The organism is Pseudomonas sp. ICMP 10191 (assembly GCF_001467335.1).
Classification (GTDB): domain Bacteria; phylum Pseudomonadota; class Gammaproteobacteria; order Pseudomonadales; family Pseudomonadaceae; genus Aquipseudomonas; species Aquipseudomonas cerasi.
The window spans coordinates 1-57,671 of sequence record NZ_LKGW01000112.1; the positions used below are offsets into that span (position 1 = coordinate 1).

The following is a 57,671-nucleotide window of genomic DNA, read 5'->3' on the forward strand; positions in this document are numbered from 1 at the left end:
CACCTGACAAAGAGAGACCGCTGTGTGACGCAGAGCGTCACGAACTGCATGCCAACGCGGAGCATTGGCACGATAAACAGTTGGATTTGCGCATAACGTTGAGCGCAGAGCGTGGGGACGATAATCAATACAGCCTGGAGACCTCGCGCTCAGCTCAACGAAACACCGGCACCACGTGCTTGATGAACAGCTCAAGCGACTTTTTCTTCTCGGCGTGCGGCAGGCTGTTGTCGCACCAGAAGCTGAACTCGTCGACACCTAACTCTTGATAATGACGAATGCGCGGAATGATCTCTTCAGGAGTACCGATCATGGTGTTCTTGCGGATATTCTCCAGCTCGAATTCCGGACGTTCCTTGAACTTCTCTTCCGGGCTGGGGGCCAGAAAACCGTTGACCGGCGTCTGTTTATTGCCGAACCATGCGTCGAAAGTGCGGTAGAACTTCGCGATGGCAGTGGCGCCCACTTTCCAGCCTTCGGGATCGTCTGCGGCATGCACATGCGTGTGGCGCAGTACCATCAATTGCGGGCGGGGCACGTCGGGATTGTTGGCCAGCGCGGCTGCGAACTTGTTCTTCAGGTCGACAACTTCTTCGTCACCCTTCATCAACGGGGTGACCATCACGTTACAGCCGTTCTGCACGGCGAAATTGTGCGAGTCAGGGTCGCGCGCAGCGATCCACATCGGCGGCGTGTTGATCGGCTTGGGCACGGAAGTCGAGGTCGGGAATTTCCAGATATCGCCGTCGTGGGCGTAGTCACCCTGCCACAGCGCACGTACCACCGGGACCATTTCACGCAACGCCTTGCCGCCTTCGGAGGCCGGCATGCCACCGGCCATGCGGTCGAACTCCACTTGATAGGCGCCGCGTGCCAGGCCGACTTCCATACGCCCGTTACTGATCACGTCCAGCAGCGCGCATTCACCCGCGACCCGCAATGGGTGCCAGAACGGCGCAATGATGGTGCCGGCGCCCAGATGAATATGTGTGGTCCTGGCCGCCAGATACGCCAGCAACGGCATCGGGCTTGGCGAGATGGTGTATTCCATCGCGTGGTGTTCGCCTATCCAGACTGTGCTGAAGCCGCCTTGCTCGGCCATCAGCGTCAGCTCGGTCAGGTCCTCGAACAGCTGGCGATGACTGACACTTTCATCCCAGCGCTCCATGTGCACGAACAACGAAAACTTCATGACACTTACCTCGCTTAAATCCTGGCGCCTGCACCGGCGTGATGAGTTATTGTTGTCTGATGGTATACCGTAATACTTTCGGTGCAAGTGTTTTTTGCGGTGCTGCTCCCTGCTGTAAAACCCAACGGCAGAAACGAAAAAAGCGCCTCATGGGAGGCGCTTTCGGATGTCGCATATTCAGCCGGAGCAGGATTGATCAGGTCAGAATCAACTGCAGGCCTCGGATTCGATGTAGTCGGCCGTGGAGTCGCGAATCACCGGTCCCATGCCACTCACGGCCTTTGCCTGTTCCATGATTTCCAGCGTGGAACCGGTGCCGACCAGGTTCACCGTGTGGTTGGCGCAGTTATAGACCCGCTTGAAGTAGATCACCCCGAGCATGCCTTCACGCCGGGTGATCACCACGCGTTCCTTTGCGCTGCCGCTTTTCTCTATCAGTGCGTGCTGGCCGGTTGGATCATGAGGTATGGATATGCTTTTGCCTTCGGCATGCGCCGAAAGGGCAGGGATCATCAGGGCCAGAAAACAGGCATGCAATTTCATCGGTGCTCCTGCAGATGAATGCGGTTTCATTGGATCCAAAATTTACTCCAGCCATGCGATTCTGGATAGCAGGGCCAGCTGCCTTTCGTCGGCTTGCTTTCAGCGAATCACGTCCTGCGCATGGTCAGGAAATCCGCAAAGCTGTTGCTCCGCCAACAGCAGTTCCACACCCTGGCTTGACACGGACAGTTGGCGCTGCAAGTCAGCTGTCGCAACGCTTTGATATGCCAGTGTTTTATTGAATGGCACGGTTGCTGCTCTGTGGATGTGCAGGCCCTTGTGCTTAATGCGCTCGGGAAGCTTGCAGCCAGAGGAGTACCGATATGAGCCAATCGTCCATAAAATTTGCGTACTGGGTACCCAACGTCAGCGGTGGGCTGGTAGTCAGCAAGATCGAACAGCGCACCAGCTGGACCATCGACTACAACCGCAAGCTGGCGCAGATCGCCGAGCAGTCCGGTTTCGACTACGCGCTGACGCAAATTCGCTTTACCGCCGGTTATGGCGCCGAATTCCAGCATGAATCCGTAGCCTTCAGCCATGCGCTACTCGCGGCCACCGAGAAGCTCAAGGTCATTGCCGCGATATTGCCCGGGCCATGGACCCCGTCGGTGGCCGCCAAGCAACTGGCGACCATCGATCAGCTCACCGCCGGGCGTGTGGCGGTCAATATTGTCAGCGGCTGGTTCAAGGGCGAGTTTCAGGCTATCGGAGAGCCCTGGCTGGAGCATGATGAACGTTATCGCCGCTCCGAGGAGTTCATCCGCGCCCTCAAGGGGATCTGGACCACCGACAACTTCACCTTCAAGGGGGATTTCTATCGCTTCCATGATTACACCCTCAAGCCCAAGCCGATCCAGCGTCCTCACCCGGAAATCTTTCAGGGCGGCAGCTCGCGGGCCGCACGTGATATGGCGGCGCGGGTGTCGGACTGGTATTTCACCAACGGCAATACCGTCGAAGGCATCAAGGCCCAGGTCGATGACATCCGAGCCAAGGCTGCCGCGAACGGGCATTCGGTGAAGATCGGTGTGAATGCTTTCATCATTGCCAGGGATACCGAAGAAGAGGCGCGTGCCGTGCTGGCCGAAATCGTCGACAAGGCAGATCCGGAAGCCGTCAACGCCTTTGGTGATGCCGCGAAGCAGGCGGGCAAGGCCAGTCCGGAAGGCGAGGGCAACTGGGCCAAATCCACCTTTCAGGATCTGGTGCAGTACAACGATGGCTTCAAGACCAACCTGATTGGCACACCGCGGCAGATTGCCGAGCGCATCGTCGAACTCAAGTCCGTTGGCGTAGACCTGGTGCTTTCAGCGTTCCTGCATTTCCAGGAAGAAGTCGCCTATTTCGGCCAGCACGTATTGCCTCTGGTACGCGAACTGGAAGCCGCTGCACAACGCAAGCCTGTCGCCGAGACGGCTTGACCCCCGCCAATAACGACAACCCGCCATGCCCTTGTAAGCCGGCCGCGCTTACAGCCCTCCATAAAATCAGGCGCCACTGTGATCCAGTGTGCGCCTGCTTTCGTATGTTCATCCCCGATCAACCCATAGACAGCTGTACGTGGCATTATGATGCCACTCACTGGCATGCTTTTATCGATGCCAGGCCTTCCAGGTATGGCCGAGCACTTGCCGACAATGGCAGTTAGTAGCGAAAGGATTGTCGATGGCCCCTGAGCAATCAGGTCCGGTTTTCAGAAAAACCAGATGCACTGGTTCTCACCTGTTGTGGAGGCAAGTTTTGAAACGCGACCTTCGGCTTGCGTCATGGCTGATCTTCGTAGTGTGCGCCTGCGTGGTGATGTTGATGGCCTGGCAAGCATGGACCGCACGCCGCAACACCCTGGAAAACATCCAGACCAGCACGATCAATCTGGCTGGAGCGCTAAGCACCTACACGGATGGTATTTTCAAGCAAAGCGAGCTGATGCTGATCGGCCTGACGGAGCGTGTCGAAAAGGACGGCGTCGGGCCTGAACAGATCGAGCGTCTCAGGTGGGTCATTGCGCGTGAAATGGGCGCGCTGCCGCAGATCGATACCGTGTCGCTGTACAACGCCGACGGGATTTGCATCTTCTCGAGCAATCCCAGGGTTATCGGCATCAACAGCGCGCAGCGCGAGTTCTTTCAGCACCACCTGAAGATGCCTGACAAAGCCCCTTACATCGGTCCGACGATTCGCAGCCGTGCCTCCGGCGAATGGGTCATATCGGTCAGCAGACGCATCAATAATCCCGACGCGAGTTTTGCCGGGCTGATGGTCGCCACCATCGGTGTCGACCACCTGTTGAAGTTCTATTCGGACATCAAGGTCGGGCAAACCGGCATTATCAGTCTGACGTCGACCGCCGGGCAGTTGCGGGTGCGCTATCCCCATCTGGAGCAGGAGATCGGTCGCGATCTGTCATCGACGCCCATTTTCAGGTCGGAACGCGGCCGAGTGTCAGGTACCGCCCAGTTCGTTTCCAGGATTGACGGTGTTGCGCGTTTTTATGCGTTCAAACGCAGTGATGTCTACCCGATCGTCACCGTGGTTGCGCTGGGTCAGAAAGAAGCCATGCTCGACTGGCTGGGCCAGACTAAGCAGTCCATTCTGGTCATGCTGGTGCTGCTCGGACTGGTGATCGGACTCGGCGTTCGTCTGATTGGGCACATTCACAGCCGCATACGCGCAGAAGACCAGTTGCTCGATTCACAGGCAGCCCTGATCCAGCTCAACCAGCACCTGGAGTTGATTGCCTCCGAAGACAAGCTGACCGGGCTGGCCAATCGCAGACGTTTCGATCAGTTTCTGGAAGTCGAATTCAAGCGCGCCAGACGCGAGCGCAGCCTGCTGTCGCTGATTTTGATCGATGCTGATCATTTCAAACGCTACAACGATCATTACGGCCACCTGGCCGGTGACGAATGCCTGATTGCGCTGGCCCGAGTGGTCGAGCAGTTCATTCGTCGTCCCAGCGACGTCGCCGCCCGTTATGGCGGTGAAGAGATCGCCGTGGTGTTGCCAGGTACTGACGAGTCGAACGCTCGCCAGGTGGCCGAGAACATCCTGCAGGCCATCCGTGACGAGCAGATCGAGCATCCCGCCAGCCCGTTTGGCATCGTGACGATCAGCCTCGGTGTCGCGACATTCGTCGGCACCGATCGCCAACTCGATCAGCGTGGCCTGATTGAGCTTGCCGACCGCGCGTTGTATGCCGCCAAGTCGCAGGGTCGCAACCGGGTGAATGTGGCGTCGGAAATCGCGACCGGCACATTACCGGCCTGGACCCGCGTCAAGTCCTCTATGGACGCGCAAGCCGACACGGAGCCAAGGTCGGGCCAGCGGGATTGATACCCGCTGGCCGCTTGCTGCCTATCGCTTCTCCGTCAGTTGCTGATCGTCGGTAATCTGTTGCGCATGCGGTTTGCGGCGCAGCACGGTCAACACCCAGAAAAAGAATATAGGCACCAGAACCACGCCCAGCAGCGTCGCGCTGAGCATGCCGCCGATGACGCCAGTGCCGATGGCGCGCTGGCTTGCAGCGCCTGCGCCGGTGGCCAGGGTCAGCGGCACCACGCCAAGGATGAAGGCCAGCGAAGTCATGACAATTGGCCGAAAGCGCAGCCGTGCAGCCTGAAGTGCCGCGTCGCGCAGGGAATGGCCCTGATCCCAGAGTTCCTTGGCGAACTCGACGATGAGAATCGCGTTTTTCGCGGCCAGCCCGATGATGGTGATCAGGCCGACTTTGAAATACACATCATTGGGCATGCCGACGGCCGTCACGGCCAGCACGGAGCCCAGCGCGCCGACGGGAACGATCAGCATCACCACCAGCGGGATTGCCCAGCTCTCATACAACGCGACCAGCAGCAGGAACACCACCAGCAGCGCCAGGCCGAACAGTCCGACCGCCTGGCCGCTGGCGACTCTTTCCTGATAGGAGAGGCCGGTCCATTCGTAACCGATGCCTTGCGGCAGCCCGGAAACGATCCGTTCGATTTCCGCCATGGCCTCACCGGTACTGACGCCCGGTGCTGCATCACCGGAAATCCTGAATGCGGGGTAGCCGTTGTAGCGGGCGATCTGCACCGGGCCTTGTTCCCAGTGCGTCGAAACGAAGGCGCCCAGCGGCACCAGCGTGCCGCTGCTATTGGGTACGTAGAGCTTGAGCACGCTTTCCGGGGTCATTCGCGAACTTTGTTCGGCCTGCACGACCACGCGCTGTTGACGTCCGGCATTGGCGAAGTCGCTGATTACCGAGGAACCGAAGGCGGTGGACAGCGCATTGCTGATCGATTCGAAACTCACGCCTAGCGCCCGGGCCTTTTCGCGGTCGATGTTCAGGCGCAATTGCGGCGCTTCGGCCAGACCTTCCATCATCGCGTAGAGAATCTTCGGGTTGCCGTTGGCCTCGCCGAGCAGCTTGTCGCGTGCCGTCAGCAGGGCTTCGCGGCCCAGGCCTGCACGGTCCTGCAGGCGCAGCGAGAAGCCGCCCGAGGTGCCCAGGCCGTCGATAGGCGGTGGCGTCACCGCCATCACCGTGCCGTCGCCGAGCCCTGCAAAATGCCGGTTGAATGCCGCCGCTTCCTCAGCCGCTGACTGGCCCTTGCCGCGCTCCGACCAGTCCTTCAGGGTCGGGAACGCAAGACCGGCGTTTTCACCCATGCCCGAGAAGCTGAACCCCAGCAGCATGGTCACCGCCCCCGTGGCTTCGCGGGACAGCATGTAGTTCTCGAGCAATTGCGCGGTGAGGTCGGTACGCGACCGGGTGGCGCCGGGAGGCAGTTGCACGTCGATGATCAGATAGCCCTGATCTTCAACGGGCACAAAGGACTCAGGCAGGCGCAGGTAGAAAAAGCCCAGCAGACCGACGATACCGAGGTACAGCAGCATGTAGCGGCCGGCGCGCTTGATCATGCTCGAGCTGACGCGCTCGTAACGGTCGGTGAACGTGCCGAACAGACGATTGAAACCACCGAAGAAACCACGCTTTTCATGGTGCCCGGCCGGGATCGGCTTGAGCAGCGTGGCACACAGCGCCGGGGTGAACGTCAGGGCCAGGAAACCTGAAAACAGAATCGACACGGCCAGCGACAGCGAGAACTGCTGGTAGATGACCCCGACCGAGCCGCCCATGAACGCCAATGGCAGAAACACAGCGGCCAGGACCAGCGTGATGCCGAAAATCGCTCCGGAAACCTGCTGCATCGCCTTGACCGTTGCGGCGGCGGGAGAGAGGCCTTCTTCAGCCATGATCCGCTCGACGTTTTCCACGACCACAATGGCGTCGTCGACCAGAATACCGATGGCCAGCACCATGCCGAACATGGTCATCATGTTCACCGAGAAGCCCATCAGGTACATGATCGCCAGCGTTCCCGCCAGACACACCGGGACCACGATGGTCGGTATCAGCGTGTAACGGATGTTCTGCAGAAACAGGAACATCACCAGAAACACCAGGATCATGGCTTCGATGAGGGTGTAGATCACCTTGTCGATGGCTACGTCGACGAAGCGCGAGGTGTCGTACGGTATCGAAAACCCGACGCCTTCCGGGAAATTGACCGACAGCTCGGTGAGCCGCTGCTCGACGGCTCTGGCCGTCTGGATCGCGTTGGCGCCCGGCGACAGCTGTACGGCACCGGCGACGGCACGTTGCCCGTTCAGGCGTGATTCGAAGCTGTAATCCTGGCTGCCGACCGCTACACGCGCCACATCGGACAGGTGCACCGCAGAGCCGTCTTCGTTGGCACGCAGAACGATGCGCCCGAACTCTTCCGGGTTGTCCAAAGTGCCCTTTACCGCCAGGGTGGCCGTCAATTCCTGCAGTGACGAGGCCGGGCTGCTGCCGAAGCTGCCTGCCGGAACCTGCACGTTCTGCGCCCGAATCGCAGCATTCACGTCATCGATGGACAACCCCAAGCCCACCAGCTTCTGCGGATCGATCCATACCCGCATCGCGGCTTCGGCAGCGAAGAATTGCAGCCTGCCGACACCGTTCACCCGGCTGATTTCGTTATTGACGTTGCGTGCCGCGTATTCGGCCAGCGCGACGGTATCCTTGTTGGCCGCGCCGTCCTTGTAGTTCAGGGTGTAGATCAATAGAAAACCGGAGCTGGCCTGTTCGACCTGCAGGCCCTGGCTGAGGACCGTCTGCGGCAAGCGAGCTTCGGCTTTCTTGATACGGTTCTGGACTTCGACCTGAGCCAGGTCCGGGTTGGTGCCCGGCACGAACGTGACGTTGATTTCCGCGCTGCCAGTCGAGTTGCTGGTCGACTCGTAATACAGCATCCCTTTGGCGCCGTTCAGTTCGTCCTCGATAACGCTGGTCACCGAATCGACCAGCACCTTCGCGGATGCGCCGGGGTAGGTGGCGGTGATGGTGATCTGCGGTGGCGCCACGTCCGGGTACTGCGCCACAGGCAGGGACGGCAGAGCCATCAACCCGGCGAGCAGGATGAACAGGGCAAGTACCCAGGCGAAGTTGGGGCGCTTGATAAAGAAGAGAGACATTGACAGTGATCCTCGGTCGCGCTGAAGGCGGCTTTATTGCGCCTTGGCCTGCGGTTGGGCGGATGGCGATTTGCGCGCGACCTTGTCGCCGGCGCTGAGCCCGGTCATATTGCCGACAATGACCTGTTCGTCTGCCTTCAGGCCTTCGGTGATCTGCCAGCGCGAATCCTGCATCGCCCCGGTTTTGACCGGACGCGCTTCGACCGTGCCGTCCTGGGTAATCACCAGCACGCGCGCTGCACCGTCGCCGGAGCGCTGAACGGCGCGCTGCGGGACAAGAATGGCGTTGCTGTCGACGCGCTGCGGTGTGCGCACCCGCACATACATACCGGGCAGCAGCACGCCCTTGGGATTGGCAAAGCGGGCGCGCAACGACACTTGGCCGGTGGTCCGGTCTACTGCGACATCGGTAAACAGCAGGGTGCCGGTGCTCGTGTAATCGGTGCCGTCGACACTCAGTGATAACGCGTCTTCGCCGCCCTTGGGCAAGCGGCCTTCCTGTATCGCGGCGCGCATCTGCAAGGCCTCGGCAGCCGGCTGGGTAAAGTCGGCGTAGACCGGGTCGAGTTGTTGAATGGTTGCCAGCAGCGTGGTTTCGCCCTGACCGACCAGCGCGCCCTCGGTCACCATCGCGCGGCCGATGCGGCCTGAAATCGGCGCCTTGACGGTGGCATAGCCCAGGTTCAGCCTGGCCGTTTCGACATCAGCCTGAGCCGACTTTTTAGCGGCGATTGCGTTTTGCAGTGCAGAGCGGGCGGTGTCGAAAGTCTGGCGGCTGACCGCTTCAATTTCCACCAGCGACTCGTAACGTTTGACCGTGGCCTGAGTCTCGAACAGCGTGGCTTCAGTGCGGGCCAGATCTCCCTGCGCCTTGGACAGCGCAGCCTTGAACGGCGCCGGATCGATCTGGAACAGCACTGCGCCGGCTTTCACATCGGCGCCTTCCTCGAAGTTGCGGCTCAGCACGATGCCGGCCACCCGCGCGCGAACCTGCGCCACACGCACTGGTTCGATACGGCCGGGCAGTTCGTCAACGACCGTGAACGATTCGGCGTTGACCGTAATGGCTTCCACCTCTTTGGGCGCTTTCGATGCCGCGTGATCCTGCTGCTGTTTCTGCTCGCACCCGGCCAGACCCAACGCTGCCAGCAGGGCTACTGCAGGCATCACACGCCAATCGCTGAAACTACTCATCGTTCACCCGGCCGCAGCCCATCAGATGCTAAAGCCGCGAATGATCCACTCTGAAAGACGGTGAGTCAATATTGACTCACATGAGCCTTTAGTGACTAATTGTGTATGTGCTTTGAGAACCCGGTAAGGTTTCTGCACAATGCGCCGCCTGCCACTTATACGAGTTGAATACGTACCCAATGGAATTACCTGCTGCTGACGACAAATTTCTGAAGGCCCTGGCCGTTGCGCTGGTCGACCACTCCAACGGTACGCTCAAGGATATTGCTCAGGCGGCCGGCGTCAGCAAGGCGACGCTCAACCGCTTTTGCGGCACTCGCGCCAACCTCGTGGAATTGCTGCTCAATCATGCCTCGGACCTGATGAATCAGATGGTCGCCGACGCGGATCTGCAGACTGCTCCGCCGCTGGAAGCGCTTCAGCGGCTGGTCGACAACCACCTCATGCACCGCGAAATGCTGGTCTTTCTGGTGTTTCAGTGGCGTCCGGATTCGCTCGACGAAAGCAGCGGAGGGCGCCGCTGGTTGCCTTACTCCGACGCCCTTGATGCATTTTTCCTGCGTGGTCAGCGTGAAGGCCTGTTCCGGATCGACGTCGGTGCCGCCGTCCTGACCGAAATGTTCGCTGCGCTGCTCTCCGGGATGGTCGACGCCGAACGCCGTGGCCGTGTGGCACGCGCCGGTATGGGCGCGTTGGTGACCCAGTTCTTCCTGCACGGAGCGGCGGCACGATAGGCAGTTCTGTGCAGACGTCAGAAATCGTAGGCAATCTTGCTGTACCAGAAGCCACCGCCCGGATAGAACGGCGAGTTGCCGTACAGGTTGAGTCCGACGGCGGAGGGGATCGCGTTTTTGTCCGGGCGCACATCGAAGATATTGGTGCCGCCAACACTGAGGGTGATGTTGTCGTAGAGGGTGTAGGACACCTCCAGGTCAGTGATCCACTTGGCACCGAAACTGCGGTCGCCGCTTTCCAGTTGCTGGAGCGTCTTGACCTTGCCATAACGAGTGGTTTGCAGGTTCACGCCCAAATCCCCCAGCGTCCATTTGCCGCCCAGCACCCATTTGGTTTTCGGTTGCGCATCGGTCAGATCGCCTTCGCGGGCCCGGCCGACCCAGGTCAGGCTGCCACCGGGGTTACTGCCCAGCCCCTGCAGGGCTGCCGGTGCATCCTTGACGTCGATGATGACGGTCTTGTTGTAATTGAACCCGGCGCTCCAGCGCACATCACCCCATGCGCCGTACTGACTGGAGTGGTCGATAACGATATCCAGGCCGCGCGTGCGCGTGTCGAAGGCATTGGCGTAATACGAGGTCCAGGTGCTGGTGTCCACGCCCTGTGCGGCAAGAATCGGTGCAAGCGCCGGCCCGTACAGGCTTTCGGTTCGGGCGATGCGATCGGCAATCTCGATCCAGTAGGCGTCCGCTGTCAGGCTGGTGCGAGGTGCCGGTTGCCAGGTCACGCCAAACCCCAGGTTGCGCGATTTTTCCGGGTCCAGGCTGGTTGCGCCAAGCGCCTGGGCCAGCGCCGAGTTGACCGGCGCAATGCGCGTCACGGCGGGAACAATGGTGCCGTCTGGCGCAGCACCGACCCTGTTGTCGGAGATGCTGTAGCCGATCTGGGTCAGTGAAGGTGCACGAAAGCCGGTGCCGACGGTGCCGCGCACGGCGAAGGTGTCAGTGAATTCGTAGCGCGAGTTGAGCTTGGCGCTGACCGTGTTGCCCGAGTCATCATCGAAGTGCTCGGCGCGCAGGGCCAGATCGACGAACAGCGGTTCTATCGGGGTGATACCGAAATCGACGTAGGCTGCGTAGTTGTTGCGTTGCAGGCTGGTCGTATCCTGCGGCGAGATGACCGCTGCGGCCTGGGCGGCAATCGACGCCAGTTGCCCGGCCAGCGGGTTGGCCTGACCGTTGGGCAGGGTGGCCGGAAAACGATAGCCGCCGACCTGATAGGCCTGCGCGTCACCGGAAAAAGTCTGGAAACGCTCCCAGCGATGTTCAAGGCCTGCAGAAACTTGCAGCGGTACGCCAAACAGTCCGTCGAATGCGCGGGTTATGTCGATATTGTTGACCCACTGTTCGAATCGATAGGTCGCCAGATCATCGAATGAAGTCGGGGAGGCCGGGCCCAGCGACGGGTTGATGGTCCTATCGCTGTACTGATGATTGTTATTGCGCCCGTACGTGGTGCTCAGGTCCCAGTTCCAGCCCAGTGCTTGACCCTTGCCGCCAATCAGATACTGGTAGTCGGTGTCGTCCAGATTGTTCAACGGGTAATAGCCATCGGCAAACAACTCGGGAATGTTGGCGTTGCCGTTGGGGTAGCGGAAGTAGTTGTTGATGATGGCGTCACGCTGCCCATAGGTGCCGTAGGAGTACAGTGTGGTCTGATCATCCAGCGGCAGTTCGGCGTTGTAGGCCAGGTTGAACGCCTTGATCTGCGGATCCCCGTTCTTGACCCCGACCCGGTCCCAGCTCGCCTCCCGAGGATCGCCGGGAAAATAGGCGTTATTGGTGGCTTTCTCGTTCCAGCTGGCATCGCCACGTTTGCGGGCGTCCGCCGAGAGGTGCAGAAAGCCGCCGTCACCCAGTTCGAAGCCGGTGTCCCCTTCGAATTTGGTCACTTCGCCTTCGCCGCTGTACAGCTTGCCGTAAGTCACCCCCAGATGACCGCCCTCGGCGCCGGACTTCAGAATCACATTGATCACCCCGGCAATCGCGTCCGAGCCGTATTGCGCGGCGGCGCTGTCCTTGAGGACCTCGATACGCTCCACCGCACTGATGGGGATCATGTCGATGTCCACCGAGTTTGCGCCGCTGCTGTCGGTGGAGCCGTTGGCAGGCAGAGCGCTGTTGTGACGGCGTTTGCCGTTGACCAGCACCAGCGTGTAGGCCGGTGCCAGACTGCGGTTGGACAGGGGGCGGATGGTCGAGTTATAGCCTGCGACGTTGGTGCCGTAGTTGAAAGATGGCAGCAGTTTGGCGATGGCTTCGGTCAGGTCGGCGCGACCGGTTTTCAGTAACTGATCGCTGGTCACGATATCAATCGGGGCCGGGCTTTCAGTCACCGTGCGCTGAGCGCCGCGAATGCCGGTGGAAATTACCGTAACCTTTTCCAGACGTGCCTCCTCGTCGGTCGCTTCATCGGCAGCCTGAGCCGGATTCATCAGACCGAGGCCGACAAGTGCAATGCTTTTGATCAACGGGTTGTACAGGGCAAGACGAGGGGCGTTAGCGAATAAGGCCATAGCGAAGTGATCCTTGGATGCTGAAAAATCCTGGGCACCTCCACACGGCAAGGGTCGGTTTGCTGGCGAATATAGAGTTATGAAACGGGCCTGTGAAAGGCCTTTTGGCTATATGCTAATTATTAATTTATGGAATTATATTTTAAATGTTGATGCGTTATTTGCATTTAATGCTTTGCGTGTCGACCGCTGCAAGGGAGGCTGTTGGAAAGGTTGCAACGCCTGTGCTGTTTTGTCGCACGACGTATGGCAGCCCATGAGCGCGACGTTTGCGCGTCTGCTCATGGCTTGATACAGGATTGGCGGTATTCCCCATTGTCCTTGAGTGGTAAATTCGCCGCCTTTGAATTTGTCTGAACCCACGCGCCTTATCCTCAGGGGACGCAAGACATGACGCAACATCTGACACGCCGCGAGGTGGTCACTGGCCTCTCATTGCTGAGCCTTGGCCTGTTGACCGGCTGCGGCAGCTCCAATGCGTTGCCGTTCAAGCATGGCAAGGACATGAGCAACGAGATTGTCGGCCGCAACTTCCGGCTCAAGGATTCGCAAGGCAACGTCAAGACCTTGTCCAGCTTTCGCGGCCTGATGCCGATGATCTTCTTCGGTTTCACCCAGTGCCCGGCCATCTGCCCCACGGCGCTGGCGCGGGCTGCTCAAATAAGGAAGCTGATGGGCGAGGAGGGCAAGACGCTGCAGGTGGTGTTCATTACCCTGGACCCGGAGCGCGACACGCCCGAAGTGATCGACGCCTATGTGAAGGCCTTCGATCCGACGTTCGTCGCACTGTCCGGCACGCTTGAAGAAACGGCGGCAACGGCGAAGGAGTTCGGCGTATTCTTCGAGAAGGTCCCACTGGGTGACACCTACACGATCTCGCACACCGCGACCAGTTACGTCTACGATACCCGCGGTGTATTGCGCCTGGGGTTGTCGCACCGGCTTTCCGCTCAACAATGCACTGAAGATCTGCTCACTTTGATGGAAGTATGCTGATGACCGTTTTGATTCGTAACATCGCAAAGCCGCTGTTGCTGAGCCTTTCGCTGTTGGGCCTGAGCGCTCAGGCCCTGGCCGAAACACACGTCGATGATGCCTGGGTTCGCGCCACCGTGCCGGGCCAGTCCGCCACGGGTGCGTTCATGCGTATCACCTCGGACACGGACAGCAAGCTGGTCGACGTTGCTTCACCTGTTGCGAAAACCGTGCAGATCCATGAGATGAGCATGAAAGGCGACGTGATGAGCATGCAGCGCGTCAACTCGGTCGACCTGCCGGCCGGCAAACCGGTGATGCTCGATTCCGACGGCTACCACGTGATGTTCATGGGCCTGGCTGCTCAGGTCAAAGAAGGCGATCAGGTGCCTCTGACCCTGACCGTGGAAGATGCCAAGGGCGCAAAGCAATCGATCCAGGTCACTGCAGTCGCCAAGTCACTGACCAGCGACGAGCACAGCAGCCACGGCGATCACAGCGGCCATTGAGGCTTGCAGCATCGGACGCTGGGCACTCATCGTTATAAACCGGCCTTGTGGGAGCGAGCTTGCTCGCGAAGAGGCCGGCACAGCCCCCCAGCAAACAGGGTGCTCGATGCATCGGCAAGAGAGTGATCTACATGACGCCTATCGTTCCTCACGCTCCAGCGTGGGAATGCCTTTCGTGACGCTCCGCGTCACAACTCTGTGCCTCACTGCACGTTCAAAAGCGAACGCGGAACGTCCGCCTCCTATATGCATTTAGGATCTAACCGGCGAACCAAATATTCTTTTCGGGAACAAGCTTTTTTCGGCGATGATTGCCTCGCCATATCGGCCTGAGGAAGGTGACTGATACCAACAGAACCTGGATTTTTATCATGAAAATGCAGGAGTGTATCAATGGGCAATGTCCAGACCGCAGCCAGTGCACATGACGTGCCTTGGCGCCAGACGCCGAGTGGCGACCTGGTCGATCTGGGGCGTCCTTTCCGTGCGCCACTGGCGTTATCTCGGCTGCAAAGCACCCCCAAGCCCATTCTCGGGCGGCGCGAAGCCATTTTGCTCGGTGCGCTGGCGCTGGTATTTCATGGCGCAGTCATCTACTGGCTGAGCCAGAACCCGACGCCGACACTGCCAGTGGTGCCACCTGAAATTCCGCCGATGACCATCGAGTTTTCCCAGCCTGCGCCACCCGTTGTGGAAACACCGCCGCCACCGCCCGAGCCTGTCGTGCAGCCGGTGGTCGAACCGCCGCCTCCGGTCGAGGACGAACTGGCCGTCAAGCCACCACCGCCAAAACCGATTCCCAAGCCCAAGCCACAACCGTCCAAACCGGTGGTCAAGCCGGTCGTGAAACCAGTAGCCAAGCCGGTTGAGCAGCCACCCGCGCCTCCGGTGCCTGCAGCTCCTGTCGCTGCGCCTGCGCCACCCGCTCCGCCGGCACCAAAGCCGGTAACCGCGGCCTCGGCCAGCGCGGGCTACCTGCGCAACCCGGCCCCGGAATACCCATCGCTGGCCATGCGTCGCGGTTGGGAAGGCACTGTGCTGTTGCGCGTACATGTATTGGCCAGCGGCAAGCCCGGCGAGATTCAGATACAGAAGAGCAGTGGTCGCGACCAGCTTGACGATGCCGCGCTGGCGGCGGTGAAACGCTGGAGTTTCGTTCCGGCCAGGCAGGGCGATGTAGCCCAGGATGGCTGGGTCAGCGTGCCCATTGATTTCAGGATCAAATAAGGATTCAAGATCAAATAACGTTTCAAGACCAAACCCGGCTATTCGATTGACCTGGCGAGCTACCTGAACCAAAGGCGCATCGCGACACACTCCATGCCTTGTTCAGACTTTGTTCAGAGAGAGCTGCGCCATGAACCTGATTGCTTCGCCTTTTGAATCCATCGAACACGCGGTCATCTGGCTGCTGGTCATTTTTTCCGTCGCTACCTGGGGCCTGGCCCTGCTCAAGGGCGTGCAGTTTTCGCGCCTTAAGTCTCAGGATCGCAAGTTCCACAAACAGTTCTGGGCCGCATCGAGCCTGGATTCCGCCGCTCAACTGGCCCAGGAGCAACCGGGCGCTGCCGCTCGGGTCGCCCTGGCCGGTTACGCCGCCATTCAGGTGCCGGATGGCGCGCAGGCCAATGACCTCAGTCAGTCCATCAACCATCAGGACCGCCTTGAGCGCGCCTTGCGTCAGCAGATCGTCCGCGAGCGGCGCTCGCTGGAAACCGGTCTGGCCATCCTCGCCAGCATCGGCAGCACTTCGCCTTTCATCGGTTTGTTCGGTACGGTCTGGGGCATCATGTCAGCCCTCAAGGGCATCAGTGCGGCCGGTTCGGCAAGCCTGGAAACGGTAGCCGGGCCGATCGGCGCGGCGCTGGTGGCAACCGGCGTCGGCATTGCCGTCGCAGTGCCTGCAGTGCTGGTCTACAACTACTTTCTGCGACGCCTGAAACTGACCGCTGCCGATCTGGATGACTTCGCCCATGACTTCTACAGCCTGGCGCAGAAGAGCGCCTTCCGTGTGCTGCTGCATCCGGTATTGAAGTCGGGCACTGCGGGCGCGCACGTCGGGCAGAACGTGAAGGAGGCCTCCTGAGATGGCTTTTTCCACACAAGACACCGATGAAGTGCTGAGCGAGATCAATGTCACGCCGCTGGTAGACGTGATGCTGGTGCTGCTGGTGGTGTTCATCGTCACCGCGCCGCTATTGACCAACTCAATCCCGATCAACCTGCCCAAGAGCGAATCGGTCGCGCCGGTGGAGCAGAAAGACCCATTGGTGGTGAGTATCGACGGGCAGGGCAAGCTGTTCATCAACAAGGACGAAATCCAGCCGGACTTGCTGGAAACCAACCTGAAGGCGGCCAAGGAAAAGGCGCCTGACGTACGCGTGCAATTGCAGGCGGACAATGGCGTCAATTACGGGGAAGTCGCGCGCGCCATGGCCTCCATCGAGCGTGCCGGGATTACCAAATTGTCGGTGATCACTGCCAGGTAACATATTTATACCATCTACAGCTTCAACGGTTTTGGGCCGCATCCTCAGGCAGGTGCGGCCTTTTTTTGTCTGCATCGCAGGCATTTTTCAGTACTGACACAAATGCAGATGCTTATTCGTTATTGATATTTAAATATTTAAATCAAGTTCATTAAGCTATAACGCATCGGGCCACCGGAACATCAATCAGACACCGTAATGATCGCCACCGTCCGCCGCACGGATCGCTCGTTGTAACCAGAGCAGAGTTTCTGGATCAGGGATTTTCAAGGGGTAGTGGTATGGGGTATTTCAAACGCAGTGTAGTGGCCTCGGCGATTTTTTCAGCCAATTTGCTGAGCGTCACGGGCATCAGTGCAAGTGCATTCGGCGCAGAAGCGACAGATGAGCAAAACACTCAGGGCGCGTCCACCCTGGGTACAGTGATCGTCACCGGCACCCGTGCGCAGGAGCGTACCGCCAGCGCCTCTCTTTCGCCCATCGATGTGATATCCGGTGACAGCCTGCGCAGTTCCGGCTCCAGCGAACTGGGTACCGTGCTGGCACGTTTGATCCCTTCGATCAATTTCCCCCGGCCGAGCCTGGTGGACGGTGCGGAGCTGACGCGTCCGGCGCAACTGCGCGGCCTGTCGCCGGATCAGGTGCTGGTGCTGGTCAATGGCAAGCGCCGCCACACATCTGCTTTCGTCAACCTGGGCGGGGCGGTCGGACGTGGTTCGGCACCTGCCGACCTGAATGCCATTCCGCTGTCTTCCATCGACCATATCGAAGTCCTGCGCGACGGTGCGTCGGCACGTTACGGGTCCGACGCCATCGCCGGGGTGATCAACATCATTCTCAAGAGCGCCGACCATGGCGGGTCGATTTCCAGCCAGTACGGCCAATACAAGAAGGGCGACGGTATCCAGCGCCAGGTGTCGGGCAATACCGGTTTTGCCTTGGGCGACAATGGCGCGTTCAACCTTTCCGGTGAAGGGGTCAATAACGACTACACCAACCGCGCCGGTGACGACTTTCGAGCGTCCAGTATCGGGTCCACCACTTACGGTCAGCAGGTGTTCCGCCAGGGTGAGCCGCAGACGCACGAGGGCAAGCTGCAGTACAACGCTGAATACAGCTTCAATGACGCGGCGGAGTTCTACAGTTTCGGGGGCTACAGCAAGCGGCGTGGCGAAACCGCCGCGTTCTATCGGCCGAGCAATGCTTCAAATAACATTGCGGCGATTTATCCCAACGGCTATCTGCCGCTGATCAACGGCACGCTCGAAGACACCTCGCTGGTCGCTGGCCTGCGCGGAGAGCTGGCGTATGACTGGCACTACGACGTGTCTGCCAACTATGGCAAAAACGCTTATGAGCTGCGCACCAAAACCATCAACACCTCATTGGGACTGAACACGCCGCGCTCGTTCTACAACGGCACGCTGACCAATGATCAGAAGCAACTGAGCCTCGACCTGTCCAGGGAATTCAATGCAGCGTGGTTGCCTTATCCGGTATCGGTTGCGTTTGGCGCGGAATACCTGCGTCAGGGCTATCAGATCGAGGCAGGGCAGGCGGAGTCGTATTTCCAGACCGGCAGTTCCGGGCTGGGCGGTTTCCGCGCGGCGGATGCAGGCAGTTACTCGCGGCATAACTTCGCACAGTACCTGGACCTGGAAACCAATCTGACCGAAAAGCTCGGTGTGTCGGCTGCCGTCCGCCACGAGGACTACAGCGATTTCGGGTCCAATGTCAGCGGTTCGCTGTCAGCGCGCTACGATTTCACTCCGCAGGTGGCCTTGCGGGGCAGCGTTTCGACAGGCTTCCGCGCGCCTTCGCTGGCGCAACAGAACTTTACCTTCACGTCGTCGCAACTGATTGGCAACACCATCCAGGAAGCGGGCACGTTTCCGGCCGGCAGTAACGTTGCACAACTGTTGGGTGCCGAAGACCTCAAGCCGGAAAAGTCCCGCAACTACAGCCTGGGCCTGGTACTCCAGCCGCTGGACAGCCTGACCGTGACTGCCGACGTCTACCGCATCGACATTCAGGACCGTATCTCGCTGTCCTCCAATCTGGTGCTCAATAACACCGCCATCAATTACCTGCGCAGTAATGGCGTAGGCGATATCAACTACACCAGTGCCCGCTATTTCACCAACGCCACGGACACCAGCACCGATGGCGTCGATCTGGTCGCCAATTACCGCTACGAGTTCGACAACGGTGTGCGCTGGAACAGCACGGTGGGTTACAACTACAACCACACCAAAGTCACCGACGTGAAGGCCAACCCGGCGATTCTCGATCAGTTGGGAGTGAATCTGGTGCGGGTAGATCGCAGGGAGCGCATCGGTTTGCTGGGTGACACCACGCCACAACACAAACTGACACTGGGCAATGACCTGACGCTCGGCAACTGGGCGCTGCACTCCAACCTGGTCCGCTACGGCGAGTTCACCAGCTATCAGGCCGACAAGGTCAACGACCAGACCTTCAGCGCCGCCTGGCTGCTGGACCTGGCGGTCGACTATAAACTCAAGAGCTGGGTCTTCACTCTGGGCGGCGACAACGTCACCGACAAATACCCGGAAAAGCTCAACGACTTCTCCTCCAGCGGCGGCAACCTGGCCTACAGCACATTCTCTCCCTACGGGTACAGCGGCGCTTATTACTACGGCAAGGTGACGTATAACTGGTAGCGCGATTTGCCGCTGACTGTCGTTCCAATACGTTGCGTTTGCATAAAGCTCGTGATGCTGCAATACGACGCTATGCCTTGCTCCTGGGCACTGCACATAAACGAAAGCGCTTTTTTGGCGCGATGGCACTGACGACGCAAATTGCGACGTCAGTGACAGGGCGAAGGAACCCGACGAAGTCGGGCCGGAAACGGAGCCAGGGGCCTTTGTCACTTTGGCCCCATCAAAGTGACTCGCCGAGTGGCGAAAAGGTGACCTGAGTCGAACCTCAATCTACCTGACATCAAAAAACCGCTGTGTGACGCGGAGCGTCGGCCGCTGTGACGCGACTGATACGGAGCAGAAATCTTGCGGTATTGGACATGCGATGCTCCATGGGGGTTACCAATGCTGGAGCATATCGCTATATAAAAATTTATTTAAATAGCTTTTAGGAACATTAATAGATCCTCGTGGACACATGCAAACCCGGTAGCAGGACAGACTTTAATATTCTCATTTTTTATAATTAGCTTAGAAGTAAATGTGATTTTTAATTGAATCCCCATGCGCCTAGTCTTGCTGATCAGTCAGCAGTCATCCAGGAGCAATACCATGAGCAACGTCAGCGCTTTGCCAGCCCACTCAGGTACGACGCCGTCGGGTAGCGGCAGCGTGCGCGACAGAGTGTCGCCGGAGGAATGGGAAGTCCGGGTCAAGCTGGCGGCGGCCTATCGTCTGGCGGCGCTCAAGCGCTGGACCGATCATATCTATACGCATTTCTCGGCACGCGTGCCGGGCCCCGACGAGCACTTTCTGATCAACGCGTTCGGGCTGCTGTTCGATGAAATCACCGCGTCCAACCTGGTCAAGGTCGATATTGACGGGACGATTGTCGATGACCCCACCGGGCTGGGTATCAACTACGCCGGTTACGTGATCCACAGCGCCATTCATGCTGCACGCCACGACCTGCAAGCGGTGCTGCACACCCACACCCGAGACGGTATCGCCGTGTCGGCCCAAAAGGACGGGCTGCTGCCTATCTCTCAGCACTCGATTGCCTTCTCCGGCCGGGTGGCTTACCACGGCTATGAAGGCATTGCGCTGGACTTGAGTGAACGCGAACGGCTGGTCGCCGACCTGGGTGACAAAAGCGTGATGATCCTGCGCAACCATGGGTTGCTGACCGGCGGGGTGAGTGTCGAGCATGCGTTTCAGCAGCTTCATGCCCTCGAGTACGCCTGCAATATTCAGATTGCAGCGCAGTCGGCGGGTAACGCCGAACTGGTGTTCCCGCCGCGCGGGGTCATTGCCAGGGTGGAGCAGCAGGCAAAGGCTATCAAGGACGGGCATGCGCCGGGTGTCGCACGGCACTGGAATGCCCTGATTCGCGAGCTGGAGCGTAACGACACCGACTACAAGACCTGAGCCTGCAACGCAATGATGCGAGGCGCTTGAGGTTGGTGTAGTGTGCGCAGCCAAAACAAGGGGCGCACACATGCAAGACCTGCTGAACGAAATCCTCGATGAAGTAAGACCTTTGCTTGGCCAGGGCAAGGTAGCCGATTACATCCCGGCACTGGGCGAGGTCCGGCCAGATCAGCTGGGCATCGCGGTGTACGGCAACGATGGTCAGGTGTTCAGCGCCGGTGACGCCGAAACAGCGTTTTCGATACAGAGCATTTCCAAGGTGTTCAGCCTGGTACAAGCCATCGGCCACTCGGGCGAGGAGATCTGGCAGCGCCTCGGACACGAGCCTTCCGGCCAGCCGTTCAACTCGCTGGTGCAACTGGAATTCGAGCAGGGCAGGCCGCGCAACCCGTTCATCAATGCCGGTGCGCTGGTGATTTGCGACATCAACCAGGCGCGGTTTGCAGCACCGTCACTGTCAATGCGCGACTTCGTTCGACGCCTGTGCGGCAATCGGGCGATCACCTCCGACTCCAAAGTCGCTGACTCCGAATACCAGCACCGTTCGCGCAATGCTGCGGCGGCCTATCTGATGAAATCCTTCGATAATTTTCACGGCGATGTGGAAGACGTGCTGCGCAGCTACTTTCATCATTGTGCGCTGAGCATGAACTGCATCGACCTGGCCAAGGCGTTCGGGTTTCTGGCCCATCAGGGCTTTTGCGCCCACAGCGGCGAGCAGGTCCTTACGGCGCGACAGGCCACCCAGGTCAACTCGATCATGGCCACCAGCGGCCTGTACGACGAAGCCGGCAATTTCGCCTATCGCGTAGGCCTGCCGGGCAAGAGCGGGGTAGGCGGTGGTATCGTTGCGATCGTGCCCGAACGTGCTTCGGTCTGTGTATGGTCCCCGGAGTTGAACGCAGCGGGCAATTCCCTTGTCGGTATGGCTGCGCTGGAGAAACTCAGCGCGCGGGTCGACTGGTCGGTCTTTTGAGATAAAAAGCCTTCTGAAGTGAACAGCGCGTCGAAGCGCGAACCAGACAGGAGTCATGGATTGAATCGAAGGCTATGCAAATCGCTCCTGCTAAGCGTCGGGCTGCTGGTGTTGGCAGGCTGTGGCACGCAGCGCGTCCAGGAACCCGAACTGACGCCTGAACAGGCGCGTGCGCAGATCGTGCGTCTGATGCCTGCCAATGTGACGGATCGCCAGGCGTGGGCTACGGATATTCATGCCGCGTTTGCTGCGCAGAAGATTCCGCTGACCACCGAAAACCTGTGTTCGGTGATGGCCGTTACCGAGCAGGAGTCGACCTTTCAGGTCGATCCTGCGGTGCCGGACATGGGCCGCATCGCCCGCGCCGAAATCAACCGCCGCGCGGCGCGGCTGCACATTCCCAATGCGCTGATCGCCACTGCATTGCGCGTGCGCTCGCCGGACGGCAAGACTTACGGCAAACGCCTCGATTCTGCGCGCACCGAGAAAGACCTCAGCGCGATCTTCGATGATTTCATCGGCATGGTGCCGCTGGGGCAGACGTTGTTCGGCAACTTCAATCCGGTCAAGACCGGCGGGCCGATGCAGGTCAGCATCGCCTTTGCCGAGAAACACGCCGAGGATTACCCCTACACGGTCGATGGTTCGATTCGTCGCGAAGTCTTCACCCGCCGTGGCGGCATGTACTTCGGTATCGCCCACCTGCTGGGCTACCCGGTCAACTACACCCAGTCGCTGTACCGTTTTGCCGACTTCAATGCCGGCTGGTACGCAAGCCGCAATGCTGCCTTCCAGAATGCCGTGAGTCGGGCGACCGGCATCGAGCTGGCGCTGGATGGCGATCTGATCCGCTTTGACTCCACCTCACCGGGTTCCACCGAGCTTGCGGTGCGCACCCTTGGCGATCGACTGGGCATGAACAAGTCGCAGATATGGAGCCAGCTCAAGCAGGGCGACACGCTGGAATTCGAGGAGACCGACCTGTACAGCAAGGTCTTCGCACTGGCGGACAGGGCAGCTGGCAAACCGTTGCCCAGAGCGATCCTGCCCGGCATCACCCTGAAAAGCCCGAAAATCACCCGTAACCTCACCACCGCCTGGTTTGCCGAGCGCGTTGACGACCGACGCGAGCGTTGCGTACAGCGCGCACCGAAGTGAGTTTGAATCAACGTGACAGGAGTTTCATCGTCATCGCATCCCGCTTGCCCTCGAAAAACGTATCCAGCACCTTCTGAAACACAGGTCGATCAGGCGCTGCGATGCTGAACAGGGTCATGCTCGAATGCAGTTTCATGTCATCAGGCGAACTGAAGATCTGTCGTGCCGAACGTTCTACCTGAGGAGCAATGATGCCGGCGCACTGTTCCAGACGCGGGCCCAATACCGGATGTTGCAGGTAAGCCCGGGCCTCGTCGATGTCGGTGATTGCGTAGTGTCGCGCCGTGTCGCTGCGCCCCAGCCCCTGGATCTGCGGGAACACGAACCACATCCAGTGGGAACGTTTCTGCCCGGCTTCGAGTTCTGTCAATACCTGCTGGAATAGCGGTTGCTGGGCATCGACAAAGCGTTGCAGGTTGTAAGCATCTTTCATGATGAGTTTCCTGTTTTTCAACGAACCTGTGGTCGTATGATGGCCGCCCGACATGGGGGTTCGACCTGTCTGAAGAGTTTTTAAGCGTATGCCGGTTTTCAAGCGTTTCATTTCGTTCATGCACCAGGCCTTGCGCGCGATGCATCTGGTCTGGACCACTTCCCGAGCGCTGTCCATCGGCCTGATCGTCGCTACGCTGATCGCCGGCTTGCTGCCGGCGCTGGCCGCCTGGTTAGGCCAGCGCATCGTCGATGCGGTGGTCGCTGCGATGCAGTTGCACGCCAGCGCAGGCGAAGCACCGTTGTGGCCGGTGTTGCGCTATGTGTTGTTCGAAGCCGGTGTGCTGGCTCTGCTCGCGGCAGCACAGCGCGGGCTTTCCGTGCAGCAGGCGTTGCTGCGGGTGCTGCTGGGGCAGAAGGTCAATACCCTGATTCTGGAGAAGGCCCAGACGCTGTCGCTGTCGCAGTTCGAAGACTCGGAGTTTTACGACAAGCTGGTGCGCGTCCGGCGTGAAGCCTCGACACGCCCGCTGGCACTGGTGACCAAATCCCTGGGATTGCTGCAAAACCTCATTTCGCTGATCAGCTTTGCCGTACTGCTGGTGCATTTCTCGCCCTGGGCGTTGCTGATTCTGGTGCTCGGCGCATTGCCGGTGTTCTTTGCCGAGGCGCATTTTTCCGGCGACGCGTTCCGCCTGTTTACCCGGCGTGCTCCGGAAACCCGTCGGCAGAACTACATCGAAACACTGCTCTCCCACGAGGGCTACATCAAAGAGGTCAAGCTGTTCGGCTTCGCGCCGCTGCTGCTCAAGCGTTACCGCGACACCTTCGAGCGTCTGTATGCCGAAGACCGGCGCCTGACGGTGCGCCGTGATGGTTGGGGCTTCCTGCTCGGCCTGCTCGGCACGGCTGCGTTTTACCTGGCCTACGCCTGGGTGGTGGTCGATGCGGTGCACGGGCGGATCACCCTGGGGCAGATGACCATGTACCTGGTGCTGTTCAAGCAGGGGCAGGCCGCAGTAAGCAGCAGTCTCAGCGCCATCAGTGGTTTATACGAGGACGGGCTGTATCTGGCCGACCTGTATGTCTACCTCGGTCAGCCGGTTACGCCGTCTGCCGGCAGCCTGACCGTGGGCGCGCAGCCCGGTGATGGCATGCGCTTCGAGAACGTCAGTTTCACTTATCCGGGGACCAGCCGTCCGGCACTGGAAAACATCGATCTGCACTTGGCGCCGGGGCGCAGCGTCGCCCTGGTGGGCGAGAACGGCTCGGGAAAAACCACCCTGATCAAGCTGCTGACGCGTCTTTACCAACCTGATCAAGGCCGCATTCTGCTGGACGGCAGCGACCTGCAGGAGTGGGATGAAGACGCCTTGCGCTCGCGCATCGGCGTGATTTTTCAGGACTTCATTCGCTATCAGTTTCTGGTCGGCGAGAACCTCGGCGTTGGCGACACTCAGGCCTTCCATGATGAAGGCCGTTGGCGCGAAGCGGCGGCGCAGGGCATGGCCGCGCAGTTCATCGAACAGCTCGACAAAGGCTACGCCACACAATTGGGTCGCTGGTTTGCGGGAGGCCAGGAGCTGTCCGGCGGGCAATGGCAGAAAATCGCGTTGTCACGCGCTTACATGCGCCGCGACGCCGATATCCTGATTCTCGACGAGCCGACTGCCGCGCTGGACGCAGGCGCAGAAGCGGCAGTATTCGAGCATTTTCGCGAGTACGCCAAAGGGCGCATGACGCTACTCATATCGCATCGGTTTTCCAGCGTGCGCAACGCCGAACACATTGTGGTGCTGGAGCACGGGCGGGTGCTGGAACGCGGTGATCATGACAGCCTGATCGCCACCGCAGGGCGCTACGCCGCGCTGTTCGATCTGCAGGCGCAGGGTTATCGCTAGGTGAAACCGGATAAAAAGTGTTGCAGTGAATGACCAGTCGGCGTTTTATGGGAGCCCTGTTTCAGGCTGTATCTTTTTGAATCAAACGGAGACATCGATGCAATTTCGTAAATTGGGCAAAACCGATCTGTCGGTCAGCGCGATCTGTCTGGGCACCATGACCTGGGGCGAGCAGAACACCCAGGATGAAGCATTCGAACAGATTCGTATGGCCAAGGATGCCAAGGTCAACTTCCTCGACACCGCAGAAATGTACCCGGTGCCGCCGCGTGGCGAGACCTACACCAAGACCGAAAGCATCATCGGCGAGTACTTCAAGAAGTACGGCGACCGCAACGACTGGGTACTGGCCAGCAAGGTCGCCGGTCCAGGTCGTATGGATCATATCCGCGATGGCAATCCGCGCCTCGACCGCAAGAACATCACTGCGGCGCTGGAAGCCAGCCTCAAGCGCCTTAATACCGATTACCTGGACCTGTACCAGTTGCACTGGCCGGATCGCAAGACCAACTTCTTCGGCGTACTCGGTTACACCCACGACCCGGATGATCAGGCTGTCGAAATCGAAGAGACTCTGTCGGTACTGGGCGATCTGGTCAAGGCGGGCAAGATTCGCCACTTCGGCCTCTCCAACGAAACGCCATGGGGCACTCAGCGTTTTCTGCACCTTGCCGAAACCCTCGATCTGCCACGTGCCGTCTCGATCCAGAACCCCTACAACCTGCTTAACCGCACGTTTGAAGTCGGTCTGGCGGAAATCGCCATTCGCGAACAGATCGGCCTGCTGGCGTACTCGCCACTGGCGTTCGGTGTGCTGGCGGGCAAGTACCTGGATGGCGCACGTCCGGCCGATGGCCGTCTGACCCTGTTCGAGCGTTTTCAGCGCTACAACAATCCGCAGGCCGTCACGGCTACAGCCAGGTACGTCGCGCTGGCCCGCGAGCATGGTCTGGATCCTTCGCAGATGGCGCTGGCCTACGTGACCAGTCGGCCGTTCGTGACCAGCAACATCATTGGCGCCACGAAACTCGATCAACTGAAGATCAATCTGGAGAGCATCGACGTCACGCTGTCCGATGAAGTCATCGCCGGTATCGAGGCCATTCACACCTCGCAGCCAAACCCCGCGCCATAACCTGCACTGAACTTAATTTCAGCCTCGCCAGTCAGCACTAATACGCTTACTCCGAGGCTGAAATTGATGCACATCTCACTCAAGCAACAAGTCGCAATCGTTACCGGCGCCAGTTCCGGTCTGGGCGCAGGTGCCGCGCGCGCGCTGGCAGAGGCCGGTGCCGCCGTCGTGATCAACTACAACTCCAAGCCTGAACCTGCCGAGAAGCTGGCCGAAGAGATTCGCGCGGCCGGGGGCAAGGCGCTGGCTGTGGGTGCCGACGTTTCGAAAGAAGAAGACGTCGAGCGGCTGTTTGCACAGACCATCGAACATTTCGGCGCCGTGGATATTCTGGTCGCCAATTCCGGCTTGCAGAAGGACGCGTCGATGGTCGACATGACGCTGGAAGACTGGAATACCGTCATTAACGTCAACCTGACCGGGCAGTTTCTCTGCGCCCGCGCTGCATTGCGCCAGTTCATCAAGCAGGGCATGCGCCCCGGTGTGTCGCGGGCAATGGGCAAGATCATTCACATGAGTTCAGTGCACCAGTTGATTCCATGGGCCGGGCACGTCAATTACGCAGCGTCCAAGGGCGGCGTCGACCTGTTGATGCGCAGCATCGCTCAGGAAGTCGGCGAGCTTAAAATTCGCGTCAACAGTGTTGCCCCAGGTGCCATCCGTACGCCGATCAATGCCGATGCACGCAAGGGCGACGCCGAGAAGGAAATGCTCAAGCTGATCCCTTATGGTCGTATAGGCGAGCCGGAAGATGTCGCCAATGCTGTGCTCTGGCTGGCTTCCGATGCCTCGGATTATGTGCATGGCACCACCCTGTTCATCGACGGGGGCATGACCCTCTATCCGGAGTTCCGAGGCAATGGCTGATTTTTCCGCAGAGGCGCAAAACCGTATCGAGGATCACGGCATCATCGGCGACATGCGCAGTGCTGCCCTGATCGCCGACACCGGCAGTATCGATTTCTGTTGCTGGCCGGACTTCGACAGCCCGTCGATTTTCACCGCGTTGCTGGACACGCCCGACGCCGGGATCTTTCAGCTGGCGCCCGATCTGCCTGACGCCAGGCGGCTGCAAATCTACCTGCCGGACACCAACGTCCTGCAAACCCGCTGGATTTCCGAGGACGCGGTGGTGGAAGTCACCGACCTGATGCCGATCGGCGAGGACAAGGACGATCTGCCGCGCATCGTGCGCCGCGTTCAGGTGCGCTTTGGCCAAGCCACGCTGCGCATGCGCTGCCGAGTGCGCATGGATTACAGCCGCGCCGACACCACCGCGCGGGTCGAGGGTGAGGACATCTGTTTCGAAGCCGCCGGGCAACCGGGCATGCGCCTGTCGGCGGCGACGCCGTTGCGTCTCGAGCAGCACGACGCCGTGGCCGAATTTCATATGCACAAGGGCCAGACCATCGAGTTCATCCTTGGCGGAATTGACGATCCGAACGTTGCTGCGGGCAAATGCTCGCGCTATTTCGATGACACCTTGAAGTTCTGGCGGCGCTGGTCCGGGCAATCGCAATACACCGGGCGCTGGCGTGAAATGGTCACCCGTTCGGCGTTGGCGCTCAAGCTGCTGACCTCGCGCAAGCACGGCGGCATTGTCGCGGCCGCGACGTTCGGGCTGCCGGAAACCGAGGGCGGCGAACGTAACTGGGATTACCGTTACACCTGGATACGTGACGCGTCGTTCACCGTGTATGCGTTCATGCGCCTGGGGTACACCGATGAAGCCAATGCCTTCATGAGCTGGGTGCGTGGGCGACTGGATGACTGCTGCGAACAGACCGAGAAACTCGGCATTCTCTATGCGCTGGATGGCCACGCCGAGCTGCCGGAAGATAATCTCGATCACTTGTCCGGCTACGGCGGTGCGCAGCCGGTACGCATCGGCAACGAAGCGTACAAGCAGGTTCAGCTGGATATCTACGGTGAGCTGATGGATGCCGTGTACCTGGCCAACAAGTACGGCGACGCCATCTCGCACGACGGTTGGCAACATGTGGTGCGTCAGGTCGACTATGTGTGCGAGCACTGGAACGACAGGGACGTGGGCATCTGGGAAATGCGCGGCGGCGATCAGCACTTCCTGCACTCCCGGCTTATGTGCTGGGTAGCGCTGGACCGGGCACTGCGTCTTGCCTTCAAGCGTTCACTGTCGGGGCCGTTCGAGCGTTGGACCAAGGTGCGCGAGGAGATCCACAACGATATCTGGGAGAACTTCTGGAACGACGACCTGGGGCACTTCGTGCAGCACAAGGGCAGTCGCAATCTGGACGCCTCGATGTTGCTGATGCCGTTGGTGCGCTTCGTCGGTGCCAATGATCCCAAATGGCTTGCGACGCTGGATGCCATCGAGGCCGCGCTGGTGCGTGACGGAATGGTGTTCCGTTACCGCAACGACGACGATCATGATGATGGCCTGGCAGGTGAGGAGGGCGCCTTCGTGGCTTGCTCGTTCTGGTACGTCGAATGCCTGGCTCGCGCCGGTCGGGTCGAACAGGCGCACTTGGAGTTCGAGCAGTTGCTGCGTTACGCCAATCCGTTGGGCTTGTACGCCGAAGAGTTCGACGCGCATGCTCATCATCTGGGCAATACGCCACAGGCCTTGAGCCATCTGGCGTTGATCAGTGCGGCCAGTTTTCTGGACCGCAAACTGGGCGGCGGGCAGGCGCTTTGGCAGCCCTGAAAAGGTACAGAAACGCATCAATCACAAGCGGCTCCACGTTGTCGCAATGAATAATGCCACCGGCTGTTCTTTCGGCCGGTGGTTTTGAAACGATGGCCGATATTGACTACTTGAATCATGAGCTAAACGCTATCAACCCATCAGCCGCGCCGAGGGCGTTATACCATTCGGTTGTCTGACACTTTCTACGCTGCGACAAGTATTGATTCATGGTTCAATCAAATAACCGGATCGCGCGGTACAACTTCAACGTTATCAGCCATGCGCGGCGCGAAGGGCCGGTAGTTAAGCAGTGATTCTGTCTGCCGAAGGCCGCTCCTGGATTAGTTGGGCCCCCGCGAGCTTCGGCAGCGTTATCTGGATACTCTGCAGGCCTTCGCCAACTTCGCGGCGGCGACGGTGATGGCGGGTTGGCGCCCCGTGAACTCATCTGCCAGCGTGCAGCTCACCAGCGTGTGCGGCAGGAGATCGTACTGGTCGACAACTGGCCGGCGCGCCGCTACCCACTGCAACGTCCGTGCTTCAGGGGATCCTGGAAGCGCCGGTGTGTGGAAGTCACGCGCGAGTTATGTGCCGACAGGGCCAATCCCAAACGACTTGCCAGGCGGTTGGGGATCCACAGATATAGCCAAAAGAAGAGTTCATTGGTCGCAGACATCAAAAAAATAATGAATTTCTTCGCCACGAATAGAGTCACCTATACTTCAAGCCACTGCTGAAAAAGGATCAGACTTTCAATGGCACTTCCAAAGCATTACCGCATTGATTATCTGCTGAATGGTTCGTTCAAGAGCTTTTATATACGAACCGAGAATATGGATAACGCTGAAGCATGGCACTACGCAAGTGTCGATGCAGGTCTCGCACGCATACCGAAATATCGACTGGAGAAGGTCGCTCGGGTATCGAAACCCTATGCCGAGCACTTTGGTGTCACCAATGTTGAGTGGGCTCAGGCCTGAACCCACTCAACCCTGCACCCTGTCATCGGTGAGCGATCTGCTCCAGCGCAAGATTGCGTGTGCGTGGCCCGAATCGGCCGATGGTGACGATCACGATCAACATGCTGCCGACGATGAAGGCCAGCACGCCCGGCGTGCCGAAGTGGTCTAGAAATATCCCGATCAGCAGGCTGCTGAACACCGTTGACAGTCGGCTGAACGAGTAGCAGAAGCCTACCGCGCGGGCGCGGATGTTGGTCGGGAACAGCTCACCCTGATACGAGTGGTAGCTGAAGCTCAGCCATGCGTTGCAGAACGTGATCATGATCCCGCAGAAAATCAGTCCTGCCGCGCTGGTCTGAAAGGCGAACAGGCTGCCAAAAATCATCGCCCCCAACGCCGAACCGACGATTTGCCATTTGTTTTCGAAGCGGTTGGCAAATTTCACGAACAGCAGCGGCCCCAGCGGATAAGCCAGCGTGATCACGAACGCATACCCCAGGCTGTGAGTAACGCTCAGGCCCTGACCCGAGAGCAGGGCAGGCAGCCAGTTGCCGAAGCCAAAGAAGCCGATGGCCTGGAACACATGAAACACAATCAGCATCAGCGCGCGGCGCCGATAGGGTGGCTGCCACATGTCAGCAAATCGGCCGTTGCCTGACAGCGCTACGTTTTCCGGTTCAGGCTCATCCAGTGGTTTGCCGTGGTCCTTGATGCAGCGTGCCTCAATGCCGTCCATGATTCGCTCGGCTTCATCGAAGCGTCCCTTCTGCGCCAGCCAGCGCGGCGATTCCGGCAGCGCCGAGCGCAGCCACCAGACAAACAGGGCGAAGACTGCACTGCTGATCACTACCCAACGCCAGCCGGAAAAACCGAAAGGGTCCTGGGGCACCAGCCACCACGACATCAGCGCGACGCTGGGGACTGACAAAAACTGAATGAAGAAGGCAAAGGCGAATGCCGAACTGCGGATGCGCTTGGGCACCAGTTCCGACAGGTAAGTGTCGATGGTGACCAGCTCGACCCCCAGGCCGATACCCACGACGAAGCGCATGCCTATCACGCCCAGCGCAGAGGTTTGCAGGCCCATGATTACGGTGGCCACGGTGTACCAGATCAGCGCGAAGGTAAAGATCGCGCGGCGTCCGTAACGATCGGCAATCGGGCTGACGAGGCTGGCACCGAAGAACAGCCCCAGAAAGGTCGCCGAGGCGAAGGCCGCCTGATCGGAGAAACCAAACAGACCCTGGCTTCCTGTGGCGAAGATCCCGTCGCGGATCAGGCCGGGACTGATGTACGCGGTCTGGAACAGGTCGTAAAGCTCGAAAAAACCGGCGAGAGACAGCAGGGCGACCAGTCGCCAGATAGTCGCGACCGCAGGCAGTCGGTCAATGCGCGCCGAGATATACGCTGCCCGCAACGGCTCGTTCGCGGCTGTCTCGGCATGAGGTAATGAGGTCATGGATGGCCATCCTGAGTTCTTGTTAAGGCCTGAATACTACTCCTTACAATTTGTAATCATTGGTCTTTTAATGCGGTTATTAAGGTTTAAAAGATGAAAAATTGTTTATCGGATCAATTTTTCGATTTTTTATATCGGATCCATTAAAGCGCTGGAATTACGTGGAAGTGAGAACGGCGCAGTGATGACCTAGTCAGGCAGAGAGGCAGGCGAAAAACAGCAGGCATGACGCCAGCAATGATGTATCAACATGTGTCGTAAAACCTTAGGATGATGCCTTAACTTTCTGCATTCCGGGTTCCCGTGACGTACAAACTGCCCACTACTGCCACCGCTCCTTTCTGCCCCTCGGCGACTACCGACAGTGTGGCCATTCCGCCGAACGCGTCCTTGCTGCGCAAGATGATGCTGTTCGTCGGGCCTGGCCTGCTGGTTTCCATCGGCTACATGGACCCTGGCAACTGGGCGACAGCCATCGAGGCCGGGTCGCGCTTCGGCTACTCACTGCTGTTCGTGGTGGTGCTGGCCAGCCTCTCGGGAATGGTCTTGCAAAACCTCTGTTCGCGGTTGGGCATCGCTACCGGCCGTGATCTGGCGCAGCTGTCGGCCGCCCGCTACAGCCGTAAGGTCGCCAAGGGCCAGTGGCTGCTGGCGGAGTTGTCGATCATCGCCACCGATCTGGCGGAAGTGCTGGGGGCAGCGTTGGCGTTTCATCTGTTGCTCGGCGTCTCCATCACCACCGGTGTGGCGCTGACCGCCTTCGATACGCTGATCGTGTTGGCCTTGCAGGGCGCCAATTTTCGCCGTCTGGAGGCCATCGTGCTGGGGCTGATTGCAACCATCGCCAGTTGCTTCGCCGTCGAGCTGTTTCTGATCAAGCCGTTCTGGCCGGACGTCGTCGCGGGTCTGAAGCCGAGTTGGGATGTATTGAGCAGCCAGGAGCCGCTGTACATCGCCATCGGCATTCTGGGCGCCACCGTCATGCCGCATAACCTTTACCTGCATTCGTCTGTGGTGCAGACGCGGGTCAACGGTTCGGACCAGGCCAGCAAGGCCAGCGCCATTCGCTATGCGCGTCTCGACACCATCGGTTCGCTGAGCCTGGCACTGCTGATCAATGCGGCGATTCTGATCCTTGCTGCTGCCGCTTTTCACAAGACCGGGCATACCGAGGTGGTCGAGATTCAGGACGCCTATCACCTGCTCGATCCGCTGGTAGGTGGCGCGATCGCCAGCGTGCTGTTCGGTATCGCGCTGCTGGCGGCAGGGCAAAGCTCGACATTTACCGGCACGATTGCCGGGCAAGTGGTGCTCGAAGGTTTTCTGCAGGCAAAGATTCCGTGCTGGCAGCGGCGCTTGATCACGCGGGCGCTGGCACTGATTCCGGCGCTGATCGGTGTGGTCTGGCTGGGTGACCGCTCGGTGGGGCAGATGCTGGTGCTCAGCCAGGTTGTGCTGAGCCTGCAGCTGCCATTCGCGCTCTGGCCGCTGATTCGCTTTACCAGCGACCCACAACTGATGGGGCCGTTCGTCAACAGCCGGCTGGTGAAAACGGCTGCCTGGGGTCTGTTCGGGCTGATCTCGGCGGCCAATCTTACATTGCTGTGGTTCTGGATCAGCTGAACTTGGGCGGCGGCAGCGACTCTCAAGCCTGACACCAATGTCAGCCGTCAGGTAGCCGGACATGAGCACACCGAGCCACAAGGGCAGCGTCTTCGAAACCGATTTGCCCGCCCGACTGGACCGACTGCCCTGGGGGCGGTTTCACACCTTGCTGGTCGTGGCGCTGGGCATCACCTGGCTGCTTGACGGCCTGGAAGTCACCCTTGCAGGGTCGGTAGCCGGCGCCTTGAAAGCCAGCCCGGCGCTCAATCTCACCAATAGCGACATTGGCCTGGCGGGCGCCGCGTACATTGCCGGTGCCGTGTTGGGCGCGTTGTTCTTTGGCTGGCTGGCGGACCGTCTCGGGCGCCGCAAGCTGTTCTTCATCACCTTGCTGCTGTATGTCGGTGCGACGGCCGCTACGGCGTTCTCCTTCAGCGTATGGAGCTTCATGCTGTTCCGCTTTCTGACCGGTATGGGCATCGGTGGCGAGTACACTGCAATCAACTCGACCATTCAGGAATTTACCCCGGCCCGCTACCGGGGCTGGGTCGACCTGACCATCAACGGCACGTTCTGGCTGGGTGCCGCGCTCGGTGCGATTGGCTCGATTGTCTTGCTCGACCCCCTGTGGATCGGGGCCGAGCTGGGCTGGCGCCTGTGTTTCGGCATTGGTGCGGTATTGGGTCTGCTGGTTCTGCTGATGCGACTGTGGCTGCCGGAAAGCCCGCGCTGGCTGTTGATACACGGCCAGGCTGAACAGGCGAAGCAGATCGTCGAGCAGATAGAAACCGACTTACAGCGCCAGGGCCACGTGTTGCCCGCCGTAGCAGGCAAGCCCCTGCGCCTGCACGCACGAGACCACACGCCGCTGGGCGAGGTCGCCAGGACGTTGCTGGTGACGTTTCGTCAGCGTTCGCTGGTAGGCCTGACGCTGCTCACCGCCCAAGCGTTTTTCTACAATGCGATCTTTTTCACCTACGCCCTGGTGCTGACCGACTTCTATGGCGTGCCGGCCGAGCGCGTCGGCTGGTACGTGCTGCCGCTGGCGCTGGGTAATTTCTGCGGTCCGCTGCTGCTGGGCAGACTGTTTGACGTGATTGGCCGGCGGGTGATGATCAGCCTCACTTATGGCCTGTCGGGCGTACTGCTGGCAATCAGTGGCTACCTGTTCCAGCAAGGTGTGCTGGACGTGACCCAGCAGGCCATTGCGTGGATGGTGATTTTCTTCTTTGCGTCGGCAGCGGCCAGCTCGGCCTACCTGACAGTGGCGGAAACCTTTCCACTGGAAATCCGCGCGTTGGCAATCGCAGTGTTCTACGCGTTCGGTACGGGGCTGGGCGGTATGATTGGCCCGACCCTGTTTGGGGAGTTGATTGAAACAGGTGAGCGCAGCAATGTGTTGATCGGTTATCTGATCGGCGCCGGGCTGATGTTGCTGGCGGCGCTGGTGCAGGCGATATGGGGTGCGGCTGCCGAGCGCAAGTCTCTGGAGGACGTAGCGAGACCGCTGTCGCAGGCCGTGGACAACTAGTGGCGGTTAACGGAACACACCGCGAAGGCCATCTACGGATGCACGCAGGCCGATGATCCGCTCACTGACTTCTTGCGCTTCATGTGCACGGGAGGTTCGCTCGAGGTAGAGGAGATGCCCGGCGAGGTTGGCCGAAACTCGCTCTAGCTCGTCGGCGGTGCGCCTGACGTAGGCCTGGATGTCTTGCATTTGTTCGATCTGCACGGATGGTGCCCTTATAGGTCGCATCCGAGCGCACTAAATGAACGGGTGGCTATCATCAATCCACCCAACCGAGTTGTCGGCGGCAAGGTCGGCTTTCTTTAATGCCGCAGATAAATAAACAGGCCAATCATTTTTTCGCATCGTGCCGATCAGCCTAATCATCTTCCTGATCATCGTGTTCCGAATAGGAATCCAGCAACTCGGCCAGTGCCAGCGTGCGGTCCAGTCCACTGCGCGTGGACATGATTTCGGCTACCGCCTGCGTGGCGGCGACTCTGGCGGCTTCGCGTTCGGCATCGGTGTTATTGGGCGTGGCGGCCTGCGCAGCCTCAATAATCGATTGCTCAAAGGTATTCATGGTGCTCGCTCGTGAAATTCAAGTGCCTGTGATACCGAGAATGGCGGATTGTTTCAAGGCCGATCAATCACCTTCGTAGGGAAATTCCTCCAGGCTCTGCATCAAGGCAACGCCCTGTGGCCCCTGAAGGTTCTCCAGCACCCAGCAACTGTTGGCATTTTTTGCCAGCAGCAGGCGTGTCGTCTGGCTGGCGACCGGCTGTTGAGGGGCATCCTTGTAACCCAGGTTATAGGTCATTTCGACCACCGCCTGCTTGTCCGAGTTGGACACCAGCTTCCAGTCGATCGGCTTTTGCACATCACCGTCCTGCGCATCGGTCCACGGGTTGGCACTGACGGCGCATTGATCGCCGTTCTGGCACGCCCAGTCCTTCTTGAGCAGGCTCAGCAGAGGTTTGGACAAATAATCAGCGCTGCCTTTGCCGTTCAGATAAAAATCCTGGTGCTTCTCGTAGATCCAGCGCGCCGTGTCGACCGGGGTCGCAGCCGGGCAGGCTGCATGGGCAGTGGTTGAAAGCAGGCAAGCGAAGGCAATGGCGACGGTTCTGGACATGGAGCGGGCTCGCAGAAAAGGTGGCAGTGAGAGTGACAGGCACATGACAGTGCATTTGTAAGCCAAGTGGACAAAAAAGCAATGGTTTTGGTCACGCATCAGAGGGTCGGGCAGGCTGAACCGAATTGAGGGTAATTTCATTCAATACGCGGTTCGCTGCCGTCACTACCTTGATCCGGTCATTTCCGATCGTATTCAAGGGGGTTTTCCATGAGTCTGCTGATTTCCATGGCCGCGTTTGCACTGGCTTCTTCCATCACTCCCGGGCCGGTCAACATCGTGGCGCTGAGTGCCGGTGCACGCTATGGCGTCAGACCAGCCATGCGCCATGTGTTGGGTGCCACGCTGGGCTTTACCCTTTTGTTGCTGCTCATCGGTTTTGGCCTGCATGAAACCTTGCAGCAATGGCCCTTTCTGACCCGAATCATTCAGTGGTCCGGCGTGATATTTCTGCTGTACATGGCGTTTCGACTAGCCATCGACAGTGGACAACTGAACATGAGCGAGCAGGGCGCTGGTCCTTCGCTGGTGCACGGAGCAATCATGCAGTGGCTCAACCCCAAAGCCTGGCTGGCTTCGATAGCCGGCATGGGAGTTTTTGTCGCCAACGGCGAGGCTGCCTTGATCTGGCAATTCGCAGGAATCTACTGCGTGGTGTGCTATCTGTCGCTGGGCTGCTGGGTCTTTGCCGGAAGCTTTCTTGGGCATTGCTTGCGCAGCGCGGCAAGTGTGCGCGTCTTCAACCGCATCATGGCGCTACTACTGGCTGGCTGCGCGGTATATCTGCTGATCTGACCCGTGTCATCACAGCCGATACTGCCCTGGCGTTGCTGCCAGATGCTTTTTGAACTCACGTTGAAAGTGCGCCTGATCGGCAAAGCCTGCCTCCTGAGCAACATCGGCGATCATCTTGCCGCTTTTCAGCTGTCTGCGGGCATGCTGGATCCGCCGATTGAGCAGGTAGGCATGCGGAGTCAGATGATAGCGCTGTTCGAACGAGCGAATCAGGTAGGACGCCGAGAGATTGGCTGCGGCACAAATGTCGGAAAGCCTGATGGGCCGGGTGAAATTGTCGTTGATGTATTCGGCGGCTCGGGCAACGCGAGGTGATGGTGGGCGGGGCCGTGCCGGTGCCGTGCCGAGTGACTCCAGCATCAGGGTAAAGAAGGCCACGGCTGAGCAGTGTTTTTGCAGCGTATCGATTCTCGTATCAGTCAGCGTCTGGAACAGCGCAGTCAATGCAGCGAACAGGATCGAATCATCGCTGTGCGTATGGGGCAATGGTTGAAAACCGTGCCCGGCATTCAACCCCGTTTCGCCCTGAATGTCGCCCAGCCAGCCGCTGTCCACATAGAGCATCAGATACGACCAGGCCTGGTCATTGATCGGGTTGCAGGCATGCACGTCGCCCGGATTCATCAACACTACAGTGCCTGACGTGACGCACTGTGAGGTCTTTTCATGCACATAGGTGCTCTGTCCGGCAGTGATCGCGCCGACGGAAAAGATTTCATGCGAGTGAGGCGCGTAACAGACCCGTCGGCCATCCTCTACAGAACGGGCTTCGATGAACGAAAGGTGCTCATCGCGCCAGAAAAAAGGGGTTGCGGTCGATTTGCTGGGTTCGTTGCGGTTCATGCTGATATCCCGTCGGCAGAGCGACGAGAGTACCGGATGCTGAGCGACATTGGCCATCGCTCATGCGATGTTGGCCTGTCGAGACGAGCTCTGCGCTGACATGCCCTGAATGGCGCCCTGCGGCGCTCGGACATGTTCACGCAGAGCACTGGCGAAGCAGGCTGCGCCTTACTTCTTGACCGGCACGATGTCCATGATCTGGCCATTGACCTTCTGGAAACGCACGTACTTGTCGTTAATTTTCACCCATTCGCTTTCCTTGGCGGGTGTTTCCAGGCCTTTGCTTTTCCAGTCCTTCACTTCCAGGTCGCTGCGACGATATTTTTCCGGAACGCGGGAGCCTACTTCCAGCTCATGGACGTTGTCCTTGGATTCGGTGACTTTCGGGTCCGCCGTCTCTGCCGCGTGGACGGGCAGGGTGACGGCGGAAAAGCAGCCGAGCAAGGTCATGCAGGCGATCAACGATTTGCTGTTCATGTGAAGACTCCCAGTCTTTGGTATCAGGCGATGGCTTAATGCCTCGTAATAACTCGGACCTTCACCGTGGCAAATCATTCGATCGGGTTTGCTGTGCTCAGCCTTTCAGTGCCTCGGCGATGGTTGCCGAAAGCGGGGTGGTCGGGCGGCCGATCAGCGCGCTCAACTGGCGACTGTCATCGAACAGGGCGCCCTTGGCAGCAGCGGCATCGGAATCTGCCAGCAACCGGGCCACGAAGTCAGGCAGGCCTGCCTGGATAAGCGCGGCTTCGAATTCGGCCTGTGGCAGGTTGACGTAAGGCAGGGACTTGCCGCTCTGCGTCGACAACTGCGCTGCAAATTCGGACAGCGTGTAGGACTCGTCGCCTGCCAGCTCATACACCTTACCAGCCTGTGTCGTTTCCGATGTCAGCAGCACTGCGGCCGCCTCGGCGTAATCCAGACGCGAAGCAGAGCTGATACGACCCTCGTCGGCACTGCCCATGACCGCGCCATGGGTCAGTGCGCCCGGAATGCCTGCGGTGTAGTTTTCGGTGTACCAGCCATTGCGCAGCAACACGAACGGCAGGCCGCTGGCGCTCAGGTACTCTTCGGTTTCGCTGTGCTCCCTGGCCAGGCTCAATGCCGAGGTCTTGGCACGCAGAACGCTGGTGTAGGCCAGCAGCTTGACCCCGGCGCGCTTGGCCGCATCAATCACCGCCTTGTGCTGCGGCAGGCGCTGACCCACTTCGCTGGAGGAAATCAGCAGCACTTTGTCGGCACCGGCAAATGCACTGTCGAGTGTCGCAGGCTGTGAATAGTCGGCCTGACGAACCTGAGTACCCTGCCTGGACAGATCGGCGGCCTTTTCCGGACTGCGCACGGCGGCGATGATTTGCGAAGCGGGTACGCGGCTGAGCAACTGTTCAATGACGAGGCGGCCAAGCTGGCCTGTGGCACCGGTGACAACGATCATGGAATGATTCCTTGAATCAGGTTGAAAGGAAGCGCCAGCATAGTCATGATGCTTACCTTTAGTAAGTACGTACAAAAAGGTAAGTGTCATGAGCGAATCCGCTTCGCAATCAAGTACCCGGCAATCAGGTGTTATGCAGCAAGGCTTCCCGCCGGAAGCGGCCGAGACGCTATTGGCGCTGGTCCGTCAGGGCCAGGTGCTGGCCACTGACTGTCCTTCGCGGGTGGTGCTCAATCATGTCTGCAGCCGTTGGGGCGTGCTGGTGCTGGTGGTGTTGCGGGGTGGCATGCATCGCTTCAGCGAAGTACGCCGCAAGATCGGCGGGGTAAGCGAGAAAATGCTCGCGCAAACGCTTCAACATCTGGAGCATGATGGTTTCGTCAGCCGCAAGTCGTTGCCGATAGTGCCTCCGCATGTTCAGTACCGCTTGACCCCAATGGGCGAAGAGGTCGCCTTGCAGGTTGAAACCCTCGTCACCTGGATCGAGACCAATCTGCCGCGCATCATGCAGGCCCGCGAAGCGTCGAATACGCTGCAGATCACGCCCGAATGAGTCTTTTCTGACAGATTTTTCATCCTGTGATTGTCGGCTTGATCGCCTGTAATCAGCCGCTTCTTGGTATGGTGCGCGCCGAAATCTTTATATACACGTTTAGTTGCGCCGTTTGCCCTTCACCGAGAAGCTGTAGAAATGCCCAATCCAATTCCCCTGAAAGACCACGAAAAAGAGACGCGGCTGGTCAATCAGCGCCTGATTGCCTGCGCGGTGCTGGTCGGCCTGCTGGCTGCCTGTCTGGTCGCGCGCATGTATTTCCTGCAAGTCACCGAGTTCGACTATCACTCGACCATTTCCGAAAACAACCGTGTTCACGTGCTGCCGATCCCGCCCGAGCGCGGTTTGATCTTTGACCGCAATGGCGAAGTGCTTGCCGACAATCGCCCCAGTTTCAACCTGACCCTGACCCGTGAACGCGCCGGCGACTGGCACAAGGTGATCGACGAACTGATGACCCTGCTGGAATTGCCCGACGAAGACCGGATTCTGTTCGACAAAGAACTGAAGCAGGTCCGTCATCCGTTCGAACCGGCAACATTGCTCTATGAACTCACCGAAGAGCAGATCGCTATTCTGGCGGTCAATCAGTACCTGCTGCCGGGCGTGGACGTGGCGGCGCAGTTCGTTCGCCATTACCCGTTGGGCGCCCATTTCGCGCATTCGATCGGCTACGTCGGCCGCATCAACGAAAAGGAAGCGGCCCATCTCGATAACGAGTATCGCGGCACGCAGTCCATCGGCAAGACCGGCGTCGAGCGCTTCTACGAGTCTGAGCTGCACGGCCACGTAGGCTATGAAGAGGTCGAAACCAATGCCCAGGGCCGCGTGCTGCGCGTGCTGAAACACACTGACCCGGTGCCGGGCAAGAACATCACCCTCACGCTGGACGCGCATTTGCAGGCCGCGGCGGAAAACGCGCTGGGTGATCGACGCGGCTCCGTGGTTGCACTGGACCCGGAAACCGGTGACGTGCTGGCGATGGTCAGCAAGCCAAGCTTCGACCCCAACCTGTTCGTCACCGGCATCAGCTTCAAACAGTATGCGGCGCTGCGCGATTCCATTGACCGGCCACTGTTCAACCGAGTGCTGCGTGGCCTGTACGCACCGGGCTCGACAGTCAAGCCGGAAGTGGCGATTGCCGGTCTCGACAGCGGTGTGATGACCGCCTCGACAAAGGTCTTCGATCCCGGCTACTTCCAGTTGCCGGACTTCGACCACAAATACCGTAACTGGAATCACAGTGGCGATGGCTGGGTGGACATGGACACGGCGATCATGCGTTCCAATGACACCTATTTCTACACGGTGGCGCACAAGCTCGGCATCGACCGCCTGCACGACTACATGACCATGTTCGGTATCGGCCAGAAGGTGTCGCTGGACATGTTCGAGGAGTCTGCAGGGCTTATGCCGTCCCGCGAATGGAAGCGGGCCACGCGTCGCCAGGCATGGTTCCCCGGCGAAACGGTGATTCTCGGCATTGGCCAGGGCTACATGCAGGTCACGCCGTTGCAACTGGTTCAGGCCACTTCACTGATTGCCAGCAAGGGTGTCTGGCATCGACCGCATCTGGCGATGGAAGTCGGTGATAAGGCACCTGTCGACGAGCATCCGATGCCAAATATCGTGTTGCGCGATCCCAATGAATGGAATCAGGTCAATACCGGCATGCAGATGGTCATGCACGATCCCCGCGGCATTGCGCGGGATGCGGCCAAGGGCGCTCAGTACCGCATCGCCGGCAAAAGTGGTACGGCGCAGGTGGTGGCGATCAAGCAGGGTGAGCGCTATAACCGTCTGAAGACCCTTGAGCGTAACCGCGACAACGCCTTGTTCGTCGGTTTCGCGCCGGCCGACCATCCGAAAATCGTCGTGTCGGTGACCATCGAGAACGGCGAGGCGGGTGGCCGGGTAGCAGGCCCCGTGGTGCGGGAGATTCTCGATGCCTGGCTGCTGGACAGCGAGGGCAAGCTCAAGCCTGAGTACGCCACACCCACCAAGGCGCCGGGCAACCCGCACGCCTGATCAGCGTTTTAAAACGCTTGCCGAACGACCGAGCCCTGAACAGGGCTCAGGTTTTCTGAACTGTCGAGAATGCATCGGGTCGACCACAACAGGCGTGGCAGAGCGCTGCGCGCGTTTTACCGAACTCATTATCATTGCCTCGACAAGGAACCCGGAATGTCCAAGACCATTGCCGACCATCTCGCGCAAACCCTCGCAGCGGCGGGTGTTTCGCACATCTGGGGGGTGTCCGGAGACAGCCTCAACGGCCTGACCGACAGCTTGGAACGCACCGATTCGATTCGCTGGATGCACACCCGTCATGAAGAAGTCGCAGCCTTTGCTGCCGGTGCGCAGGCGGCGTCCAGCGGCAAGCTGGCGGTCTGCGCCGGCAGCTGCGGACCGGGCAACCTGCACCTGATCAATGGCCTGTACGACTGCCATCGCAACCGGGTGCCGGTTCTGGCAATTGCTGCGCATATTCCGTCTTCGGAAATCGGTCTGGATTACTTTCAGGAAACCCATCCGCAGGAGCTGTTCAAGGAGTGCAGCCACTTCGTCGAACTGGTCAGCAACCCCGAGCAGTTCCCGCGTGTGCTGGAACGGGCCATGCGTGCTGCGATCAGCCAGAAAGGTGTGGCGGTAATCGTCTTGCCGGGCGACGTGGCGCTCAGCGCTGCGCCGGATGTCGCGGCAAAATGGATCGAGGCTACAGCGCCCAGGGTGGTGCCTGCCGAAAACGATCTGCAGTCGATGGCCGACATGCTCAACGATTCCAAAGCCGTCACACTCCTGTGCGGTGCGGGTTGCGAGGGTGCCCACGAGCAGGTTCTGGCGTTGGCGGATACGCTGGGCGCGCCGATCGTTCACGCCTTGCGCGGCAAGCAGCATGTCGAATACGACAATCCCTTCGACGTCGGCATGACCGGCCTGATCGGCTTCAGCTCCGGCTACCACGCCATGCTGTCCTGCGATACGTTGGTGATTCTCGGCAGCAGCTTCCCCTATCGGAATTTCTATCCCGAAAAAGCCGACATCATCCAGATCGACCTCGATCCGACCCAGCTAGGGCGTCGCACGCCGGTGGCGTTGGGTCTGGTGGGCGGGGTGCGGGAAACCCTGGAGGCGCTTCAGCCAAAGCTCAGGCCGCACACCGATCGCCGTTTCCTCGACAAGGCCCTGAAGCACTACGCCAAGGCCCGTGAAGAACTGGACGAGCTGGCCACCCCGACGCCAGATGGTACGCCGATTCATCCGCAGTACCTCACTCGACTGGTTGACGAGCAGGCGGATGCCGATGCGATCTTTACCGTCGACGTCGGTACGCCGACGCTGTGGGCTGCACGCTATCTGCACATGAATGGCAAGCGCAGTCTGCTCGGCTCGTTCAACCACGGCTCGATGGCCAACGCTTTGCCACAAGCTCTGGGGGCCAAGGCTGAACATCCGGATCGTCAGGTCGTAGCCTTGTCTGGCGACGGCGGTCTGTCCATGTTGCTGGGCGACCTGCTGAGCATTCGTCAGTTGAACCTGCCTATCAAGATGGTGGTGTTCAATAACAGCTCGCTGGGCTTCGTCGACATGGAAATGAAAGCCAGCGGCTACGTGCCGCATGGCACTGACCTGCATGAAACCAACTTCGCCGGGATTGCCCTGGGCGCAGGCATTCTGGGCCTGCGTGTCGAGAACGCCGAAGAGTTGCCTGCCGCTTTGCGCAAGGCGTTCGATCATCCCGGTCCGGTGCTGATCGACGTTGTCACTGCCAAGCAGGAGTTGGGCATCCCACCGAAAATCAAGCTGGCCCAGGCCAAGGGCTTCAGCCTGTACATGATGCGCGCGATCATGAGCGGGCGCGGCAGTGAAGTGCTGGAGCTGGCGAAAACCAACCTGCGTTAATCAGTTATAAAAAACGTATGGGTTGAATAGAAAAAAGTTGCAACTTCTATCCACCGAGATTGTCTTCGCCGTTACAGGTGACACTCTCGGTGGATTTATATTTCTCTTCTCATCATAACCGCCCAAGGCGGTCATTTCTTTGTGGATCCAAACTTCTTGCACCCTGTGCTTTATTGAGTTCGCTGTTTGAACTAACAAATTCAAATAGTGGGTAAAGCTTCCCGGAAGACAGCCGAGACAGTGATACGGAAGCAAGATCGGCTACGGCAGGCTGATTACCGAACAGTCCCTGGCGAAAAAAAACGTCGACGCTACAGAACGTTACGCCCTGGATATTCTTTATAGAAAAGTCTGCACGTCATGAGGTCTGCAATGCTTAGAAATGCTCCTTTGAGTATGAAACTGCTGCTTATTTTAATATTCCCCCTATTGGGCTTCCTTGCCTTTGCAGGTTTGTTCGTCGCTGACAAAAGTGAAAACCTCGGTGATATGAGGCGCGCAGTGACAGCCACCAGCGCCGCACAGAAAGTGAGTGACGTAGTCACCACTCTCCAGCGCGAACGTGGCGCCAGCGGCGTATTTCTGGGTAGCGGCGGCAAGTCCATGCAGGACAAGCTGAAGACGTTTCGTCAGGAAACCGACAAGGCTATAAGTGAGATGCGCGCCCAGTCCACCGACGGTATTCCCGGACCTGATAAGGTCAACCGCGCATTCGAGGAGCTGATCGCTCTGCGCCTCAAGGTGGACTCACTCGGGATCAACAATACAGAATCCGGTACGCGCTTCACCGACATCATCAAGACACTCATCGGCTTCTCTTACTCAATGGAATCGAGTATCGAGGATCCGGAAATATTGCGCGGCCTGAGCTCGCTCAATCAGTTCGTGGATATGAAGGAACGTGCCGGTCGCGAGCGTGTATTGCTTGGTCTGGCATTCAACCAGAACCGGTTTGACGCCGCACTGTTATCGCGCTTCAGTCGCAACCTGGGCGAGTTCTCGGGGTATTTCGAAGCGTTCCAGCGCTGGTCACCTGAAGCCTTCAAAACCAAACTCAATGCCGTTTTGCAGCAACCAGGATCGCTCGAAGTGGCCCGCTTGCAACGCCTGGGCTTCGATACTCCGCTGGGTGACCCGCTCAACGTCAAGCCGGAAGACTGGTTCAACCTTGCGACCGTGCGTATCGACATGATGGCGCAGGTGGAGGCAGAGCTTGGCCAGAACGTCGTCGGCCTGGCAATGGATGCGCGCAGCTCCGCTCAAAGCAGCCTGTACGTGGCGGTTGCCATTGTCGTCCTGATGCTGATCGTCGTGCTGTGGCTGGCGTCGGTGATCATCCGTAACATCAAGGTTGCGGTGGTCGATGTGAACCGCACGCTGATGGCACTTTCCACACGTGATCTGACCGCCCGGACCCGTTATGTCGGCAAGGACGAGTTCGGCGAGATCTCGCGCAATCTGGACAACATGGCGCAACAGATCAGTGAGGTCATCCGCGACATCGGCAGCGCCACGGCACAGGTTGCCACCGCCGCCGAGCAGTCTTCCGCAGTGGCGTTGCAAACCAATCAGAACGTGGCGCAACAACGCCAGGGCACTGATCAGGTCGCCACTGCCATCAGCGAGATGAGTGCCACTGTGAAGGATGTCGCGCGCAGCACCACTGACGCGGCCGAGATGTCGCAGCGCGTCAACAACAGCACCCTGCTGGGCAAGACCGAAATCGACAACACCATCGGCCTGATTCAGGGGCTCTCGGTGCAGGCAGAAGAGACTTCACGGATCATTGACGAGCTCAAGGGCGAGAGCAACTCGATCTCCTCGGTGCTCGATGTCATTCGTGGCGTCGCCGACCAGACCAACCTGCTGGCGCTCAACGCAGCCATTGAGGCTGCACGTGCCGGCGAGCAGGGGCGTGGTTTCGCGGTGGTTGCCGACGAAGTGCGCAATCTGGCCAAGAAGACTCAGGACTCTACCGTCAGCATCCAGAAAATGATCGCCAACCTGCAGTCCGGCTCGGAACGCGCTGCCGCGTCGATGCAGGAAACCCTGGGCAAGGCGCAGGAGGGTGCCAGCAACGTCGTGCGCGCTGGTGAACTGCTGGAAGAGATCGCCGAAGGCATTGCGACCATCAGCGACCGCAACATCCAGGTCGCTTCGGCCGCTGAAGAGCAAAGCCTGGTGGCCGAAGAGATCCACCGCAACGTCGACGACATCAACTCGCTGGTCATTCAGGTGAGTGCAGGTGCCGAGCAGACCGCCGTCACCAGCCGCGAACTCGCGCGTCTGGCGGAGCAGCAGCAGGGCCTGGTGGGGCGCTTCAAGGTGAGCTGACAGTCAGCTGTTTGTGTGTTGTGAAAAGGCCTGGAAGCGAACGCTTTCAGGCCTTTTTGCTGGTCTTCAGAGGCCGTCGTGCCGATGTCCCTGACCACCCTTGATAACCTGTACCCCCATGACCATTCAGTCACCTTTTTACGTAACCCCACGTCCCTCATACGATTATGTAGTGATAAAAAATAATCACTACATAATCGTTGACGTGCCCATTTTCCTTTTGCATTATGCAGCTGTCTCCCCGATCGGGAGCGCTGCAAAAGGTGTGATGAACAGGCTCGGCAAGCCGTCGAGATGTTCCCGGATGTAGGCTGCCCACAAGGCAGATTGATGGAGCTGAACTGGCATTTGTCGTCGATAAGGGCGAGAAGCTGGCGAAATGTCCTCATGATGCTTGTAACGGATCGATTGCCGATCCTGGGCCGGGTCTTTGGGTTTCGTGACTTCTTCTCTCTACGCTGATGCCGCTGTGTAGCGGCTCTTCATCAAGGCTACCTGCATGTCCTTGAGGGCTGGAACGGTATTCGACGCACACTCAATCGTGTGCATTGCTGAAGTTCTGGCGCATGAACTTGATGTATCAATTATTGAACAGTCTACGAGCGAAGGGGCATCAACATGAATATCAACACACAACCGACTATTGATGAACTGGCTCGTCTGTTTGCTGCGTGCAAAGACACGCTGGATAATCATATCGCCTGGGTGGCCGAGTCGGGTGAAGTTCGCGTCGACGCCATGTCGCCGTTCACGCAAGAGCACGAGTTTCGTGATGCGCACCCGCAACTGCGCGCATCCCTGAAGATGTTCCGTCGTGGCCAGGGTTATGTCGGCAAGAAAGCCGCTGCCGATCGTGCCTACATGGAGAACACGCTGCAGGCGTTGAAAGGTGAGTGGCAGAAGACCCGTCGGCAGGCGCACTCGCAGGTTGCCTGAGTAGGGCATCGCAGGTCCTGAAGCCTGTTCCCGATACTGATCGGGAACAGGCTTTTTGGTTTTCGTCACCGGGACGGCGAGGGCCTACAGGTTGTACAAAGCGTTTTTGGTGGTATAGATTCCGGCCATGAGTCAGCGATTCTGACTCTTCTCACTCGCTGACTGTGGTGACTGTCACGGCAGTGCCTGCACATGACATAAACAGAGGTTGCCGATGCGTGCGCCACGATGGTTATGGTTGATGATGTTGCTCAGCGCTGGCGCTTCGGCGGATTGGCGTGAGGCATTGCCCAATGCTCAGGTCGTCGGTGGCGGTGACCTCAGTCTGTTCGGTTTTCGCATCTATACGGCCAGGTTGCTCAGCCCCGCCAAGCCTTTCGTCGCGGATGCACCGCTGGCCCTTGAGCTGACTTACCACCGAGCCATTGATCGTGAAGACCTCGTCGATGCCAGTATCGATGAGATCAAGCGTATTTCCGGTGCGAAGGTGAACGAACAGCAACTGACTGAATGGCGCCAGCAGATGAACCAGTCATTTGTCGACGTCCAGCCGGGCATGAAGATTACCGGTGTGTACCTGCCTGGCCGCGAAGCGCGGTTTTATGTTGGCGACAAGCTCCAGCATGTGGTGCCCGACAGCCAGTTCGCCAAGGCTTTCTTTTCCATCTGGCTTGACCCGAAAACCCGTAACCCGGAGCTTCGCGAGCAGTTGCTCGGCAGTACCGGCTCATGACCCATCAAGGAGGGCGCATGCTGAGAAAGTGGATGTTGATGTTGTGTGCAGGGCTTGTACTGAGCGGCTGCGGCGGTGTGCCGGTAACCCGTTACAGTCAGGAAGAGCCCAAGCTCGATCTGCGACAGTACTTCACCGGGCGTGTCGAGGCCTGGGGAATGTTTCAAAAGCGCTCCGGTGAAGTCACCAAGCGCTTTACCGTGGTGATCGACGGGCACAGTGAAGGCGAAGTGCTGGTCATGCACGAGGCCTTCAGCTACAGCGATGGCACCAAACAGGTCCGGGAGTGGCGCTTGCGTCCCGATGGTCCGGGGCGCTGGAAGGGCACGGCAGGTGACGTGGTTGGCGAGGCCTATGGCGAAGTGTCAGGCAACAGCTTCCATTGGAACTATGTGCTCAGGTTGCCGGTGGATGGCACCGAGTATGACGTGAGCCTGGATGACTGGATGTACCTGATCGACAAGCAGACCATGGCCAATCGTTCGTCGATGACCAAGCTGGGTGTCGAAGTCGGGCAGATCACCTTGTTCTTTCGCAAGGCCGGTAAATAAATAACGCCTCATACGAGGCGTCATCCTTCAGGGCGGCTGTCAGCCGCCCGTCATATTCATGAAGCGCACCACCTGCACGCCATCGTCGTGGGTGAAGTTGTGGCTCCACGGCTTGAGCTGCATGGCGTCGATGATGGCTTTTTCCAGCTTTTCCGGCTGGCCGGGATTGGCGCGCAATACCGCCTTCAAATCCACGGAATGCTCGTTGCCCAGGCACAGCAGCAAGCGACCTTCGACGGTCATGCGCACGCGATTGCAGGTGCCGCAGAAGTTGTGGCTGTGCGGCGAGATGAAGCCGATGCGAATGCCCGGTGCCTCGGCCAGGCGCCAGTAGCGCGATGGCCCTTGAGTCGAGTCAGTGGAAGGCACCAGCGTGTAACGTTCGGCAATGCGTTCGCGCACCTGATCGCTGGAGTAGAAGGATTCGGCGCGGCTGTGTTCGCTGATGATGCCCAGCGGCATTTCTTCGATAAACGAAACGTCCAGGTTGCGATCGATGGCGAACGCCAGCAGGTCGTTGATCTCATCATCGTTGCGACCATGCATCACCACGCAGTTGAGCTTGGTGTGCACAAAACCGGCGGCGTTGGCGGCATCGATGCCGGCAATCACCTTGTGCAGATCGCCTGTGCGGGTCAGCTCGCGGAAACGCTGTGGATCGAGGCTGTCCAGGCTGATGTTCAGGCGCGTGACGCCGGCCTTGAACAGCGGGGCAGCCAGTTTGTCCAGCTGCGAACCGTTGGTGGTCATGCACAACTCACGCAGGCCGGGCAGGGCGGCGATCTTCTCGCAAAGCCCGACCACACCTGCGCGTACCAGCGGTTCACCACCGGTCAGACGAATCTTGCGCGTGCCCAGTGCCACGAAGCGCTCGGCCACCTGGAGGATCTCCTCCAGCGACAGAATCTGTTGCCGAGGCAGAAACGTCATCTCTTCGGCCATGCAGTACACGCAGCGAAAATCGCAGCGGTCGGTGACCGACATGCGCAGATAATCGACCTTACGTGCAAAGCGGTCCATCAGGACGGGTTCTGACATTTCACCTTCTAAATAATCGAGTGGGCTGTATTACCGGGTTTGGAGGCCAGTGCGTGACAAGGGTTCAGCCAATTTGTAATGCGCCAATTTCACACCTGATCGCAGGCTGGCAAAGTGCCTTGTGCGTATAAACATAGTAGCCGCACGCATTGCGGTTTGCACTGGCCGGATGACGCCACGCTAACCGAGTCGAAATGCCGCAGTCCAATTGCTTGTTCCAATACGCTCATCGACACGCTCTATGGCGCTTTGCCTTGATGACTGATCAATCAGGCCTGGCGGCGGAACTGCGCTCGTAACGCTCCAGCAAAGGCTGGATACTGATGCCGTGTACCAGAATGCTCAGGGCGACGACCGAGAGGGTCATGCCAACGACGACGTGGCCGACATCGTGTGCCAGACCATGCGACAAGGCAAAACACAGGTAATAAAGACTGCCGATCCCACGAATACCGAACCAGCCAACCAGTGCTTTTTGTCGGACATTGAGCAGGCGACGACTCACCAGCAACCAGACGCTGGCAGGACGAATCACGCAGAACAGCGCGATACCCAGGCCAATGGCTCGCCAGTCCCAGTACATCGCCAGCGCCGCGCCCAGCAGGGTGATCAGCAGGACTTCCATGGCGCGCTCCACCAGACTACCGAACGCCAGCATATCGCCCATCATCACGCCGGCAGCCAGTTGCGAGTCGCTCATGTCGTCGACCTGCGCGACCGTGCCCTGCTCGAGGGAGGACGTCATATGCCCGAGGACCGGCTGCGCGACGTGCTCGGACGGCAGCTCTGACCGCGTGACACGTACCTCAGCCTGACGCAGCCCGAATCCGGCGGCAAATACCGAAAGAAAGCCAAAGGCACCCACGCTTTGCGCAACGACATAAGCCAGGGCGATCAGTGCCAGCGCCAGAAAGTCATTGGGCGAGGTGGTGCTGTCGGCGTTCTTGATGCGCAGAAAGATCATCAGATGGCCGACCCCGCGGCCCATCCCGTAACCAATCAACAGACCGGCCGGCACCGCCCAGATCAAATCCTTGATCAGCCATCCCTGGACCCAGTCGCCCATCGCGCCCCCGGAACTCAGGTACAGCAAGGCAAAAATCACGAATGGAAACGCGGTCCCGTCGTTGAGGCCCGCTTCGCCGGACAGGCCGAAGCGCAGGCGGTCCTGATCCCGGGCATTGTTGACCTGGACCATCCCGGCCAGTACCGGGTCCGTCGGCGACAGCATCGCGCCGAGCAACAAAGACACGCCCCAGTCCAGGCCAATGATGTAGTGCCCCGCGACCGTCACGCCAGCGATGGTCGCCAGCATCACCGGCCCGGCCAGCCAATAGGCTGAATGCCAGGCTTTGCCGCGCAAGGGCAGGCGCAACTTGATGCCCGTACCGAACAGCGAAAACAGCACCGCCACTTCGGTCAGGCGTTCCAGCCACTCGTAGGATTTCTCGAAATCCAGATCGACGATATCCAGGCCCATCGGGCCGATGCCGAAGCCGAATCCCAGGCACACGGCCGATGTGGTCACTGGCATCCAGCGCAGGTAAGAGGAAGTGAGCGCCAATAGCATCAACAGCACGCCAAGCACGCCCATGCAGACAATAAAACTCATAGGGAAAGAACCACCGTCAAAATGCGCCCGAAGCAGAGGGCGTAACGGTGGGACTCCCGTGCACGGTAATAAGTTGAAATAATTTGCCGGATGGCAATCAGCCTGCGTCTTTTACGCACGGCGATGCCTTTCGGCGTCGCCGTGGACCTCTAGCGCTCGATGCTGCGGCTCCAGCGTGCGTTCCACTCGGGACGGATCTGATTGACCTGATCCCAGTCGATGGTCACCGCCGTTTCCAGGTACTTCTCCATGGCCTCGACCTGACTGCGTGTCTTGTCAGTGGTCGGGGTTTTCGGGTTCGACGGGATCTGGTCACCGAACTCCAGCGCAGGCGCCTGTGCTTCTGGTGTCAGCAGGTAGGCCGCCAGCTTCTGGGCCAGCTCCGGCTGGTTGTTATTGGCTATCGCACATTCAGCCACGTTCAACACCACGCCGCCTTCCTTGGGCGATGCATATTCCACCGGTACACCCTTGATCTTCAGCGCGGTGACCTGGGTGGGTGTCAGCGGGAACAGGGCGGCTTCGTCGGTCTGCACCATTTCCGAGATCTTGGCCGAGCTGGCGATGTATTCCAGTACGTTCGGGCCGATGGTCTTCGGCCAGGCCTTGAAGCCGGGTTCGACGTCTTTCTCGCTGCCGCCCTGGATACGGTTGAACATCAGAAAGCCATGCAGGCCGAAGGTCGAGGAGGCCAGTGACTGGAACACCACCTTGTCCTTGAAACGTTTATCGGCCAGGTCCATCCACGAGGTGGGCGCGCTCCAGCCCTGCTCCTTGAACATCCGTGTGTTGTAGGCCAGGCCGGTCACGCCCAGGCTGACGGCTGCTGCCTGTTCCTTGATTTTGGCCTTGGCAGGCAGGTCGGCCAGACTGGCGCTCGGCTGCAGCGTGTCGCACAGGCCCATGGAAATAGCCCGATACATGATGCCGTCGTCGAGAAAGATGACGTGCATCTGCGGGTTGTCCTTACTCGCCTGAACCTTGGCGAGGATGTCGGCCGATGTGCCAGGCACGATCACCACCTTGACGTTGTTGGCCTTCTCGAAAGCCGGCAGCACCTGATCGGCATAAAGGCGCTCCATGGTCCCACCGTTCATGCCCAGGTACAGCGTGGTTTCGGCCATGACAGGCGTGGACAGAAGTGCGGCGGCCAGCGGCAGGCAGGACAGCCCGGTGAGGGCGAGACGTTTGGTACTTTTCATAGGGACGACCTTCCTCTGTGCAATGGGATGACGTTCGTAACAAGTTCGATGGCAGGGGTTTGCAGGGCGATTTGCTGAAAGCGGCCGATGGAAAAGGCATCGAGCGAAATCCGTGAGGCGCCTTCGCAGACCCATTCGGCCAGCGCTTCACCCGCTGCCGGACCGATCTGAAAGCCTGCCCCTGCAAAGCCGAAGCCGTGCAGCAGACCTGGACGGGTCAGGCTTGGGCCCAGCACCGGTTCACGGTCCGGCAGATAGCCTTCGGTTCCGCTCCAGGTGCGAATGGCCTGAGCGCCGGCGAGTGGCGGGTAGAGTTCGACGGCGTTGCGCAGGATATCCAGCACCGCCGCCTGTCCCGGTCTGGTGCGTGCCGGGTCGAGGGCAAAGCCTTGTCCGCCGCCCAGAACGCAATTGCCGCGAGCCACTTGCCGGGCATAAATGCCGCCGCCTTCGACACCGGTGCTGACGTCCATAAACATCGGCAGCGGTTCTGTCACCAGCATTGCCGGGTGCCCTGAATACATCGGCACCGGTTCGTTGAATTGTGCTGCCAGCGCTGCGGCCCACGCCCCGGCGCAGTTGAGCAGCCAGGTGGCGCGCAGTGTCAGACCGCTGGCGGTGGTGACGACGAACACGTTGCTGTCGTGGCTGACTTCACTGACCGGCGCCTGCTCGAACACCTGTGCGCCTGCCCGACGAGCAGCGCGGGCGAAGGCCGGCGATACCAGACGTGGATTAGCGTGTCCGTCGTCGGCGCACAGCGATGCACCGACAGCGACATCGCCGGCCCAGGGATAACGCGCGCGCAGCTGATCGCGATCAAGCAGTTGCAAATCCAGGCCGAATCCCTGGCTGGCTTCGGCGTAGGCGCGCAAGGCATTCATGTCCTGTTCGCTGCGCGCCAGTTTGAGGTGGCCCGAGCGCTGGTACTCGCCGTCGATGCCGATCAGCTCACGCAGGTTGCCCCATATCTGATGCGCCCGTTGCGACAAGGGCAACTGCGACAACGGACGGCCCTGACGCCGCACGCCGCCGTAATTGACACCGCTGGAGTGCGATCCGCAAAAATCGCGTTCCAGCAAGGCGACCCGCTTGCCCTTCAGGGCCAGCGTCAAGGCTGACGAGGCGCCGACAATGCCGCCGCCGATGACAATCGCATCGGTTTCAATCAGTGTGCTCATGGTTGCGTCTCCACCGATTGCTTCTCCATGGGCTGCATCCCCAGACCGAAGGGCAGCGGCTTGATCGGTGCCTGACCGCGCAGGCGGCCGACGTGCTCGACGGACCGGCCGCTCTCGCGGGCGATGATCTCGGCCGCGGCCAGGCCACACATCCGGCCCTGACAGCGCCCCATACCGACCCGGCACATGGCCTTGACCCGGTTGATCTCCCAATGGCCATCCTGCACGGCACTGCGAATCTCGCCTGCAGAGACTTCTTCGCAGCGGCACACCAGCGTGTCATCCACCACGTTGGCGGCCCAGTCCTCAGGGAACGGAAACGCGGTTTCCAGCCCGTGGCGGAAGCGTTCGATGCGTCGCAAGGCAGTTTTAAGCGTGTCGATACGGGCGGTGTCTGCCACCACACCGATGTCTTGCAGCAGCCCGAGCGCGGCCAGTTCTCCGGCCATTTCCGCAGCGTCTGCGCCCATGATTCCCGCACCGTCGCCCGCCAGATAGATGCCTGACACGCTGCTGCGTCCACAGTCGTCGCGGGTCGGCAGCCACGCCCGGTTGAGCGCGCTCCAGGCGAATTCACAGCCCAGCAGGTCAGCCAGTTGCGTCTCGCTGCGCAGTGCATGGGCAAAAGCGACCGCGTCACAGGCCAGGTGGCCCGATTTGCCGTTACGTTGCCATTGAATACCGTCTACACGTTTTTCCCCGTCGATGCGTGTGAGCTGCGCACCTTGATGCACGGGAATGCCGTTTGCACTCAGCCATGCGCGGTAATACATGCCTTTGGCCAGCGTTGCCGGTTGGCCCAGCAGCGCCGGCAATGCTTTGCATTGCGCCGAAAACGGCGCGCTGTCGAGCACCGCCAGCACCTTCGCGCCAGCCTTGGCGTACTGGTAAGCGACCAGATACAGCAACGGGCCGCTGCCACAAAACACCACGCGCTGGCCAATCGCACAGCCCTGATATTTGAGCGCGATCTGCGCTGCGCCGAGGCTGTACACGCCGGGCAGGGTCCAGCCGGGCACCGGCAGAATTCGGTCGGTGGCACCGGTGGCGACGATCAGGTGGCTGAAATCAACAGTGGCGGCGGTACCGTTTTGCAGGGTATCGAGTTGGTGATTTTCGGCGTTCCAGACCAGCGTCTGCGGCCGATAGTCGATCTGTGCGGCCAGCGTGTCGAGCGCGTCGTGCACCGCGACCGCCTTGGCGCTTTCAAAGCCGTAGAGCGCCTTGGCCGAGCGCTGGAAGTTGTCCGGCTGGCGACGGTAGATCTGGCCGCCGCCGCGCAGCCCTTCATCGATCAGGCAGGCCTTGATGCCGTGGGCCAGTAGCGTCTGGGCGGCGCGAATGCCGGCCGGTCCTGCGCCGACAATGGCAATTGTCTGATCGCTCATACGCAGCGCCCCGGTTCACGAATCACCGCCTGACCGGCCTTCAGCAGCGTCGAACAGGCACGCACGCGCTGACCGTCACCCAGCCTCACCCAGCAGTCCTGACAGGCGCCCATCATGCAGAAACCGGCGCGAGGTTCGGCGCTGAAGTCACTGCCGCGCAAGTGTTCGCTGGCGGTCAGTACCGCGGTCAGCAAGGTATCGCCCAACAGACCGCTGGCCGGCTGGCCGTCAAGGGTGAAGGGCAGAACCGGGCGATCATGTTCGGTCAGTCGTTTCAGCAATGCCATAACGTGAAAGCTCCGGATTAGTGTTTGCCGACCAGCACGCGATCCAGCCCGTAGACCCGGTCGAGCAGGATCATGGTGGCGGCGGTGAGGGCGATGACCAGTGCCGATACGGCGGCCATCATCGGGTCGATGGATTCGGTGGCGTAGACATACATGCGCACCGGCAGGGTCTGCGTCGCGGGCGATGTAACAAAGATCGACAGCGTGACTTCATCGAAACTGTTGATGAACGCCAGTAACCAGCCGCCTGCCACGCCGGGCAGAATCATTGGCAGGGTGATCTTCCGAAACAGCGTGAAACGGTCGGCCCCCAGGGACTCGGCGGCGTGCTCGGCGCTGCGGTCGATGCCGATTGCCGCCGCCAGTACCAGGCGCAGTACGTAAGGCGTGATGACCAGCACATGGGCGAAGATCAGCCAGGTGAAGCTGCCGTTCACACCCATCAGCGCAAACAGGCGCAGCATCGCCACCCCCAGTACCAAATGAGGAATGATGATCGGCGAGAGAAACAGGGCGTTGAAAAAATTGCGACCGGGAAATGTATGACGCGTGATTGCCAGTGCGGCAGGTACCGCGATCAGCGTGGCCAGCGTCGCTGATACGAACGCCAGGGTCAGGCTGTTGTAGAACGAATCGATAAAGTCGGCGCGCTCGAAGACGGCCTTGAACCAGCGCAGCGAGAAATGGGTGGTGGGCAGGCTCAGGGTGTTTTCCGGGGTGAACGCCACCAGGCACACCACCACCAGCGGGGCCATCATGAAGATCACCACCAGCGCATGAAACGAGAGGGCCAACGGACCGTTCTTGGACATGGATCATTCCCCCAGAGTTTTTTTGTAACGGCCTTCGATCATGCGGTTCCAGGACAGCATGACCAGCAGGTTGACCAACAGCAGCGCCACGGCAAGGGTCGCGCCCATCGGCCAGTTCAACTCCGAGAGGTACTGGTCGTAGATCACCGTGGCGACCATCTTCAGACGTCGTCCGCCGAGCAGGCCGGGAATGGCGAACGAACTGGCGGCCAGGCCGAACACGATCAGCGAGCCGGACAGCACGCCGGGCATGACCTGCGGCAGCACGATCAGGCGCATGACTTTCGTCTGGCTGGCGCCCAGCGACAGCGCGGCCTGCTCGGCGGTGGGGTCGAGCTTCTGCAGCGAGGTCCAGACCGGAATGATCATGAACGGCAACATGACGTGGACCAACGCAATGACCACGGCAAACGGGGTGTACAGCAGTTTCACCGGGCGACCGCCCATGAACTGGATGACCTGATTGATCAGGCCGTCCGCGCCCAGCAGCAGGCTCCAGCCGAACGCCCGGACCACCACCGAGATCAGCAGCGGCGTGAGAATCAGGATCAGGAAGATCGAGCGCCACGGCGTGCCCATGCGGCTGAGAATGTAGGCTTCGGGGACGCCGATCAGCACGCACAGCAGGGTGACCAGCGCGCTGATCCAGAAGGTGCGCAGGAAGATTTCATAGAAATACGAGTCGGTGACCACGGCCATATAGTTGGCCAGCGTGTAGCTGTCGCTTTTCACCCCGACCTGATAGTCGAACACGTTGAACGACAGCACCAGAGTCAGCCCCAGCGGCAACACCAGCAAGCCGATATACAGCGCCAGCGCCGGAGCCGACAGCCAATAGCCGCGACCGCCCTGACGCATTTCGCTCAGCAGGCTCATGCGCGCACCTCGTCGGCATCCAGCACGCGCAGCAACTCGGTGGGCCAGTCCATGTCGACCGCCGCGCCTTGTTCCAGCGGCGCCTGGCCGTCGTTGCGACGTACTACCGTCACTTCGCCAATGCTGGTCTGGATGCGATACAGCCACTGGCTGCCAAGAAAGTAACGGGTGACGATGCGCCCGGACAGTCGTCCGCAGCCAGGTGACACCAGATCGATCTTCTCGGGACGCAGGCTGAGGGTCAGGCTGCCATCGCCGGGCACCTGGCGAATCTGCGGGATGCCGCTGCTGTCCAGATCTCCCTGCAACATGTTGGCCTTGCCGACGAAACCCGAGATGAAGCGTGTACGCGGGTGTTCGTAGAGCTTGTAAGGCTCGTCGATCTGGGTGATACGACCGGCCTGCATCACCACCACCCGATCGCTGATCGACAGGGCTTCGGCCTGATCATGGGTGACCATCAGCGTGGTAATGCCGACTTCGTTCTGAATGCGGCGGATTTCGAACTGCATCTCTTCGCGCAGGTTGGCATCCAGGTTGGACAGCGGCTCGTCGAGCAGCAGTACTGGCGGCTCGATGACCAGTGCGCGGGCCAATGCGACCCGCTGGCGCTGCCCACCGGACAACTCGCGCGGATAGCGCTCGGCATGCTGACCGAGGCGCACCAGCTCCAGCACCCGTTTGACACGCGGGTGCAACTCGGCGGCAGGCACCTTGCGCATACGCAGGCCAAACGCAACGTTGTCAGCCACGGTCATGTGCGGAAACAGCGCATAGCTTTGGAACACTACGCCAAGGCCCCGGCTGCTGGGTTTGGCGTGAGTGATGTCGCGCCCGTCGAGCACAATGCGTCCGTCACTGACTTCGACGAAGCCGGCGATCATTTGCAGGGTGGTGGTTTTGCCGCAGCCGGAAGGGCCGAGCAGAGAAACGAATTCGCCCTTGTCGACGGCCAGGTTGGTGGCAACGACCGCGTCAATGGAGCCGTAGCGTTTGGAGAGACCTTCGAGCTGCAGAAATGCCATGCCTGCTTCCACCTTTGTGCATGCGCGCCGAAGCACGCGTTTGTCATGGGCAGATGCGAAGTGAAGTCATGCAGTTCTGTGGACGTTGGCGCTCGCTCTGAGTCGGCTACCGATGATTGTTCAAATCGCCCCGGTGGACTGAGAGTAGGGCGAAGGCTAGGATGGGCTCAACAAGGAATTTCACTGAATAACATCTTTCTTTGAATTAATTCTTTTGGTGGAAATATAAAGAGATATTGTCATGGATAATTCCACTGATCGGAATATTACGAAAGCTGAAGTCGGTGTGGGAGCCGTTTCCCGTCTGTTCGCGGTACTGCGCTGCCTGGGCGAGTGTGATGAAGGCGGCGAGCGGGTCACGCAACTCGCCCAGCGTGTCGGGCTGTCGCAACCCACCACGCACCGCTTGCTGCGCAGCCTGATGGATGAGGGCATGGTCGAGCAGGATCTGCTCAGCAAACGTTACCGGTTGAGCATTG

Annotated in this window: 50 protein-coding genes (1 of these 50 running past the window's edge); 28 read left to right on the forward strand and 22 right to left on the reverse strand. The window is 59.6% G+C overall.

Features of this window, described 5'->3' with window-relative positions:
* Positions 1-154: 154 nt before the first annotated feature.
* Both AO388_RS14505 and AO388_RS14510 read right to left on the reverse strand, forming a co-directional pair.
* Positions 155-1,192, reverse strand: coding sequence for an LLM class flavin-dependent oxidoreductase (locus tag AO388_RS14505; protein ID WP_044308356.1), 1,038 nt, complete (start codon positions 1,190-1,192; stop codon positions 155-157).
* A gap of 207 nt (positions 1,193-1,399) precedes the next feature.
* Positions 1,400-1,735 (reverse strand): hypothetical protein, encoded by a 336-nt coding sequence (locus AO388_RS14510; protein WP_003367230.1) that lies wholly within the window; start codon positions 1,733-1,735, stop codon positions 1,400-1,402.
* A gap of 323 nt (positions 1,736-2,058) precedes the next feature.
* Here AO388_RS14510 and sfnG point away from each other — a divergent pair, with 323 nt between their 5' ends.
* Together sfnG and AO388_RS14520 are read left to right on the forward strand one after the other, a co-directional pair.
* The gene (gene sfnG / locus AO388_RS14515) at positions 2,059-3,159 is read left to right on the forward strand and encodes a dimethylsulfone monooxygenase SfnG (RefSeq protein ID WP_058416646.1); all 1,101 of its coding nucleotides are present in this window, start codon (positions 2,059-2,061) and stop codon (positions 3,157-3,159) included.
* A 319-nt stretch (positions 3,160-3,478) separates the two neighbouring features.
* The gene (locus AO388_RS14520) at positions 3,479-5,071 is read left to right on the forward strand and encodes a sensor domain-containing diguanylate cyclase (RefSeq protein WP_054081814.1); all 1,593 of its coding nucleotides are present in this window, start codon (positions 3,479-3,481) and stop codon (positions 5,069-5,071) included.
* 21 nt (positions 5,072-5,092) lie between these two features.
* On the opposite strand, the gene AO388_RS14525 is transcribed toward AO388_RS14520, so the two are convergent.
* Together AO388_RS14525 and AO388_RS14530 are read right to left on the reverse strand one after the other, a co-directional pair.
* Complete coding sequence (locus tag AO388_RS14525) at positions 5,093-8,236, reverse strand: efflux RND transporter permease subunit (protein ID WP_058416647.1); 3,144 nt, start codon at positions 8,234-8,236, stop codon at positions 5,093-5,095.
* A gap of 33 nt (positions 8,237-8,269) precedes the next feature.
* Positions 8,270-9,430, reverse strand: coding sequence for an efflux RND transporter periplasmic adaptor subunit (locus AO388_RS14530; protein WP_003367240.1), 1,161 nt, complete (start codon positions 9,428-9,430; stop codon positions 8,270-8,272).
* Between the two features lie 179 nt (positions 9,431-9,609).
* On the opposite strand from AO388_RS14530, the gene AO388_RS14535 reads away from it, so the two are divergent.
* Positions 9,610-10,164: a TetR/AcrR family transcriptional regulator gene (locus tag AO388_RS14535; protein ID WP_003367243.1), complete on the forward strand. Its 555-nt coding sequence runs from the start codon at positions 9,610-9,612 to the stop codon at positions 10,162-10,164.
* A gap of 17 nt (positions 10,165-10,181) precedes the next feature.
* On the opposite strand, the gene AO388_RS14540 is transcribed toward AO388_RS14535, so the two are convergent.
* Positions 10,182-12,680: a TonB-dependent receptor plug domain-containing protein gene (locus AO388_RS14540; protein WP_058416648.1), complete on the reverse strand. Its 2,499-nt coding sequence runs from the start codon at positions 12,678-12,680 to the stop codon at positions 10,182-10,184.
* 390 nt (positions 12,681-13,070) lie between these two features.
* On the opposite strand from AO388_RS14540, the gene AO388_RS14545 reads away from it, so the two are divergent.
* From AO388_RS14545 to AO388_RS14585, 9 genes are all read left to right on the forward strand, one after another.
* Complete coding sequence (locus tag AO388_RS14545; RefSeq protein ID WP_003367246.1) at positions 13,071-13,676, forward strand: SCO family protein; 606 nt, start codon at positions 13,071-13,073, stop codon at positions 13,674-13,676.
* Complete coding sequence (locus tag AO388_RS14550) at positions 13,670-14,164, forward strand: copper chaperone PCu(A)C (protein ID WP_003367247.1); 495 nt, start codon at positions 13,670-13,672, stop codon at positions 14,162-14,164. The genes AO388_RS14545 and AO388_RS14550 overlap by 7 nt, the downstream gene beginning before the upstream one ends.
* Positions 14,165-14,557: 393 nt before the next feature.
* On the forward strand, positions 14,558-15,391 hold the full coding sequence (locus tag AO388_RS14555) for an energy transducer TonB (protein WP_058397305.1): 834 nt from the start codon (positions 14,558-14,560) through the stop codon (positions 15,389-15,391).
* A 130-nt stretch (positions 15,392-15,521) separates the two neighbouring features.
* Complete coding sequence (locus AO388_RS14560) at positions 15,522-16,250, forward strand: MotA/TolQ/ExbB proton channel family protein (RefSeq protein WP_054081809.1); 729 nt, start codon at positions 15,522-15,524, stop codon at positions 16,248-16,250.
* 1 nt (position 16,251) lies between these two features.
* Positions 16,252-16,653, forward strand: coding sequence for an ExbD/TolR family protein (locus AO388_RS14565; protein ID WP_058416649.1), 402 nt, complete (start codon positions 16,252-16,254; stop codon positions 16,651-16,653).
* A 281-nt stretch (positions 16,654-16,934) separates the two neighbouring features.
* Complete coding sequence (locus tag AO388_RS14570) at positions 16,935-19,337, forward strand: TonB-dependent receptor plug domain-containing protein (RefSeq protein WP_058416650.1); 2,403 nt, start codon at positions 16,935-16,937, stop codon at positions 19,335-19,337.
* Positions 19,338-19,931: 594 nt separating this feature from the next.
* The gene (locus tag AO388_RS14575; RefSeq protein ID WP_058416651.1) at positions 19,932-20,747 is read left to right on the forward strand and encodes a class II aldolase/adducin family protein; all 816 of its coding nucleotides are present in this window, start codon (positions 19,932-19,934) and stop codon (positions 20,745-20,747) included.
* Positions 20,748-20,817: 70 nt separating this feature from the next.
* Positions 20,818-21,726: a glutaminase B gene (gene glsB / locus AO388_RS14580; protein ID WP_003367254.1), complete on the forward strand. Its 909-nt coding sequence runs from the start codon at positions 20,818-20,820 to the stop codon at positions 21,724-21,726.
* Between the two features lie 87 nt (positions 21,727-21,813).
* Positions 21,814-22,884: a DUF1615 domain-containing protein gene (locus AO388_RS14585; protein ID WP_032609421.1), complete on the forward strand. Its 1,071-nt coding sequence runs from the start codon at positions 21,814-21,816 to the stop codon at positions 22,882-22,884.
* Between the two features lie 7 nt (positions 22,885-22,891).
* On the opposite strand, the gene AO388_RS14590 is transcribed toward AO388_RS14585, so the two are convergent.
* Positions 22,892-23,317, reverse strand: a complete 426-nt coding sequence (locus AO388_RS14590; protein ID WP_058416652.1) for a DUF1810 domain-containing protein — start codon at positions 23,315-23,317, stop codon at positions 22,892-22,894.
* An 88-nt stretch (positions 23,318-23,405) separates the two neighbouring features.
* On the opposite strand from AO388_RS14590, the gene AO388_RS14595 reads away from it, so the two are divergent.
* From AO388_RS14595 to AO388_RS14615, 5 genes are all read left to right on the forward strand, one after another.
* Positions 23,406-25,217 carry an ABC transporter ATP-binding protein gene (locus tag AO388_RS14595; RefSeq protein ID WP_003367258.1) on the forward strand — a complete coding sequence of 604 codons (1,812 nt, stop codon included), beginning with the start codon at positions 23,406-23,408 and terminating at the stop codon, positions 25,215-25,217.
* 97 nt (positions 25,218-25,314) lie between these two features.
* Positions 25,315-26,352, forward strand: a complete 1,038-nt coding sequence (locus tag AO388_RS14600) for an NADP(H)-dependent aldo-keto reductase (protein ID WP_003367259.1) — start codon at positions 25,315-25,317, stop codon at positions 26,350-26,352.
* 66 nt (positions 26,353-26,418) lie between these two features.
* Positions 26,419-27,219 (forward strand): SDR family oxidoreductase, encoded by an 801-nt coding sequence (locus AO388_RS14605; RefSeq protein ID WP_054081805.1) that lies wholly within the window; start codon positions 26,419-26,421, stop codon positions 27,217-27,219.
* Positions 27,212-29,038 carry a glycoside hydrolase family 15 protein gene (locus AO388_RS14610; RefSeq protein ID WP_003367261.1) on the forward strand — a complete coding sequence of 609 codons (1,827 nt, stop codon included), beginning with the start codon at positions 27,212-27,214 and terminating at the stop codon, positions 29,036-29,038. The genes AO388_RS14605 and AO388_RS14610 overlap by 8 nt, the downstream gene beginning before the upstream one ends.
* A gap of 737 nt (positions 29,039-29,775) precedes the next feature.
* Positions 29,776-30,000, forward strand: a complete 225-nt coding sequence (locus AO388_RS14615) for a DUF6555 family protein (RefSeq protein ID WP_054081804.1) — start codon at positions 29,776-29,778, stop codon at positions 29,998-30,000.
* Positions 30,001-30,022: 22 nt separating this feature from the next.
* Here the strand turns inward: AO388_RS14615 and AO388_RS14620 are convergent, their stop codons facing one another.
* Complete coding sequence (locus AO388_RS14620; protein WP_054081803.1) at positions 30,023-31,441, reverse strand: MFS transporter; 1,419 nt, start codon at positions 31,439-31,441, stop codon at positions 30,023-30,025.
* Positions 31,442-31,756: 315 nt separating this feature from the next.
* Here AO388_RS14620 and AO388_RS14625 point away from each other — a divergent pair, with 315 nt between their 5' ends.
* Positions 31,757-33,064 (forward strand): Nramp family divalent metal transporter, encoded by a 1,308-nt coding sequence (locus AO388_RS14625; RefSeq protein ID WP_161937175.1) that lies wholly within the window; start codon positions 31,757-31,759, stop codon positions 33,062-33,064.
* Positions 33,065-33,125: 61 nt separating this feature from the next.
* Positions 33,126-34,577 carry an MFS transporter gene (locus tag AO388_RS14630; protein ID WP_058416654.1) on the forward strand — a complete coding sequence of 484 codons (1,452 nt, stop codon included), beginning with the start codon at positions 33,126-33,128 and terminating at the stop codon, positions 34,575-34,577.
* A gap of 6 nt (positions 34,578-34,583) precedes the next feature.
* Here the strand turns inward: AO388_RS14630 and AO388_RS14635 are convergent, their stop codons facing one another.
* The 3 genes from AO388_RS14635 to AO388_RS14645 form a co-directional block, all read right to left on the reverse strand.
* A complete protein-coding gene (locus tag AO388_RS14635; protein ID WP_003367267.1) occupies positions 34,584-34,781 on the reverse strand; it encodes a hypothetical protein in 198 nt (65 codons plus the stop codon).
* Positions 34,782-34,935: 154 nt separating this feature from the next.
* Positions 34,936-35,139 carry a hypothetical protein gene (locus tag AO388_RS14640; protein ID WP_003367271.1) on the reverse strand — a complete coding sequence of 68 codons (204 nt, stop codon included), beginning with the start codon at positions 35,137-35,139 and terminating at the stop codon, positions 34,936-34,938.
* A 63-nt stretch (positions 35,140-35,202) separates the two neighbouring features.
* A complete protein-coding gene (locus tag AO388_RS14645; protein ID WP_003317876.1) occupies positions 35,203-35,691 on the reverse strand; it encodes a DUF3828 domain-containing protein in 489 nt (162 codons plus the stop codon).
* 210 nt (positions 35,692-35,901) lie between these two features.
* Here AO388_RS14645 and AO388_RS14650 point away from each other — a divergent pair, with 210 nt between their 5' ends.
* Positions 35,902-36,486, forward strand: a complete 585-nt coding sequence (locus tag AO388_RS14650; protein WP_003367275.1) for a LysE family translocator — start codon at positions 35,902-35,904, stop codon at positions 36,484-36,486.
* Between the two features lie 9 nt (positions 36,487-36,495).
* Here AO388_RS14650 and AO388_RS14655 read toward each other — a convergent pair whose 3' ends face one another.
* The 3 genes from AO388_RS14655 to AO388_RS14665 all read right to left on the reverse strand — a co-directional run bounded on the left by AO388_RS14655 (position 36,496) and on the right by AO388_RS14665 (position 38,761).
* Positions 36,496-37,329: an AraC family transcriptional regulator gene (locus AO388_RS14655; RefSeq protein ID WP_003367277.1), complete on the reverse strand. Its 834-nt coding sequence runs from the start codon at positions 37,327-37,329 to the stop codon at positions 36,496-36,498.
* Between the two features lie 168 nt (positions 37,330-37,497).
* Positions 37,498-37,806, reverse strand: coding sequence for an RcnB family protein (locus tag AO388_RS14660; protein ID WP_003367279.1), 309 nt, complete (start codon positions 37,804-37,806; stop codon positions 37,498-37,500).
* A gap of 97 nt (positions 37,807-37,903) precedes the next feature.
* Positions 37,904-38,761 carry an SDR family oxidoreductase gene (locus tag AO388_RS14665; protein ID WP_054081802.1) on the reverse strand — a complete coding sequence of 286 codons (858 nt, stop codon included), beginning with the start codon at positions 38,759-38,761 and terminating at the stop codon, positions 37,904-37,906.
* An 88-nt stretch (positions 38,762-38,849) separates the two neighbouring features.
* Between AO388_RS14665 and AO388_RS14670 the strand changes: the two genes are divergently transcribed.
* The 7 genes from AO388_RS14670 (at position 38,850) to AO388_RS14700 (ending at position 47,771) form a co-directional block, all read left to right on the forward strand.
* Positions 38,850-39,314 (forward strand): winged helix-turn-helix transcriptional regulator, encoded by a 465-nt coding sequence (locus AO388_RS14670; protein ID WP_072364800.1) that lies wholly within the window; start codon positions 38,850-38,852, stop codon positions 39,312-39,314.
* Positions 39,315-39,452: 138 nt separating this feature from the next.
* Positions 39,453-41,342, forward strand: coding sequence for a penicillin-binding protein 2 (gene mrdA / locus AO388_RS14675; protein ID WP_058416655.1), 1,890 nt, complete (start codon positions 39,453-39,455; stop codon positions 41,340-41,342).
* A 156-nt stretch (positions 41,343-41,498) separates the two neighbouring features.
* Positions 41,499-43,217 (forward strand): ubiquinone-dependent pyruvate dehydrogenase, encoded by a 1,719-nt coding sequence (gene poxB / locus AO388_RS14680; protein WP_058416656.1) that lies wholly within the window; start codon positions 41,499-41,501, stop codon positions 43,215-43,217.
* A 372-nt stretch (positions 43,218-43,589) separates the two neighbouring features.
* Positions 43,590-45,551 carry a methyl-accepting chemotaxis protein gene (locus AO388_RS14685; RefSeq protein WP_058416657.1) on the forward strand — a complete coding sequence of 654 codons (1,962 nt, stop codon included), beginning with the start codon at positions 43,590-43,592 and terminating at the stop codon, positions 45,549-45,551.
* A gap of 618 nt (positions 45,552-46,169) precedes the next feature.
* The gene (locus AO388_RS29175) at positions 46,170-46,487 is read left to right on the forward strand and encodes a hypothetical protein (protein ID WP_003367294.1); all 318 of its coding nucleotides are present in this window, start codon (positions 46,170-46,172) and stop codon (positions 46,485-46,487) included.
* Between the two features lie 214 nt (positions 46,488-46,701).
* Positions 46,702-47,220: a chalcone isomerase family protein gene (locus AO388_RS14695; RefSeq protein ID WP_058416658.1), complete on the forward strand. Its 519-nt coding sequence runs from the start codon at positions 46,702-46,704 to the stop codon at positions 47,218-47,220.
* Between the two features lie 17 nt (positions 47,221-47,237).
* Positions 47,238-47,771 carry a DUF3833 domain-containing protein gene (locus AO388_RS14700; protein ID WP_003367296.1) on the forward strand — a complete coding sequence of 178 codons (534 nt, stop codon included), beginning with the start codon at positions 47,238-47,240 and terminating at the stop codon, positions 47,769-47,771.
* Positions 47,772-47,810: 39 nt separating this feature from the next.
* Here AO388_RS14700 and moaA read toward each other — a convergent pair whose 3' ends face one another.
* From moaA to AO388_RS14745, 9 genes are all read right to left on the reverse strand, one after another.
* Complete coding sequence (gene moaA, locus AO388_RS14705) at positions 47,811-48,809, reverse strand: GTP 3',8-cyclase MoaA (protein ID WP_003317890.1); 999 nt, start codon at positions 48,807-48,809, stop codon at positions 47,811-47,813.
* Between the two features lie 265 nt (positions 48,810-49,074).
* Complete coding sequence (locus AO388_RS14710; protein WP_003367298.1) at positions 49,075-50,421, reverse strand: cation:proton antiporter; 1,347 nt, start codon at positions 50,419-50,421, stop codon at positions 49,075-49,077.
* A 149-nt stretch (positions 50,422-50,570) separates the two neighbouring features.
* Positions 50,571-51,623: an ABC transporter substrate-binding protein gene (locus AO388_RS14715; protein ID WP_003367301.1), complete on the reverse strand. Its 1,053-nt coding sequence runs from the start codon at positions 51,621-51,623 to the stop codon at positions 50,571-50,573.
* Entirely contained in the window at positions 51,620-52,804 is a 1,185-nt protein-coding gene (locus AO388_RS14720) for an NAD(P)/FAD-dependent oxidoreductase (RefSeq protein WP_058416659.1), read from the reverse strand. Before AO388_RS14720 ends, AO388_RS14715 begins: the two co-directional genes overlap by 4 nt.
* Positions 52,801-54,192 carry an FAD/NAD(P)-dependent oxidoreductase gene (locus AO388_RS14725; RefSeq protein WP_058416660.1) on the reverse strand — a complete coding sequence of 464 codons (1,392 nt, stop codon included), beginning with the start codon at positions 54,190-54,192 and terminating at the stop codon, positions 52,801-52,803. The genes AO388_RS14720 and AO388_RS14725 overlap by 4 nt, the downstream gene beginning before the upstream one ends.
* Positions 54,189-54,479 (reverse strand): (2Fe-2S)-binding protein, encoded by a 291-nt coding sequence (locus AO388_RS14730; RefSeq protein ID WP_058416661.1) that lies wholly within the window; start codon positions 54,477-54,479, stop codon positions 54,189-54,191. Before AO388_RS14730 ends, AO388_RS14725 begins: the two co-directional genes overlap by 4 nt.
* 17 nt (positions 54,480-54,496) lie before the next feature.
* The gene (locus tag AO388_RS14735; RefSeq protein ID WP_058416662.1) at positions 54,497-55,291 is read right to left on the reverse strand and encodes an ABC transporter permease; all 795 of its coding nucleotides are present in this window, start codon (positions 55,289-55,291) and stop codon (positions 54,497-54,499) included.
* A 3-nt stretch (positions 55,292-55,294) separates the two neighbouring features.
* Positions 55,295-56,167, reverse strand: coding sequence for an ABC transporter permease (locus AO388_RS14740; protein WP_058416663.1), 873 nt, complete (start codon positions 56,165-56,167; stop codon positions 55,295-55,297).
* Positions 56,164-57,192, reverse strand: a complete 1,029-nt coding sequence (locus tag AO388_RS14745; protein WP_058416664.1) for an ABC transporter ATP-binding protein — start codon at positions 57,190-57,192, stop codon at positions 56,164-56,166. Before AO388_RS14745 ends, AO388_RS14740 begins: the two co-directional genes overlap by 4 nt.
* Before the next feature lie 241 nt (positions 57,193-57,433).
* Here AO388_RS14745 and AO388_RS14750 point away from each other — a divergent pair, with 241 nt between their 5' ends.
* Positions 57,434-57,671 carry the 5' portion of an IclR family transcriptional regulator gene (locus AO388_RS14750; RefSeq protein WP_003432861.1) on the forward strand. It continues 602 nt past the right edge of the window, so the window shows 238 of its 840 coding nt (coding positions 1-238); it begins with the start codon at positions 57,434-57,436; its stop codon lies off the right edge, out of view.

Excerpts from the sequence above, each read along its gene's own strand:
- AO388_RS14505 (WP_044308356.1), bottom strand. The coding sequence starts at position 1,192 with ATGAAGTTTTCGTTGTTCGTGCACATGGAGCGCTGGGATGAAAGTGTC.
- AO388_RS14510 (WP_003367230.1), bottom strand. The coding sequence starts at position 1,735 with ATGAAATTGCATGCCTGTTTTCTGGCCCTGATGATCCCTGCCCTTTCG.
- sfnG (WP_058416646.1), top strand. The coding sequence starts at position 2,059 with ATGAGCCAATCGTCCATAAAATTTGCGTACTGGGTACCCAACGTCAGC.
- AO388_RS14525 (WP_058416647.1), bottom strand. The coding sequence starts at position 8,236 with ATGTCTCTCTTCTTTATCAAGCGCCCCAACTTCGCCTGGGTACTTGCC.
- AO388_RS14530 (WP_003367240.1), bottom strand. The coding sequence starts at position 9,430 with ATGAGTAGTTTCAGCGATTGGCGTGTGATGCCTGCAGTAGCCCTGCTG.
- AO388_RS14535 (WP_003367243.1), top strand. The coding sequence starts at position 9,610 with ATGGAATTACCTGCTGCTGACGACAAATTTCTGAAGGCCCTGGCCGTT.
- AO388_RS14540 (WP_058416648.1), bottom strand. The coding sequence starts at position 12,680 with ATGGCCTTATTCGCTAACGCCCCTCGTCTTGCCCTGTACAACCCGTTG.
- AO388_RS14545 (WP_003367246.1), top strand. The coding sequence starts at position 13,071 with ATGACGCAACATCTGACACGCCGCGAGGTGGTCACTGGCCTCTCATTG.
- AO388_RS14550 (WP_003367247.1), top strand. The coding sequence starts at position 13,670 with ATGCTGATGACCGTTTTGATTCGTAACATCGCAAAGCCGCTGTTGCTG.
- AO388_RS14555 (WP_058397305.1), top strand. The coding sequence starts at position 14,558 with ATGGGCAATGTCCAGACCGCAGCCAGTGCACATGACGTGCCTTGGCGC.
- AO388_RS14560 (WP_054081809.1), top strand. The coding sequence starts at position 15,522 with ATGAACCTGATTGCTTCGCCTTTTGAATCCATCGAACACGCGGTCATC.
- AO388_RS14565 (WP_058416649.1), top strand. The coding sequence starts at position 16,252 with ATGGCTTTTTCCACACAAGACACCGATGAAGTGCTGAGCGAGATCAAT.
- AO388_RS14570 (WP_058416650.1), top strand. The coding sequence starts at position 16,935 with ATGGGGTATTTCAAACGCAGTGTAGTGGCCTCGGCGATTTTTTCAGCC.
- AO388_RS14575 (WP_058416651.1), top strand. The coding sequence starts at position 19,932 with ATGAGCAACGTCAGCGCTTTGCCAGCCCACTCAGGTACGACGCCGTCG.
- glsB (WP_003367254.1), top strand. The coding sequence starts at position 20,818 with ATGCAAGACCTGCTGAACGAAATCCTCGATGAAGTAAGACCTTTGCTT.
- AO388_RS14590 (WP_058416652.1), bottom strand. The coding sequence starts at position 23,317 with ATGAAAGATGCTTACAACCTGCAACGCTTTGTCGATGCCCAGCAACCG.
- AO388_RS14595 (WP_003367258.1), top strand. The coding sequence starts at position 23,406 with ATGCCGGTTTTCAAGCGTTTCATTTCGTTCATGCACCAGGCCTTGCGC.
- AO388_RS14600 (WP_003367259.1), top strand. The coding sequence starts at position 25,315 with ATGCAATTTCGTAAATTGGGCAAAACCGATCTGTCGGTCAGCGCGATC.
- AO388_RS14605 (WP_054081805.1), top strand. The coding sequence starts at position 26,419 with ATGCACATCTCACTCAAGCAACAAGTCGCAATCGTTACCGGCGCCAGT.
- AO388_RS14610 (WP_003367261.1), top strand. The coding sequence starts at position 27,212 with ATGGCTGATTTTTCCGCAGAGGCGCAAAACCGTATCGAGGATCACGGC.
- AO388_RS14615 (WP_054081804.1), top strand. The coding sequence starts at position 29,776 with ATGGCACTTCCAAAGCATTACCGCATTGATTATCTGCTGAATGGTTCG.
- AO388_RS14620 (WP_054081803.1), bottom strand. The coding sequence starts at position 31,441 with ATGACCTCATTACCTCATGCCGAGACAGCCGCGAACGAGCCGTTGCGG.
- AO388_RS14630 (WP_058416654.1), top strand. The coding sequence starts at position 33,126 with ATGAGCACACCGAGCCACAAGGGCAGCGTCTTCGAAACCGATTTGCCC.
- AO388_RS14640 (WP_003367271.1), bottom strand. The coding sequence starts at position 35,139 with ATGAATACCTTTGAGCAATCGATTATTGAGGCTGCGCAGGCCGCCACG.
- AO388_RS14645 (WP_003317876.1), bottom strand. The coding sequence starts at position 35,691 with ATGTCCAGAACCGTCGCCATTGCCTTCGCTTGCCTGCTTTCAACCACT.
- AO388_RS14650 (WP_003367275.1), top strand. The coding sequence starts at position 35,902 with ATGAGTCTGCTGATTTCCATGGCCGCGTTTGCACTGGCTTCTTCCATC.
- AO388_RS14655 (WP_003367277.1), bottom strand. The coding sequence starts at position 37,329 with ATGAACCGCAACGAACCCAGCAAATCGACCGCAACCCCTTTTTTCTGG.
- AO388_RS14660 (WP_003367279.1), bottom strand. The coding sequence starts at position 37,806 with ATGAACAGCAAATCGTTGATCGCCTGCATGACCTTGCTCGGCTGCTTT.
- AO388_RS14665 (WP_054081802.1), bottom strand. The coding sequence starts at position 38,761 with ATGATCGTTGTCACCGGTGCCACAGGCCAGCTTGGCCGCCTCGTCATT.
- AO388_RS14670 (WP_072364800.1), top strand. The coding sequence starts at position 38,850 with ATGAGCGAATCCGCTTCGCAATCAAGTACCCGGCAATCAGGTGTTATG.
- mrdA (WP_058416655.1), top strand. The coding sequence starts at position 39,453 with ATGCCCAATCCAATTCCCCTGAAAGACCACGAAAAAGAGACGCGGCTG.
- poxB (WP_058416656.1), top strand. The coding sequence starts at position 41,499 with ATGTCCAAGACCATTGCCGACCATCTCGCGCAAACCCTCGCAGCGGCG.
- AO388_RS14685 (WP_058416657.1), top strand. The coding sequence starts at position 43,590 with ATGCTTAGAAATGCTCCTTTGAGTATGAAACTGCTGCTTATTTTAATA.
- AO388_RS29175 (WP_003367294.1), top strand. The coding sequence starts at position 46,170 with ATGAATATCAACACACAACCGACTATTGATGAACTGGCTCGTCTGTTT.
- AO388_RS14695 (WP_058416658.1), top strand. The coding sequence starts at position 46,702 with ATGCGTGCGCCACGATGGTTATGGTTGATGATGTTGCTCAGCGCTGGC.
- AO388_RS14700 (WP_003367296.1), top strand. The coding sequence starts at position 47,238 with ATGCTGAGAAAGTGGATGTTGATGTTGTGTGCAGGGCTTGTACTGAGC.
- moaA (WP_003317890.1), bottom strand. The coding sequence starts at position 48,809 with ATGTCAGAACCCGTCCTGATGGACCGCTTTGCACGTAAGGTCGATTAT.
- AO388_RS14710 (WP_003367298.1), bottom strand. The coding sequence starts at position 50,421 with ATGAGTTTTATTGTCTGCATGGGCGTGCTTGGCGTGCTGTTGATGCTA.
- AO388_RS14715 (WP_003367301.1), bottom strand. The coding sequence starts at position 51,623 with ATGAAAAGTACCAAACGTCTCGCCCTCACCGGGCTGTCCTGCCTGCCG.
- AO388_RS14720 (WP_058416659.1), bottom strand. The coding sequence starts at position 52,804 with ATGAGCACACTGATTGAAACCGATGCGATTGTCATCGGCGGCGGCATT.
- AO388_RS14725 (WP_058416660.1), bottom strand. The coding sequence starts at position 54,192 with ATGAGCGATCAGACAATTGCCATTGTCGGCGCAGGACCGGCCGGCATT.
- AO388_RS14730 (WP_058416661.1), bottom strand. The coding sequence starts at position 54,479 with ATGGCATTGCTGAAACGACTGACCGAACATGATCGCCCGGTTCTGCCC.
- AO388_RS14735 (WP_058416662.1), bottom strand. The coding sequence starts at position 55,291 with ATGTCCAAGAACGGTCCGTTGGCCCTCTCGTTTCATGCGCTGGTGGTG.
- AO388_RS14740 (WP_058416663.1), bottom strand. The coding sequence starts at position 56,167 with ATGAGCCTGCTGAGCGAAATGCGTCAGGGCGGTCGCGGCTATTGGCTG.
- AO388_RS14745 (WP_058416664.1), bottom strand. The coding sequence starts at position 57,192 with ATGGCATTTCTGCAGCTCGAAGGTCTCTCCAAACGCTACGGCTCCATT.